Raw genomic sequence first — 55353 nt, forward strand, 5'->3', positions numbered from 1 at the left:
GATGGCGCATTTCGCTGCGGCGGATGTCAAACGTAGGGCGGATTAGCGCAAGCGTAATCCGCCAACGCATGTTTCAACAAAGATGGTGGCTTACGCCCAGCGAACTGCGCTGGGCGCAGTCGCGGGGCCTAACCCACCCTACGAATTTCGCCTCACACCAACTTCAGCGGCGTGTCCTCAACCACGCGAAGATCGATCCTGCCGATCAGTTGCGCGCGAAGCGCCTCCGCAGCACCGATGGCGCTCTCGGTTTGCTGCAACGTGCTGATGTTCGAACCGAGCGACACGATCCCGCCCAGCACCAGGGCGATCGATCCGAGCGCCGCGGTCAGACCTGTCCCGAACAAGCCGAGGATCGTGACCAAGAGCAGCGCCGCACCACCGCCAATGGCGATCTTGGACGCCAGGATGTACTTCCGGCACCGCTCGGCGATCTCGGCCAGCGCCTCGATCCGATCTTCGATGTCGGAAATCTCGTCGGTCAGATCGTCTTCGGTCATTTGGATCGAGATGCCAAATCAGAAGAAACCAGTCGTCCGCATGAGCGCAGCGACATGCGGGACTAAGGCAAGACCCGGATTTCGCTACGGTCCATCCGGGCTACGAGGCCTCACAACGGCAAATTGTCGTGCTTCTTCGCCGGCGTTTCCACCTTCTTGTCCTTCAGCATCGCCAGCGCCCGGGCGATCCGCTTGCGGGTCGAGTGCGGCATGATGACGTCGTCGATGTAGCCGCGCTCGGCGGCGATGAAGGGGGACAGGAAGCGGTCTTCGTATTCCTTGGTGCGCGCGGCGATCTTGTCGGGGTCGCCGATGTCAGCGCGGAAGATGATCTCGACCGCGCCCTTGGCGCCCATCACCGCGATCTGGGCGGTCGGCCAGGCGTAGTTCATGTCGGCGCCGATCTCCTTGGAGGCCATGACGTCGAAGGCGCCGCCATAGGCCTTGCGGGTGATAATGGTGACCAGCGGCACGGTGCACTGCGAATAGGCGAACAGCAGTTTTGCGCCGTGCTTGATCAGGCCGCCATATTCCTGCGCGGTGCCCGGCAGGAAGCCCGGCACGTCGACGAAGGTGACGATCGGGATGTTGAAGGCATCGCAAAAACGGACGAAGCGCGCCGCCTTGCGCGAAGCGTCGGAGTCGAGCACGCCGGCCAGCACCATCGGCTGGTTGGCGACGAAGCCGACGGTGCGGCCCGCAATGCGGCCAAAGCCCGTGACGATGTTCTTGGCGAAGGCATCCGCGATCTCGAAGAAATCGCCCTCGTCCACGACCTTCAGGATCAGCTCCTTCATGTCGTAGGGCTTGTTCGGATTGTCGGGGATCAGCGTGTCCAAGGACATGTCGACCCGGCCGATGTCGTCAAAGCTCGGCCATTCCGGCACGCCGTCGGTGTTGTTGGACGGCAGGAAGTCGATCAGGCGACGCATCTGCAAGAGCGTCTCGACGTCGTTCTCGAAGGCGCCGTCCGCGATTGAGGAGCGCGTGGCGTGCACCGAGGCGCCGCCGAGCTCTTCCGCCGTGACGACCTCGTTGGTGACGGTCTTCACCACGTCGGGGCCGGTGACGAACATGTAGCTGGTGTTCTTCACCATGAAGATGAAGTCGGTCATGGCAGGCGAATAGACGTCGCCGCCGGCGCAGGGGCCCATGATGACGGAGATCTGCGGGATCACGCCCGAGGCGAGCACGTTGCGGCGGAACACATAGGAATAGCCGGCGAGCGCCGCGACGCCCTCCTGGATGCGGGCGCCGCCCGCGTCATAGAGGCCGATGATGGGCGCCCGCGCCTTCATCGCCATGTCCTGGAGTTTTGTAATTTTCAGCGCGTGCGTTTCCGAGAGCGACCCGCCGAACACCGTAAAGTCCTTGGCGAACACAAACGTCTTGCGGCCGTTGACGGTGCCCCAGCCGGTGACGACGCCGTCGCCGGGGATCTTGTTCTTCTCCATGCCGAACTCGGTGGAGCGGTGCTCGACGAACATGTCGAACTCCTCGAACGATCCCTTGTCGAGCAGGAGCTCGATGCGCTCGCGCGCGGTCAGCTTGCCGCGGGCGTGCTGCGCCTCGATGCGCTTCTCCCCGCCGCCGAGCTTTGCGCCGGCGCGACGATCTTCAAGGGCGTCCAGGATATTCTTCATTTGCTCCCGCCAGTTCTTAGCCTAAATGCGATTGCCGGGGGTTCTAACACGGCATTTTGCGGGCCGGGAAGCCGCTTTCGGCGCCGCAGGGCTGCCTTGCCGCAGCGGGAAAGCGCAAGGAATTACAGAGTTTTGCCTGGGAGACGACAATGGATGAGGTAACGGCCGAGACGGGCGCGGCGACCGGCGGCGTCAAGATCCTGCTGCGGCTGGAAGGCCTGACCCTGTTCACGGGGATGGTGATGCTCTACGCCTCCTGGGGCGGCTCGTGGCTGGTGTTCGCCCTGCTCTTCTTCGTCCCCGATCTGAGCTTTCTGGCGTACCTGGCCGACGCCAGATTCGGGGCGCTGGTCTACAATGCCGCCCACAGCTACATGGCGCCGGTGACGCTGCTGACGCTGGGCTTCGGCTTCGCCTCGCCGCTCACGCTGTCCGTCGCCTTGATCTGGCTCGCCCATATCGGCATCGATCGGGCGCTCGGCTATGGGCTGAAATATTCGGCCGGGTTCGGCTTCACCCATCTCGGGCGGATCGGCCGCCAGAAAGACGCCTGAGGGGATTGCCGTCGTTTTGTCGGCCCCCACCGGTTGACCGGGCCGGCCGATTCAGGCTTGCTCCCTTCACGATCAGGCGCCGAATGTTGCGTGAGCTCAGTCGGTACGGCGGCGGTCACCACGTCTGGCTGCAAGCATTGCCCATGTCCGCCACGGTCGTCCCTCTGCCGCCGAACAGCCCGTCCGAAACCACCGACTTCCTGCGGCGGATGGCCAGCATGGTGTCGGGGCGCAACGGCGAGATGCTGCTGCGCGCGGCCGCGCTGATCGAATCGCTCAAGCAACGGGCGATGTCGGCCGAACGGCTGTTTCACGAGCAGCAGGAAGAGACCAAGCGCCTTGTAGACCTGCGCGAGGCGACCGCGCTCGCCTCCGAAGCCATGGTCAGCCAGATCGCGACGCTGGGGACTCAGCTCGCCGAGGTAACGGCGGCCGCGGCGGCCGAGCGCGCTGCGTTCGACGCCGAGCGCGGCAAGCTGCTCGGCCTGATGCAGGATGCGGAAAGCCATATCGGCAAGCTCACCACCGAGCTCGACGGCTTGCGCGCCTCCGTCGACAGCTTCAACGACACCGCGGTCTCGGTGCCGCTCGAGGTGCTGCGTCTGGCACGCACCCAGTTCGATGTCCTCTCCGCCGGCTTTGCCCGCAAGGGCGACGTGATTTCGGAGACGATGAGCGAGATCGGCGGCTTTGCGATCGACCAGGCGCTGACGGCGCAGAAGGCAGCCGATAAGGCCTGAGGTCGTCGCGCATCAAATTGACAGCGCGCAGACCGGTTGTTCTACTCCATGAAAATCATAGGGGGATGATCACGATGCCGACCGCATTCCGCGTCGCTATGGCGCTCTGCATTTCAACACTGTTCGCCGGTAGCGCCAACGCGCAATCCCTGCCGAAGGAAGTCGCCACCCGCGCCGAGATCTACCCGATCCCCTCGCTCACCCTCTCCGACCAGCAATTCCTCAGCGGCGATGCGGCGGCCGGCAAGCCGGTGACGGTCGCCGGCGAATTCCGCGTCGCCCAGGGCAACGGCAAACTTCCCGTCGTGGTGCTGATGCACGGCTCGAGCGGCGTCGGCGCCACGACCGAGGCCTGGGTGCGCGCTTTCAACGCCATGGGCATCTCGACCTTCGTGATCGACGGTTTTACGGGCCGCGGGCTGACGGTGGTGGGGCCGAACCAGGCCCTGCTCGGCCGGCTCAACCTGATCGTCGACATCTACCGCTCACTGGAGATTCTTGCGAAGCATCCCCGCGTCGATCCTGACCGCATCGTGCTGATGGGCTTTTCGCGCGGCGGACAGGCGACGCTCTATGCGAGCCTCGAGCGCTTCAACAAGCTCTGGAACAAGTCCGGCGTGCAGTTCGCGGCTTACATCCCGTTCTATCCGGATTGCTCGACGACGTATCAAAGCGACAGTGACGTCGCCGCACGCCCGATCCGGATCTTCCACGGCACGCCCGACGACTATAATCCCGTAACGAGCTGCAAGGCGTTCGTTGGACGGCTCAAGGCGGCCGGGCGTGATGTGGTGATGACCGAATACCCCGACAGCGCGCACGGCTTCGACAGCGGCCTGCTCGGCGTCAGCACCGTTGCGGTGTCGGCCAATGCGCAGACCGTGCGCAATTGCCATATCAAGGAAGGCGACGGCGGCGTTCTGATGAACGGCGACACCAACGCGCCCTTCACCTACAAGGATTCCTGCGTCGAGCTCAACCCGCATGTCGGCGGCAATCCCACGACGGCCGCGGAGTCGCGCAAGGCCGTGGAGGAATTCTTGCAGGCGCTGTTCAAGCTGGGCTAGGCGCTGGGAGGCTGCTCGGCCTTCATGGTTCGAGACGCGCCGCAAGCGGCGCTCCTCACCATGAGGGTCTGATATCTCGCCACAAAGCAAGACCTCATCCTGAGGAGCCCGCCAGAGGCGGGCGTCTCGAAGGATGGCCGCAACGAAGGCTGCTCGCCTCAGGGCTCGCCCGGCTTGAACGGCTCCTGCTTGTCCGGCGGCACCGTCTCTTCGGCCATCGCCAGCAGCATCGCGACCATCACGTAATTGCCGGCAACCGCGGTGACATCGACGATCTGCTGATCGTTGAACACCTTCTTCGCCCGCGTGTAGGTCTCGTCGGAAACTTTCTTGGTCGTGGTGATCTCGGTGACGAAGTCGTAGACCACGGCCTCGTCCTCGGCCATTTTCGACGGCCGCTTGTTGGCCTTCAGCTCCGCGATGATATCCGCCGACAGGCCCGCCTTGGCCGCCAGCGGCGCGTGCGCGAACCATTCCACCTGCGAGCGCCACTGCCGCCCGATGATCAGGATCGCGAACTCATTCAGCTTGGTCGGGACCGAGGTCTCCCAGCGCAGATAGTAGAACAGGTCGAACAGTCGCTGGCCGAGCACCGGGCTGCGGATCATCGGATTGTAGGGCCCGCCGATGCCGACGCTCGACACCTTCATGATCTGCTCGCCGAGCGGCTTCTGCTTGGCGTCGAGCTGGTCCATGGTGAGCTGCGGAAAGCGCGGCTCCTTGCTGGTGGCGGGTACGGCAAACATCGTGGCTGCGAGCCAGCCGCCGGCGGCGGCCAACGTGAGCGACGACAGCCAGAGTGGCGTTGAGTTCATTTTATCCTCCCGACCTTTTCTTTTGTTTGGTCGGAAGGATGCTAGCAGGTTCGTACGCGCCAGCTAGATCGCGCCGATCTCGGCAAGGCAGGCTTGCGTCAACGGCATGCGCTCGCCGACGAGACGCGGCTCCTTGCAGTCCATGTTGAGCGCGAACACGGTGTGCGCCTCGCCCTTCTCGGCCCAGCCGACCATCCAGCCAAGCGACGGCTCGCCGCGCTCGGCGCCGAGCAAGCCGGATTTGGCGCGGATGACGCTGTCGCCGACCTTGATCACCGGCAGGATGTCGGCGACGAGATCCTGGCTGCGCTTGCTGATCGGCTGCGCGCGGCGGCGCAGCCGGTCAACGAAATCGATCTGCTCGACCGGGTCGATGCGCAAATTGCCGGTGAGCCAGAACTGGTCGATGCCGCCGCCGATATCGCGATTGCCGTAGTCGAACATGTCGACATACTTTTGCATCCGCTCTTGCCCGATCCGGCGCGCGATCTCCTGATAAACCGGCACGGCGCTGACCGCGATAGCGCTGCGCATCGTGTGGTCCTTGTTCCAGGCCTCGATCGGCCGCTTCACGCCGTCCCAGGGGAACACGTCCTTGTCGGGATCGGTGACCACGCCGGTCTCGAGCGCAATCAGCGAGTTCGGGATCTTGAAGGTCGAGGCCGGCAGCTTCGCTTCGCCCGAACGGTCCTTGTCGCTCGCGACGATCAGATAGTCCTCGACCTTGTAGCCAACGAAGGTGCCTGCCGTGCCAAGATCGGTGAAGCGCTTTGCGAGGCTGTCGCGAATCTCGTTGCGCGGCGGCGCGACATGGGCGAACGCACGCGAGGGCACGGTGGCAGCTGCGGCAAGAAAGCCGAGGGTGGAACGGCGGGTCAGCACGAGCAGTATCCGTTGAGCAATGAAGATGGCCGCGACCATGCAGCCGCTATCGTGGTGAAACGATGACAGGTCATTTCTTGAGCATGATCTTGTCGGAAAACCGCTGCACACTTTTCCGGATCATGCTCTATCGCCCCCGGCCCGACAGCCGCAGCACGAACACCAGCACTTCGGCGACGGCCTTGTAGAGATCGGGCGGGATCTCCTCGCCGAGCTCGACCTTGGACAGCGCGCCGGCCAAGATCTCGTTCTCTTCGATCGGGATGTCGTTGGCTTTGGCGATCTCGACGATCTTTTCGCCGATCGTGCCCTTGCCCTTGGCGACAACGACGGGCGCGTTGCTGCCCTTCTCGTAATGCAGCGCAATGGCGAGCTTGGATGGATCGCTCATGTGGCGCGATCCAGGAAGTGGCCGGCGCGGGCCGGCGCCGGCTGCGGCGGCGCGCCGTCGCGCACCAGGATGTCGCCGGGCTTGAGCTCGGCGCGCGTCAGGGCCTGGTTGAGCTCGCCGATGCCGGCGCGAAGCTGCTGCGCGGTCGCGGGCCGCTCCGCCCACATCCGCACAAAAGTCTTGTCGCCGTTGAGCGTGATCAGGGCATGCACGGGGCCGGCCGGCTCGACATTGAGCGTGAAGCGCGCGCGCCAAGCGCGCTTGGCGGGATCAGAGGACTCATTGCCGCCATCGCGCGAGATCTCGAACTGCGCCATCGCGGTGCCCTGCGGCGTCGCAAAGGGAATCTCGAAATTCCATTGCGGCACGGCCGGGTCGATGCGGTGACCGCTGGCGTCGGCGCGATCGGGGAGCGAGGCGACCTGCAACAAGGTCTGCCGTGCGATCGCGGCATCGGTGTCGTCGAGCAGGCGGTGCACCGTTGTGGAGAGCGGCGTATCCGGCGCGAGCGATGGCGAGGCGATCGCCTGCGGCGCCGGCAGCGCGCCGCGGAACGGCGGCGGTGTCGCGCGTGCGGCGGCCTCGAAGAGATGGCCGTCGGGCACGGCCTTGTTGGAGCCGGGCACATTGCCGGTCATGCGGGGCAGGTTTTGCGTGACCTCCTGAAGGAGGGCCGCGGCAAGGCCGGCGGACATGGTTCGCGGCATCGCGGCCTGCGGAGCGCCGCCGGCGATATCGGCGAGCACAGCGGCTGCGAGATTGGCGCTGCGCGGCATCTGCGGCTGTTGGGCCATATCGGGCTCGGTTGACGGCGATGCAGCCTGAGCCGGCACGGCGGCGACCTGCGGTTTCCCCGCCGTAGCGATCGCGGCGCCTTGCGCCTGTGGCGCGGCGGTCTCGAGCGCGGCCAATGTCTGGCGCAGCACCAGCAGCGCGGCCTTCAGGTCCGGCATCGCGCCGGAGGACGGCGTTGTACCTGCGGCGAGCGAGGCCTCGAGAAACAGACCGGACTTCTGGAAGGCGGATTCGATATCGCCGCCATCGAGGGCGGTGTTGAGCGGCGTCTGCTGCGCCAGCACGTCCAGCACCGCCTGCTTCAGTCCCGCCGGCAGATCGCTGCCGGTGACGATGGAGGCGAGATTGGCGAACAACGGCGCCTGGCTGCCCTGTTTTGTGACCGCCTCGGCCGAAGCCACGGTGACGGCGACCTGCTCCAACGACGTCAGCGTGTTGCGTGCGGTGGTCGCAGATGGCGCGAGCGGCGGGCTGTCCAGGAGCGACGCCGCCCGCGGCGTCAGCGTGATCTGGTCGGCCGTCGCCTCGCCTGCCCCGTTCATGATGGCGAGCCTGATGGTGCCGTCGTTCTGCGACACTGCGAGCTGGAGATTTTGCCCCGGTGTCAGCGACACCTCGGACATCACATCCATCGACAGATTGGCGATTGCGATCCGCACCAGATTGTCGGCCATCACGCTGACGACCCTTGCGTCCACGACGCTGCCGGCCTGGAGCACAAGATCGGGCGTCGCCGCATCAGCCACGGGGCTAGCGGCACTGACGGGAACGATCGAGCTTATCGGCGTTGGCATTTCAGGGGGCCCAGGGAACGCTGGCCCCACCCTAAGGCCGCCCTCGTAAACCTCTCGTTAAGGACCTTTGTCCGCTCGCGGCTTCACGGCCGCCAGAACCGCCACGGCGGCCTCAAAATCCTTCAGGCGAGCGGCGCGGCGGGCAGCCGCCTCCTCGTCCACGCCCCATTTCTCGGCGTTCCAGTCCTCGTCGACATGGGCGGCGGCCCAGACCTGGCCGGCATCGCGCACGCCATGGGCGAGCGCCAGCGCCAGCAGCGCCGAACCGGTCAGGGTCGTCACCACGTGGAGCGTCGCGATCGACCAGGGATCACCGGGGAGCGCGGCGCGGGCGGCCTGAACGGCCTCGTCCGGCTGCTTCACATGCATGATGCCCTCGGACAGGATGAAATGCGCGCCCAGCGTCTCCGCGGCCCAGAACAGCACGGGGTCCCAATGCGCGGCCTCGCGGGCGACCAGCCCTTCGGGGTGGCCGGCGCGATAGAACAGCAGGTCGGTCTCGAAGTATTTCGCAAGGTCCTCGCTGACGAGCTCGACGCGATCGATGACACCCTCGACGACGCTGTTGGCGATCCGCGTCAGCGGCATGGTCACGGGATTAATCGTCTCGCCCTGGGCCGCCCATTCCGCGGCCACGGCATCGGCCAGCGCGCGCGACGGGATCACCACCTGGCGGGCCGATGGCGTCCGGATCGGCCTGCCGTCCAGCGTGATGGCGAAACCGCCCTCGGCCTCGGCCAGGCCCGCCTCCTTGTAGAAGCGCTTGCGCCGCGGCGTACGCGCGGCCTGGCGCACCGCCTCCTGCGGATCGAGCGGGGATCGCCCCGCAACCTCATCGAACAATTCGCGCATCTCGTTTCGGCCTTTGGTCTCTGAATGCTAGGCTTGTAAGCCAAGACCGGCGGCTGATAAAGCGAGCGGCAAGGCATGAGGGAACTTGCGGGCATTGTGGCCCTGCTCGCCGGGCTCTGGCTGGCCGCGGCGGACGCCGGTTTCCGCACCCCGGAATCGCTGGTCCGCAATGTCTACGCGCATTACGGCGATGGCGCGCCGGAACTGTCAAAAGGCCTGCCGCGCGATGCCGCCTCCGCCCGGCAATTCTTCGACCCCAGCCTGCGCAAGGCCTGGAGCGCGCCGAGGGTCGAGCCCTACGACTTCCTGGTGCAGAGCCCGAGCTGGAAGCTCGGCCCGGTCGCGATCGCGGTCGTTCGCAGGCAATACGACAAGACCTATGTCGCGGCGAATTTCGACAATCGCGGGCGGATGGTCACGCTGAACTTCGTCCTGGTCAACGGCCCCGAAGGCTGGCTGATCACGGATGTCGAGAGCCCGCATGATAGTCTGCGGATGTTTCTGGAGCAGTTTCGGAAGTGAGGGGGCCAGTCGCCACTGCCTCAACACCGTCATTACGAGCGCAGCGAAGCAATCCAGACTGTATCCGCAGAAGCATTCTGGATTGCTTCGTCGCTTCGCTCCTCGCAATGACGGGGCTGGTAGCGAGGCCCCAATCCCTACTCTTCCGGCGCGTTCTCGATCGGATCAAACCGGCTCGCATCGAGCCCGAGCAGATTCCAGGACTGCAGCATGTGCGGCGGCAATGGCGCGGTGGCGTCGATCACGCCGCCGCGGGGATGCGGAATCACGATGCGGCGCGCGAGCAGATGCAGCCGGTTCTGCAGGCCGCCCGGCAACTGCCAGTTCTCGATGTTGAAATATTTGGGATCGCCGACGATGGGGTGGCCGATATGCTCCATGTGGGCGCGCAGCTGATGGGTGCGGCCGGTCACGGGCTTGAGCGACACCCAGGTCAGCTTGTTGCCGGCGGTCTCTACCACCGCATAATACGTCACCGCGTGGCTGGCACCTTCGTCGCCATGCTGGGCGATGCGCATGATGGTGTCGTCCTCGCTCTCTTCCTTCGCGAGGAAGGTCGAGATGCGGCCCTGCTTCGGCTTCGGCAGACCCGGCACCAGCGCCCAATAGGTCTTTCGCGCGGACCGCGAGCGAAAGGCGCCGGTCAGATGCGAGGCGGCAAATCGCGTCTTGGCGATCAGGAGACAACCCGAGGTCTCCCGGTCGATGCGGTGCACGAGGCGCGGCTTCTGACCCTTGGAATCGCGCATCACCTCCAGCATCTGGTCGATGTGCCGTGTCATGCCCGAGCCACCCTGTACGGCGAGGCCGAGAGGCTTGTTCAGGACGAGGACGTCGTCGTCCTCGTAGATCGTCATCTCTTTGAGCGCCTGAAGCGTCTTTTGGGCACCTTCGGACAGCTCGCCGACGGCCTTTGGCGTGTCGAGCTTCAACGGCGGGATGCGGACGCTCTGGCCCTCCTCCAGCCGATCCTTGCTGTCGACACGCTTGCCGTCCACGCGCAGCTCGCCTTTGCGGACGACGCGCTGGATGTGGGAGAACGACAGGCCGGGAAAGCGCGCTTCCAGGAAACGATCGACGCGCATGTTGTTTTCATCAGCCGTCACCTTGACGGTCTGCACCTTCGTCGGCAGCAGCGCCTCGACGGGCTTTGCCGGCGCAGGCGCTTCGGGCGCAGCGGCTTTGGGCGTGCGCCGCTCGGCACGCTCCGCCGCAAAGCGCGGCGGCTTCGCACCCGGCTTGCCACCCGGCCGTGGCCCCGCCTTCTTCGCGGTACGCGCCTTGAACGGACGCGAATCGTCGCGCTCGTCACGCGAGCGGGGCTTTGGGTTCATTCTTTTGATGCGGCGGCTCATGGTTGCCTGCGTACCCTAAAAGCCGGCTCCCGTCACGGCGAAATGGCCGCTTCTAGCGCGAGCCGCCCCGCTCCTTCCGCAGCTTGGCCCAGTAATCCAGCCGCTTGCGGATCTCGCGCTCAAAACCGCGCTCGGGCGGGTCGTAGAAGGTCTGGCGGCCCAGGGCTTCCGGAAAGTAGTCCTGGCCGGAGAAGGCGTCGGGAGCGTCGTGGTCGTATTCGTAGGCCGCGCCGTAGCCTTCGGACTTCATCAGCTTGGTCGGGGAATTGAGGATGTGCTTTGGCGGTAGCAGCGAGCCGGCCTGTTTTGCGACCTGCATCGCGGCCTTGAAAGCCGTGTAGACGGCATTCGATTTCGGCGCGGTGGCGAGATAGACGACAGCTTGCGCGATCGCGAGCTCGCCCTCGGGATGGCCGAGGAAGTCGAAGGCGTCCTTGGCCGCGTTGGCAATGACGAGCGCCTGCGGATCGGCAAGGCCGATGTCCTCGACCGCCATGCGTACGACGCGGCGGGCCAGGAACAGCGGGTCCTCGCCGGCATCGAGCATGCGCGCGAGGTAATACAGCGCGGCGTCGGGGTCGGAGCCCCGCACCGACTTATGCAGCGCCGAGATCAGGTTGTAGTGACCGTCGGCCGACTTGTCGTAGATCGGCGCGCGGCGCTGCAGGATCTCCTGCAACTGCGCCGCGTTGAAAATCTCGTCCGCCCGCGCCGAACGCCAGACCTCCTCGACAAGCGTCAGCGATGCCCGGCCGTCGCCGTCGGCCATGCGCACCAGCACGGCGCGCGCCTCGTCATCGAGCGGCAGCTTGCGGCCCTCGACCTCCTCGGCATGCGCGAACAGTTTTTCGATCGCGGCGGCATCGAGCGAGCGAAACACCAGCACGCGCGCACGCGAGAGCAACGCCGCGTTGAGCTCGAAGGACGGGTTTTCGGTGGTGGCACCGACCATCACGACGGTGCCGTCCTCCATCACCGGCAGAAACGAATCCTGCTGGGCGCGATTGAAGCGATGCACCTCGTCGACGAACAGCAGCGTGCCCTTGCCCATCTCGCGGCGGGCGCGTGCGGCGTCAAACGCCTTCTTCAGATCGGCGACGCCGGAGAACACCGCGGAGATCTGCTCGAAATGCAGATCGGTCGCATCGGCCAGCAGCCGCGCCACCGTGGTCTTGCCGGTGCCGGGCGGGCCCCAGAACACCAGCGATCCGAGCGTGCGCGTCTCCAGCATGCGCGTCAGCGCACCATCGGGACCGAGGATATGGTCCTGGCCTACGACCTCCGACAGCGCGCGCGGGCGCAGCCGGTCCGGCAGCGGATGCGGAGCCTCGTGGTCGAGCCCCGCCGCGGCAAAGAGAGTTGGCGTCTCCTGTGGTCGCTTCGGGCTCATCCGCCCAGCGTGACGTTGATCTGCTGGCCACCGCGCACCAGCGTGATGCGCCAGATCCGCGGCCGTTCGCCCGCCGCCTTTTCGAGGTCGGCGGTCCTGCCGATCTTCTGGTTGTTGACGGCGAGGATGATGTCGCCCTTCTGGAAGCCGACACTCGCAGCCGCGCTGTCGCCGCCGAGATCGGTGATCACGACGCCTTCGGTGTCGGCGTCCAGATGCAGCTCGTCGGCAACCGCCGGCGTGATGGACGAGACCTTCGCGCCCTGGAACGGCGAGCGCGCGGTGACGACGAGTTCGTTGCGGCCGGAGTCGGGTGCGGTCTCGAGCGAGATCGTGACCTTGAGTGGCTTACCGCCGCGCTGCACGTCGATCTGCGCCGTGCCGCCGAGCGGACGCGTGGCGAAGCGGTAGTCGAAGGCGTTGGGATCATCCACCGTCTGGCCGTCGATCCCGGTGATGAGATCGGAGGATTTCAGGCCGGCCTTGGCCGCGGGGCCGGTCGAGACCACGCTTGCGACCAGCGCGCCGGTCGGCGAACGCAGACCGAGGCTCTCGGCGATCTCGGGCGTCACCGCCTGCAATTTCGCGCCGAGCCACGGCCGCTTCACCGCCTTGCCGCCGCTCTTGGCGGAGGCGACGACGACGCGCACCATGTTGGCGGGAATCGCAAAGCCGATGCCTTGCGAGCCGCCGGACCGCGAATAGATCGCGGTATTGATGCCGGCGAGCTTTCCGCTCATATCGACCAGCGCGCCGCCGGAATTGCCGGGATTGATGGCCGCATCGGTCTGGATGAAGAACTGGTAGTCAGTGATGCCGACCTGGGTGCGCGCGAGCGCCGAGATGATGCCGTGGGTCACGGTCTGGCCGACGCCGAAGGGATTGCCGATCGCGAGCACGACGTCGCCAACCAGCAGTTCGTCGGAATTGGTGAAGTCGAGGGTCGGAAACTTCTCCTTGGTGTCCTTCAGGCGCAGCACGGCGAGATCGGTGCGCGGATCCTTCAGCAGGATCTCGGCCTCGAACTCCCGCTTGTCCGACAGCGATACTTTCACCTGGTCCGCGCCCTCGATGACGTGGACGTTGGTGACGACGAGGCCGGAGGCATCGACGATGACACCGGAGCCGAGCGAGCGCTGCATCTGCTCGGGCTGCTGGCCCGGTACGCCGAAGAAGCGGCGGAAGATCGGGTCGTCCAGCAGCGGATTGCGGTTCTGCACCACCTTGGCGGCGTAGACGTTGACGACGGCCGGCTGCACCCGCTGCACGATCGGCGCATAGGACAGCCGCAGCTCGGCGGGCGAGGACGGGACACGACGGTCCTGCGCGGCGGCCGGATTGAGGTGGGCTGAAAACGCTATGCACAATGCCGTGATGACGGCGGTCCGGGTCGATCGAAACATTCCTACCTCTCGGAAAAGACGCCGGAATATAGGCGCGTTCGCCCGCCAATAGAAGGGCGCCAGGGGGCATTATTCAGCCGCCTTTCCGGTGTGTCCGCCTTGCAAGTCCCGCATGCGAAATGACAATTTACCTGGGCGGTGGATTGGCATGATGCGCGTCATCCACCATTGTGGTGTCGAGCGGATTCGGTTGCGGCGAATTGGCATCAGTGGGAACCGCGCAACCGGGCGCAGCGTCGCGGGGCAGTCATCGTTCATACCTAGGCTCTCCCGTTGCGACTTGGGGAAGTTCGTCAAACGATGGAGTCATGATGTGAGCAGGACAAGACTTGCAGCCACCGCGATTGGTCTCGCCGGTGCGCTGGCGGCCTCGCAGGCCCAGGCCCAAACGGCAAGCAGCAGCGATCAGGAGATCGCACTGCTGAAGCAGCAATTGAAGATGCTGGAGCAGAAGCTCGACAAGCTCCAGAGCCAGACCGCCGCCAACACGGCGGCCACGGCGAAGGCCAAAGTCGAAGCAAAGGCAGAGGCCAAGGCCGAAGCGCGCTCGGAGGCGAAGGCGGTCGTGGCCAATGCCAGCGCGGCGATCCCGCTCAAGGGACCGGCGCCCGCGTCCGGCGCCGTCGTGACGATGCCGAACAACCGGCCGACCATCTGCACCGCCGACGGGGCGAACTGCGTCGCGATCACCGGTCGCGTGCACTACGATATGGGCGGCTATGACTATCGTCCCAACACGGCGGCAACTGTGCCGCAAAAGCTGGACAGCGGCGAAAACGTGCGTCGCGCGCGCATCGGTGTCGTCGGCAAATTCCTCGAAGACTGGAATTTCGCGCTGATCTACGATTTCGGAGGCTCGTCCGACGGATTTGGCGGCACGGGCGCCGCCGGCGCGACCCCTGTCGGCTTCCTGCCGGGCGGAGGCACCTCCGGCATCGAGAATGCTTGGGTGAGCTACACGGGGCTGAAGCCGTTCGGCGGCAAGATGGCAATCGAAGCCGGCATCATGGACCTTGCCTGGACCCTGGATGAATCCACGAGTTCCAACGACATTGCCTTCATGGAACGCGCCTCGGTCGGCATCATCGCGCAAAATATCGCCGCCGGCGACTTCCGTTCCGCCGCCGGTGCCCGCTGGTACAATGACGTGTTCTGGGCCGGCGCTTACGTGACCGGCCCGACCTCGGGTGCCATTCACTCGGCCTCGAGCGTGTCACCTCCCGGGACCAGCGAGCAATACGGCGCGACCGCCCGCGTTGCGGGTCAGGTCGTGAGCGGCAACGACTACTCCGTGCATCTCGGCGCCGACGCGGAATGGCTGATCCAGCCGCCGCGCAATCTGCTCGCGAACACGCAAACGCTCACGCTCAGCGATCGTCCCGAGCTGCGCATCGATCCCACGACGCTGATCTCGACCGGTGCGATTGCAAATGTGTCGGGCGCGCAGGTCTATGGCGTGGAAGCCGCGGCCACCTATGGACCGCTCTGGGTCCAGGGCGAATACTACTGGTTCAACATCGATCGCGGTGCGAACACCGCGGTGGCGCCCATCGGTACGTCGAGCCTCAAATTCCAGGGCGGCTACGCACAGGCGGCCTATGTCCTGACCGGTGAATCGCGCAAGTACAATCCGAGCAACGCGGCCTATGGCGGCGTCAAGCCGAACAATCCGTTCTCGATCAACGGCGGCGGCTGGGGTGCCTGGGAGATCGCCGGTCGCTACTCGACCATAGATCTGAACGATCAGTTGGCGACCGCCGCCGGCATCGCCGGCGGGCGGCAAACCGTCTACACGCTGGCGCTCAACTGGTACGTCAACGGCAATGTGCGCTTCATGCTCGACTACCTGCATGGCACGGTATCGAAGCAGGCCTCGCCGGTCTCGACAGCCGATGTCGGCTCGAAGTTCGATGCGGTCGCGTTGCGCACGCAGTTTGCGTTCTGATGCTATCTCTTCCGGGAGCGGCACAGTCCGCTCCCGGAGAGTTACGCTGCGCGCTTCGGCTTCTTGACCGGCTCCGCTTCGGGCGGCGGCGCGCAGGACAGCCGTTGCTGATGGCTCTCGCCCCAGGCCTTCAGGATGTCGATCACCGGCCGCAGGCTCTCGCCAAGCTCGGAGAGGCAATACTCCACGCGCGGCGGCACCTCGGCGTAGACCTTGCGGATGACGAGCTTGTCCTCCTCCAGCGCGCGAAGCTGCTTTGTCAGCATGCGCTGGGTGATGCCGGGCATCCGGCGGCGCAGTTCGCCGAAGCGCTGGGTGCCGTCCTGGAGGTGGTAGAGGATCACGCCCTTCCACTTGCCGTCGATCAGGTCCAGCGTCGCCTCGACCGAGCAGCCGGGACGCCGGGTAAAATCTCGCCGCTTCATGCGTGTTTTCCCAATAGTATCCAAACAGGGACTATATCCCCGAATTTACAGTACTTGCCAAATCGGGGCTAGCGGGACAGTTAGCGGGCCAGGCGCACATCACAAGCTACGCGCCATTTGATGGAGACAAGCCATGAAGGCCGTCGGCTACAAAAAATCGCTTCCGATCGAGGATCAGGACGCGCTGATCGATTTCGAGACCGCAAAGCCCGAGCCCAAGGGGCGCGATATCCGCGTCGCCGTGAAGGCAATCTCGGCCAACCCGGTCGATTACAAGGTACGCAAGCGTGCCACCCCGCCCGAGGGCGAGACGAAGATCCTGGGCTATGACGCAGCCGGCGTTGTCGATGCCGTGGGTTCCGACGTCACGCTGTTCAAGCCGGGCGACGAGGTGTTTTACGCCGGCTCGATCCTGCGCCAGGGCACCAATTCCGAATTCCACCTGGTCGACGAGCGCATCGTCGGCAACAAGCCGAAGAGCCTGTCGTTCGCGCAGGCCGCAGCCCTTCCCCTCACCTCCATCACCGCCTGGGAACTGCTGTTCGACCGGCTCGGCGCGGTGCCGGGCAAGAGCGTCGATCCGCGCACGCTGCTGATCACGGGTGGCGCCGGCGGCGTTGGCTCGATCCTGATCCAGCTTGCGCGCCGCCTCACGGGCCTCACGGTGCTCGCGACCGCGACGCGGCCGGAATCGCAAAAATGGTGCCTCGATCTCGGCGCGCATGCGGCGATCGACCATGGCAAGCCGATGAAGGAGCAGATCGAGAAGCTGAAGCTCCCGCCGGTCGCGTTGGTGGCGAGCCTCACCTTCACCGACCAGCACTACAAGGCGATTGCCGAGTTCATGGCGCCGCAGGGCAAGTTCGGCCTGATCGACGATCCCTCGGAGTTCGCCATGAGCACATTCAAGGGCAAGGCGATCTCGGTACATTGGGAATCGATGTTCACGCGCTCCTCGTTTGGGACGCCCGACATGATCGCGCAGCATCATCTGCTCAACGACGTCTCCGACCTCATCGACAAGGGCGTGCTGCGCACCACGCTCGACCAGACTTTTGGCACGATCAACGCGGCCAACCTCAAGCGCGCGCATGCGCTGCTCGAAAGCGGCAAGTCGCGCGGCAAGATCGTGCTCGAGGGGTGGTAGCAGTCACAACGTTGGGGCGTAGCTGCGTAGGGTGGGCAAAGGCGCGCTCGCGCCGTGCCCACCATCTCGCAACGGGTGTGACAAAAGTGGTGGGCACGCTTCCGCCTTCGCTCTTCGAGCTATGGCGGACAAGTCGCTTTGCCCACCCTACGGTGCCACGCTTGCGGTGCCACGCCTTCGCGCAGTCTCAGGCGATCGTGTTAACGATACCACCTTCCGCGCGCAGCGCCGCACCGTTGGTCGCGGACGCTTCCTTCGACGCGACATAGACCACCATGTTGGCGATTTCGTCGACGCTGGCGAAGCGCTGGATCAGCGAGCTCGGGCGGTGCTGCTTGACGAAATTGGCCGCGGCCTCATCGACCGACTGGCCATTCTGCTTGGCGAGATCCTTCACGAAGGTCTCGACGCCCTCCGACATGGTCGGACCCGGTAGCACGGAATTGACGGTGACGCCGGTGCCGCGGGTGAGCTGCGCGAGACCGCGGGCGACCGAGAGCTGGGCTGTCTTGCTCATGCCGTAGTGGATCATCTCGACGGGAATGTTGAGCCCGGACTCCGATGAGATGAAGACGATGCGGCCCCAGTTGCGCTTGAGCATGCCCTTCATATAGGCGCGCGACAGCCGCACGCCGCTCATGACGTTGACCTCGAAGAAGCGGCTCCAGTCCTCGTCAGGGATCTCGAAGAAGTCTTTTGGCTCGAAGATGCCGGCGTTGTTGATGAGGATGTCGACCTCCGGCAGCGCCGCCACAAGCGCCTTGCAGCCCGAAGCGGTCGAGACGTCGGCGGCGATGCCGCGGACCTTAAGGCCCGCCCCTTCCAGCTTGCGCACGGCGGCATCGACCTTGTCCTGGCCGCGACCGTTGATGACCACGCTCGCGCCGGACGCGGCGAGACCTTTTGCGATGGCGTGGCCGATGCCGGCGGTGGAGCCGGTCACGAGGGCGGTCTTTCCGGAAAGGTCGATCTTCATGAATCATCTCCATTGTTGCTGAAGCGGATATCGTGTCCAGCGCACGCCGCTTCAATCGCCACAACTGCGAAATCGTAGGGTGGGACAAAGCGATTTGTCCGCCGCAGCTCGAAGAACGAAGGCGGAAGCGTGCCCACCTTTTCGCCACGAGTTGAAAGCGAAATGGTGGGCACGGCGCGCGAAGAGCGCACCCTTGCCCACCCAACGGCACTATTGCCGCGGCGGTAGCGTCCTGAGAAACGCGACGATGGCATCGAGATCCTGGGCCGTCATGCTGGCGTAGGCAGCATAGGCCATCGGCGGCTTGAGCTTGTGGCCGTCGCGCGCGATGCCTTGCGTAATCGCACGTTTGATTTCGTCGTCGCTCCAGCCGCCCAGGCCGGCCGCGGGATCCGCGGTGATATTGGGGGAGATGGATTCGCCCCACGGCCCCTTGAACGTGCGGCCACCCTTGCCGCTCGCACCCGCGAAATCATGCACGGCGGACGGGCCCTCCGGCGTGTGGCATTCCAGGCAATGGGCGATGGTCAGGAGATAGCGGCCGCGCGCGAGCTTGTCGGAGAGATCGGCCTCGGTCGCCCGCTTGCCGGCATAGGTCGGCGCTTCCAGTTTCAGCGCGATCCTGTATTCCGGCGCAGGGGTTTCGTGGCGCACTGCGGGGACTGAGCGCAGGTAAGCGGTAAGCGCATCGAGATCCCGGGCCGTGAGCACCGTGTAGAACGCGGTCGGCATGATCGGCGCGACCTTGGTCCCGTTCGGCCTGTTACCGCTGACCAGAAACCGCTTCAGCTCGGCATCGCTCCAGTTGCCGATGCCGGTGTCCTTGTCTGGCGTGATGTTGGAGCCGGTGACCTTGAAGGCGGGCTCATCGAAGACCTGGCTGCCGCCCGCGAGCGCGCGCGAAAGATCGAGCCCTTGCGGTCCGCGCGGCGTGTGGCAGTTGTGGCAGACCATCACGCTGTTGACGAGATAGGCACCGCGTTCGACCAGCGTCTCGCCAGAGGCCGGCGACATCAACAGCGCCAGCGCGATCCCAAGCACAATCCTCATCGACAGCCCCCCGGCCGGAATCGCGTTCACCAGACGATGCGCGGCATGAGATATCGCCGCGCCATACAAAAAAGCGGCGCCCAGGGGCGCCGCTTTCTGAAAACTTGAGGTACCGGCCGGCTTACGCCGCCTCGGCTTCCTTCTCCTGCACCGGACCGGAGTCCTGGCCCTTGGCATCGACGTCGCGGTCGACGAACTCGATCACGGCCATCGCGGCGTTGTCGCCGTAGCGGAAGCCGGCCTTGATGATGCGGGTGTAGCCGCCCTGACGGTCCTTGTAGCGGGGCGCCAGCACGTCGAACAGCTTCTTGACCTGATCCTTGTCGCGCATCTCGGAGATCGCCTGGCGACGCATGGACAGGCCGCCCTTCTTGCCGAGGGTAACGAGCTTCTCGACGATCGGACGGAGCTCCTTGGCCTTGGGCAGCGTGGTGACGATCTGCTCGTGCTTGATCAGCGCGGCGCACATATTGGCGAACATCGCGCGGCGATGCTCAGCAGTGCGGTTGAGCTTCCGATGAACCTTGCCGTGACGCATGTAACTATTCCTTAGTTTGAAACTGCCGCGACGGTTCGTCGGACATGTTGCTCAGGTGGGCTGCCTGCGTTCGCCCGCGAAAGCGCGTTGCGCTTTCGCTTTCGCTTTCTTGTTTGAGCATGATCCTTATCGGAAAACCGCTTCGCACTTTTCCGGGATCATGCTGCGCTCAGTAGTGATCCTCGAAGCGCTTGGCGAGCTCGTCGATGTTCTCCGGCGGCCAGCCCGGCACTTCCATGCCGAGATGCAGACCCATCTGGGCCAGCACTTCCTTGATCTCGTTCAGCGACTTGCGGCCGAAGTTCGGGGTGCGGAGCATTTCCGCTTCGCTCTTCTGCACGAGGTCGCCGATGTAGACGATGTTGTCGTTCTTCAAGCAGTTGGCCGAACGCACCGACAGCTCGAGCTCGTCCACCTTCTTGAGGAAGGCCGGGTTGAAGGCGAGGTCCGGGATGATCTCCTGGGCGACTTCCTTGCGCGGCTCTTCGAAGTTGACGAACACGTTGAGCTGATCCTGCAGGATGCGGGCGGCATAAGCCACCGAGTCATCCGGCGTCAGCGCGCCGTTGGTCTCGATCGTCATGGTCAGCTTGTCGTAGTCGAGGATCTGGCCCTCACGGGTGTTCTCGACCTTGTAGGAGACCTTGCGGACCGGCGAGTACAGGCTGTCGACCGGGATCAGTCCGATCGGCGCGTCCTCGGGACGGTTGCGCTCGGCGGGCACGTAGCCCTTGCCGGTGGCGACCGTGAACTCCATGCGGATCTCGGCGCCCTCGTCGAGCGTGCAGATCTGGAGGTCCGGGTTGAGCACGACCACGTCGCCCACGGTCTGGATGTCGCCGGCGGTGACGACGCCCGGGCCCTGCTTCTTCACGACCATGCGCTTGGGGCCTTCGCCCTGCATCTTGATCGAGATGTCCTTGATGTTGAGCACGATGTCGGTGACGTCTTCACGGACGCCCGCGATCGAGGAGAACTCGTGCAGCACGCCGTCGATGTGCACCGACTGCACCGCCGCGCCCTGGAGCGAGGAGAGCAGGATACGGCGCAGCGCGTTGCCGAGCGTCTGGCCGAAGCCGCGCTCGAGCGGCTCGGCGACGATGGTCGCGAAACGGTTCGAATCGCTGCCGGGCTGGATCTGGAGCTTGTTCGGCCGAATCAGTTCTTGCCAATTTTTCTGGATCGTCACTGTTTCACCCATACAGGCCAGTCAAACTGCTAGTGCAGACACTGGCGTTGGAGAAAGGCCGCGGATCATTCGCGCGGCTTTGCAAAAAGTCATTGCGGGCGACCAATGCGCCCGCAACTTGGTATCAAACGCGCCGACGCTTGCGGGGACGGCAACCGTTGTGCGGGATCGTGGTCACGTCGCGGATCGAGGTGACGGTGAAGCCCGCGGCCTGAAGCGCACGGAGCGCCGACTCGCGACCCGAACCGGGACCGGCGACTTCGACTTCGAGCGTGCGCATGCCGTGCTCCTGCGCCTTCTTCGACACGTCCTCGGCGGCAACCTGCGCGGCGTACGGCGTCGACTTGCGCGAACCCTTGAAGCCCATCGTGCCGGCGGAGGACCAGGCAATCGTGTTGCCCTGCGCGTCGGTGATGGTGATGGTCGTGTTGTTGAACGACGAGTTCACGTGCGCGACGCCGGAGGCGATGTTCTTGCGCTCACGACGGCGAACGCGGGTGGCTTCCTTGCCCATAGAGTACCTTTCCTGAAGATCTCAAACGCCGCCGTAATGCCAGCGGCTACACCTGTGGAACAAAAGGCGCGTGGCGAACGGGATGTCCCCTGTTCGCCACACGCCGCGATTGGATTCGAAAACTTACTTCTTCTTGCCGGCGATGGCCTTGGCCGGACCCTTGCGCGTACGCGCATTGGTGTGGGTACGCTGACCGCGCACCGGCAGGCCGCGACGATGACGCAGGCCGCGATAGCAGCCGAGGTCCATCAGACGCTTGATGTTGATGCCGACCTCACGACGCAGGTCGCCCTCGACGAGATAGTCGCGGTCGATCACTTCGCGGATCTGGAGCACTTCGGCATCGCTGAGCTGGTTGACGCGACGATCCTCGGGGATCTTCACCTTCTCCAGGATCTCACCAGCGATCTTCTGGCCGATGCCATGGATGTACTGGAGCGCGATCAGCACGCGCTTGTTGGTCGGAATGTTCACGCCGGCAATACGGGCCACGGCCTTCTCTCCTGTTGCCGATCCCTCGTCAGGAATCAGGCTTTAAGTGCTTGGTTTCTCGGGCAGGTGTTCACAAACGCGAACACGACGCCCACCCCTGGTCTTCCTGGGGCCCGGCATCGTTTGAAACTATCCGACTTGGATGCGGGGCTTATTAGGGGATTCAGGGGGCTTTCGTCAACCGCTGCTAACGCTTAGCTCGCTTTTTCGTGACCTTTTTTGCGGCCTTTTTGGCACCTTTTTTGACAGCCTTCTTGGCGGTCGTTTTGGCTGCCTTTTTGACCGTTTTCTTGGCCGTTTTCTTGGCCGCCTTCTTGGCGGCCTTTTTAGCGGATTTAGCAGCCTTTTTGGCCGTTTTCGCCGGCTTTTTGGCTACCTTGGCCTTCTTGGTACCCTTCTTGGCGGGCCCCGACTTGGCCGCGCTGCGCGCTTGGGCCTTGCCATGCGTCTTGGGTTCGACCGCCCCGAGGGCCAGGAGCTGGCGATGAATGGCGCGGGTGACCTCATCAATGGCCATCATGCCGTCGATGGTCGAGAGCTTCCGCCGCTCGGAATAGTAGTGAATCAGCGGTTCCGTCTGGCTGCGGTAGCTAGCGAGTCGCTTGGTCAGGACCTCCGGGGTGTCGTCGACCCGGACCTCCTCCCCGCGCTCCCGCATCTGGGCGACGCGGGTCTCGACGCGGCTCAGGAGTGCGCTCTCGTTGACGCGGAGCTCGACCACGGCGTCGAGCTTGAGATGCTTGTGCTTGAGCAGCTCATCCAGCGCCTCGGCCTGCGGCACGGTGCGCGGGAAGCCGTCGAGGATGAAACCGTTCTTGGCGTCCGGCTGGTCGATGCGGTCGGAGATGATTCCCACCACGATCTCGTCGGGCACGAGGCCGCCGCTGGCCATGATCTCCTTGGCCTTCAGCCCGACCGGCGTTCCCGCCGCAACGGCCGCGCGCAGCATCTCGCCGGTCGAGAGCTGGACGATGCCATAGCGCTGCACCAGCAGTTGCGCCTGGGTCCCCTTGCCCGACCCCGGCGGTCCCAGAAGTATAATTCTCATCGGCGTACGCCCCCCGATTGGTGAGCGATACGTCGCGCACCTGTGTTTGAAGTCCAATGACAGTGCAAATCATAATCGGCGTCGCACCGCTACCCATATCATAGGGGAGCAAATACCAGGACGCCAAGAAGGCCTTTGAAATCAGTGATTGCGTCGCAGGGAGAGCAGCTCTGCCGATGTCTTGGAATGGCTGACTGGTCGCCTCGGCGGGCGCCGCGCGTTGCTCGCGCGGCGAATCGGCGGCGCTGTCGCGCCGCCCTCGGGGACCGCCGCGCTTAGCGGCGGCGGCCGCGCAACTTCGACTTCCGGATCAAGCCCTCATACTGATGCGCCAGCAGATAGCCCTGCACCTGCGCCACCGTGTCCATGGTGACGCTGACGACGATCAGCAGCGAGGTGCCGCCGAAGTAGAACGGCACCGAGGCGTAGGAGATCAGGATTTCCGGGATCAAGCAGACGATCGCCAGATAAACAGCGCCGAGCACGGTGATGCGCGACAGCACGTAGTCGATATATTCCGCGGTGCGCTCGCCCGGGCGGATGCCCGGAATGAAGCCGCCATGCTTCTTCAGATTGTCCGCGGTCTCGGTCGGGTTGAACACGATCGCGGTATAGAAGAACGCGAAGAACACGATCAGCGCGAGATACATGATCAGGAACAGCGGGCGGCCGTGGCCGAGCTGGGTGGTGATCCACTGGAACCATTCCGGCCCGCTGCCGGCGTTGAAGTTGGCAACCGTAGTCGGCAGCAGCAGCAGCGAGGACGCGAAGATCGGCGGGATCACGCCCGAGGTATTGAGCTTGAGCGGCAGATGCGAGGACTGGCCCTCGAACATCTTGTTGCCGACCTGGCGCTTCGGATACTGGATCAGCAGCCGGCGCTGCGCGCGCTCCATGAACACGATGAACGCGATCACGGCGACCGCCATGATGATGACGACCAGAATCAGGCCGGTCGACATCGCGCCCTGACGGCCGAGCTCGAGCATGTTGGCGAGCGCCGCGGGCAGCTCGGCGACGATGCCGGCGAGAATGATCAGCGAGATGCCGTTGCCGATGCCGCGCGAGGTGATCTGCTCACCCAGCCACATCAGGAACATGGTGCCGCCGGTCAGCGTGATAGCCGTGGACAGACGGAAGAACATGCCGGGGTCGCTGACGACATTGCCGGCGCCTTCGAGGCCCACCGCGATGCCGTAGGACTGGAACGCGGCCAGGATCACGGTGAGATAGCGGGTGTACTGGTTCAACAGCTTGCGGCCGGACTCACCTTCCTTCTTCAGCGCCTCGAGCTGCGGCGAGACGGTGGTGAGGAGCTGGATGATGATCGAGGCCGAGATATACGGCATGATGTTCAGCGCGAAGATCGCCATGCGGTGGATACCGCCGCCGGCGAACATGTTGAACATGCCGAGGATGCCGCCCGCCTGGGACCGGAACACCTGTTCCCAGATGTTGGGATCGATGCCGGGCAGCGGGATGTAGGTCCCGAGCCGATAAACGAGCAGCGCACCCAGGGTGAACCAGATGCGCTTCTTCAGTTCGTCAGCCTTGGCAAACGCACCGAAATTGAGATTGGCTGCCAGTTGTTCCGCTGCAGAGGCCATCTTGGACTTTCTCCCGCCGCCTATTGCGCCGTCATGCCCGCGGCCGGGCTACTCTAGCGGACGCCGGACATTATCTGGGGCTCGGCTTCGATAAGTCCACGTCCCACACGCGTAAAGGCCCGCGAGCCGCGGGCCAATGACGCAGTTGTTACGCCGCCTCGCCTTCTTCCTTGGCAGGGGCGAGGATCTTCACCGAGCCGCCCGCCTTCTCGACCGCGGCGATCGCGGTCTTCGTGGCGCCGTGCACTTCGATGTTGAGCTTCGACTTGAGCTCGCCGCGGCCGAGCAGCCGCACGCCGGCCTTGGCGCGGCGCAGCACGCCGCCCTTCACCAGGGCCTCGACGTTCACGACGCTGCCGGCATCGATCTTCTTGGCATCGACCGCTTCCTGGAGCCGGTCGAGATTGATCTCGGCGAACTCGACGCGGAAGATGTTGTTGAAGCCGCGCTTCGGCAGACGGCGATGCATCGGCATCTGGCCGCCTTCGAAACCCTTGATGCGCACACCCGAACGCGCGGTCTGGCCCTTGCCGCCGCGGCCGGACTGCTTGCCCTTGCCCGAACCAATGCCACGGCCGACGCGCATACGCTTCTTGCGCGAGCCGGCGTTGTCGGCGATATCGCTGAGCTTCATCGCCCTGCTCCTTGTTTCTTGCGCATGATCTTCACCGAAAACGGGTGCCCGCTTTTCGGGATCCTGCGCCTTTGCTTACTTCTCGTCGACGATGCGAACGAGATGGTGAACCTTCTCGATCATGCCACGAACCGCCGGGGTGTCCGGCAGTTCGCTGGTGCGGCCGATCTTGTTGAGCTTGAGTCCGATCAGCGTCGAACGCTGCGAGTGATGGCGGCGGATCGCGCTGCCGGTCTGCTCGAGCTTGATCGTCTTTGCTGCCTTGGCCATGGGAGTCTACTCCGAAAAGCTTCCGTTAGTCGGCAGCCGCCTCGGCGTCACCGCCGATACGGCGGGACTGGAGGGTGGACACCTTGATATTGCGGCGGGCTGCGACCGAACGCGGCGAATCCTGATGCTTCAGCGCGTCGAAGGTTGCGCGAACCATGTTGTAGGGGTTCGACGAGCCGATCGACTTCGCGACTACGTCCTGGACGCCGAGCGTCTCGAACACGGCGCGCATCGGGCCGCCGGCGATGATGCCGGTACCGGCCGGAGCAGCACGCAGGTAGACACGGCCCGCGCCATGACGGCCGGCGATGTCGTGATGCAGCGTACGGCCCTCGCGCAGCGACACGCGGGTCAGGTTGCGCTTGGCGGATTCAGTCGCCTTGCGGATCGCCTCAGGCACTTCGCGCGCCTTGCCGTGACCGAAGCCGGCGCGGCCCTTCTGGTCGCCGATCACGACCAGCGCTGCGAAACCGAAGCGCTTGCCGCCCTTGACGACCTTTGCCACGCGATTGATGTGGACGAGCTTGTCGACGAACTCGCTGTCGCGCTCCTCCCGGCGTTCACGTCCGCCGCCGCCGCGTTGATCGCGTCCACCACGTTGTTCGCGTTCTGCCATTTTTCCAATCCTTCAGAGGCTTGCGCCTCAATCCTCAAATTCTGTTAGAAGCTCAGCCCGCTCTCACGCGCAGCGTCGGCCAGTGCCTTGACGCGCCCGTGGTAGAGGTAGCTGCCGCGATCGAACACGACTTCCTTGACGCCCTTCTCGGCGGCGCGCTCGGCCAGCAGCTTGCCGACCGCCTTCGCCGCATCGATGTCGGCGCCGGTCTTGCCGCCGTCGCGCATCGACTTCTCGAGCGACGAGGCAGAGGCCAGCGTCTCGCCCTTCAGGTCGTCGATGACCTGGGCGTAGATGTGCTTGGACGAGCGAAACACCGACAGACGCGGACGACCGCCACCGGAGCGGCGCAGCTTCAGCCGCACACTCCGCTTGCGCCGGGCATTGGTAACCTTGGCTTTGGACATGACCGGCTCCGTTACTTCTTCTTGCCTTCCTTGCGGAAGATGAATTCGCCAACATACTTCACGCCCTTGCCCTTGTAGGGCTCCGGCGGACGATAGGAGCGAATCTCGGCGGCGACCTGGCCGACACGCTGGATGTCGCTGCCGGTCACCGTGATCTCAGTCGGCTTCGGCACGGTGATCGTGATCCCTTCCGGGATCGCGTAGACCACGTCGTGGCTGTAACCGAGCGCGAGCTGCAGGTTCTTGCCCTGCATCGCGGCGCGGTAACCGACGCCGGTGATTTCGAGCTTCTTCTCAAAGCCCTTGGTGACGCCTTCGACCAGATTCGCGACCTGGGCGCGAGCGGTACCGTACAGCGCCCGCGCGCGGTTGGTCTCGACCCGCGGGTTCACCTTGACCTGGCCGTTCTCGAGCTTCACCTCGACGTCGTTATGGACGACGAACTGAAGCTGGCCCTTGGGCCCCTTCATCTTGACGGTCTGCCCGTCGACGGTCGCGGTCACACCCGACGGAACCGCCACAGGCCTTTTGCCAACACGTGACATGGATCAACAATCCTTCTCAGAACACCGTGAAGAGAACTTCGCCGCCCACATTCGCTTCGCGCGCGCTGTGGTCGGCCATGATCCCCTTCGGCGTCGACAACACCGAAATGCCGAGCCCGTTGTTGACCCGCGGCAGAGCCTTCACCGAGGCGTAAACACGACGCCCGGGCTTGGAGACTCGTTCGATCTCGCGGATGACGGGCTCGCCGTCGAAATACTTCAGCTCGATCTCGATCTCGCTGCGGCCCGAGGAATGCTCGAGCGTGGCGTAACCGCGGATGTAGCCTTCGGTCTTGAGGACCTCGAGCACGTTCTCGCGCATCTTCGAGCCAGGCGTCGAGACCTTGCTCTTGGAGCGCATCTGCGCGTTGCGGATACGGGTGATCAGATCGCTGATTGGATCGTGCGTAGACATCTAAACGACCCTCCTTACCAGCTGGACTTCACGAGGCCCGGGACCATGCCCTTGGAGCCAAGGTCTCGCATCGCGATGCGAGACAGTTTGGTCTTGCGGTAGTTCGAGCGCGAACGGCCCGACAGCTCGCAACGCAGACGGATGCGGGTCGCCGACGAGTTGCGCGGCATTTCCGCAAGCTTCAGGGTGGCGGCGAACCGCTCCTCCATCGGCAGCGTCTTGTCGGCGATGATCGCCTTCAACCGCTCGCGCTTCGGGGCGGCGTTCTTCGCCATCCGCTTGCGCCGGTTGTTCTTCTCGACTGAACTCTTCTTTGCCATGCTTGGCTCCTGGGTATCCGCGTTTGAGAGGCTTTAGGTCAGCGTCTCACTGCCGGAACGGGAAATTGAAAGCGGTCAACAAGGCCCTCGCCTCGTCGTCGGTCTTGGCCGTGGTGCAGACGGTGATGTCCATACCGCGGGCTTCCGTGACCTTGTCGAAGTCGATCTCGGGGAAAATGATGTGTTCCTTGAGGCCGAGCGAGTAGTTGCCGCGGCCGTCGAAGCTCTTCGGGTTCAGGCCGCGGAAGTCGCGGACGCGCGGCAGCGCGACCGTCACCAGGCGATCGATGAACTCGTACATGCGGGCCTTGCGCAGCGTGACCTTGCAGCCGATCGGCTGGTTCTCACGCAGCTTGAAGGTCGCGATCGCGATACGCGAATAGGTCACGATCGCCTTCTGGCCGGCGATCAGCGTCAATTCAGCGGCGGCGTTCTCGGCCTTCTTACGGTCGTTGACGGAGTCGCCAACGCCCATGTTCAGCACGACCTTGTCCAGACGCGGAACCTGCATGACGTTCTCATAACCGAACTTCTCGGTCATTTCCGTCCGGATCTTCGCGTCATATTCCGCGCGCAGGCGCGGCGTGTAAGCGACCTCAGCCATCGATCTCAGCTCCCGAGCTCTTGGCGATGCGGACCTTCTTGCCGTCCGCCAGAATCTTGAATCCGACGCGGGTCGGCTTTCCATCCTTGCCGACGAACGCGATGTTGGACAGTTGGATCGGCGACTCCTTCGAGATGATGCCGCCCTCCTGGGCCTGCGTCTGCTTCTGATGACGCTTGACCATGTTGATACCGCGCACCAGCGCCGTGCCGGCGTCCGGGCGAACCTCGAATACTTCGCCGGTGCGACCCTTGTCGCGACCGGTCAGCACGACGACCTTGTCGCCCTTGCGGATCTTCGCAGCCATCACAGCACCTCCGGCGCGAGCGAGATGATCTTCATGTGGTTCTTCGCGCGCAGCTCGCGCGGCACGGGCCCGAAGATACGGGTGCCGACCGGCTCGGACTGGTTGTTGATCAGAACGGCGGCGTTGCGGTCGAAGCGGATGACCGAACCGTCGGCGCGGCGGATGTCCTTGCGGACGCGCACCACGACGGCCTTCATCACGTCGCCCTTCTTCACCTTGCCACGCGGAATCGCTTCCTTGATCGAGACGACGATGATGTCGCCGATCGTGGCGTAGCGGCGCTTGGAGCCTCCGAGCACCTTGATACACATGACACGGCGTGCGCCAGAATTGTCGGCCACGTCGAGGTTGGTCTGCATCTGAATCATTGATGCACCTCGTCCTCTTCTCTCTTGCGCCAGCCCAGCCGGCGCTCAACATTTTCCTGAAGTCAGTCGGCTAAAGCCAACAGATCAGGCGCTTTTCTTGTGTTCGCCCCGGATCACGATCCAGCGCTTCAACTTCGAAATCGGCTTCGATTCCTCGATCCACACCATGTCGCCCGGCTTGAACTGGTTGTCCTCGTCGTGCGCGTGGTAGTTCTTCGAACGGCGGATCGTCTTCTTGTAGATCGGGTGCGTGAAGCGGCGATCGACGCGCACCACGACGGTCTTGGCAGTCTTGTCGCTGACGACCACGCCTTGCAAAGTACGTTTCGGCATATTCGTAAGCCCCTTACTTCTCTTTCGCGCGCTTCTGCGCGGCGACGGTCTTGATGCGGGCGATGTCACGGCGAGCCTCGCGCAAGCGCGAAGTGTTCTCGAGCTGCCCGGTGGCGCGCTGGAAGCGCAGGTTGAAGCGCTCCTTCTTCAGGTTCAGGATGGCGTCATCCTGCTGATCAGGGCTCAACGCGCGGATGTCTTCGATCTTCATCTGGGCCATGGCCATTACTCCGCAATGCGCTCGACGAAGCGCGTCTTGATTGGCAGCTTGGCGGCCGCCAGCGTCAGTGCTTCCTTCGCGGTCTGCACCGTGACGCCGTCGATCTCGAAAAGCACCCGGCCCGGCTTGACGCGCGCAACCCACAGTTCCGGCGCACCCTTGCCGGAACCCATGCGGACTTCGGCCGGCTTCTTCGACACCGGAACATCCGGGAACACGCGGATCCAGACGCGGCCGGCGCGCTTCATGTGGCGCGTCAGCGCGCGGCGAGCGGCCTCGATCTGGCGCGCGGTGACGCGCTCAGGCTCGGTCGCCTTCAGGCCGAACTGGCCGAAGGCCAACGTCGCACCCGAAGACGCAACGCCGTGGATACGGCCCTTATGCGCCTTCCGGAACTTCGTTTTCTTAGGTTGCATCATGGCTTCAAGCCCTCAAATTCTCTGTGCTGGCCTCAGGCCGCAGCGTTGTCACGGCGCCCACGGCCACCGCGATCACCACCGCCGCTGGTCTCGCCTTCGGCCATTCTCTTGTCCTGGGCCATCGGATCGTGCTCGAGGATCTCGCCCTTGAAGATCCAGACCTTGACACCGCAGGTGCCGAAGGTCGTGAACGCGGTCGCAACGCCGTAGTCGATGTCGGCGCGCAGCGTGTGCAGCGGCACGCGACCTTCGCGGTACCACTCCATGCGCGCGATTTCCGCGCCGCCCAGGCGACCCGAGCAGTTGATGCGGATGCCTTCCGCGCCGAGACGCATCGCCGACTGCACGGCGCGCTTCATGGCACGGCGGAACGCCACGCGGCGCTCGAGCTGCTGCGCGATCGACTCGGCCACCAGCGTCGCATCGAGCTCCGGCTTGCGGATCTCGACGATGTTGATGACGACGTCGGACGAGGTGATGTCCGCGACCTTCTTGCGCAGCTTGTCGATGTCGGCGCCCTTCTTGCCGATCACCACGCCCGGTCGAGCCGAGTGGATGGTGACGCGGCACTTCTTGTGCGGACGCTCGATCACGATGCGGGCGACGGCCGCCTGCTTGAGCTCCTTGTGCAGGATCTCGCGGATCTTGACGTCCTCGTGCAGCAGCTTGCCGTATTCCTGCTTGCCGGCGAACCAGCGGGAATCCCAGGTCCGGTTGATGCCGAGACGCAGACCGATTGGATTGATCTTTTGACCCATCGTTTTCTCCTGCGACCCTTAAGCCGCTGCTGCTTCGGCTTCGACCTGACGAACAATGATCGTCAGCTGCGAAAATGGTTTGTAGACACGGCCCGAGCGGCCACGGCCGCGGGCGGCAAAGCGCTTCATCACGAGACCGTTGCCGACGAAGGCCTGCGCCACGACGAGATCGTCGACGTCGAGGTCGTGGTTGTTCTCGGCATTGGCGATAGCCGATTCCAGGCACTTCTTCACGTCGACCGCGATCCGCTTGCGCGAAAACTGCAGGTCGGCGAGCGCAGCAGCCGCCTTCCGGCCGCGAATGAGCTGGGCGACCAGATTGAGCTTCTGCGGGCTCACCCGCAGCATCCGGGCGACCGCCTTGGCCTCGTTCTCGGCGAGGCTCCGTTCGCGCTTAGGTTTGCTCATCGTTTAATCCTCAAGCCTTCTTGGCTTTCTTGTCGCCGGAGTGGCCATGGAAGGTCCGCGTCGGCGAGAACTCGCCGAACTTGTGACCGACCATTTCCTCGTTGACGGCAACCGGTACGTGCTTCTGACCGTTGTAGACGCCGAAGGTCAGGCCGACGAACTGCGGCAGGATCGTCGAGCGGCGGCTCCAGATCTTGATGACGTCGTGACGGCCGGACGCGCGGGCGGCATCTGCCTTCTTGAGCAGAGAACCCTCGACGAACGGGCCTTTCCAGACTGAACGAACCATGTCCGGCGTTCCTTACTTCTTCCGCTTGTGGCGGCTTAGGAGAATGAATTTGTTGGTCGACTTGTTGCTGCGGGTCTTCTTGCCCTTGGTCGGCTTGCCCCACGGGGTGACCGGGTGGCGACCGCCCGAGGTACGACCTTCACCACCGCCGTGCGGATGGTCGATCGGGTTCATCGAGACACCGCGGTTATGCGGCTTGCGGCCCAGCCAACGATTGCGGCCGGCCTTGCCGATCGAGGTGTTCATGTGATCCGGGTTCGACACCGCGCCGATCGTGCCGCGGCAACGGCCGTGCACCAGGCGCTGCTCGCCCGAGTTCAGGCGGATGATCACGTAGTCGTGGTCGCGGCCGACGAGCTGGGCGTAGGTGCCGGCGGAACGAGCGAGCTGGCCGCCCTTCCCGATCTTGACCTCGATGTTATGGATGATTGTGCCGACCGGCATGTTGCCGAGCGGCATGACGTTGCCCGGCTTCACGTCGACATAGTTGCCGGCAACCACGGAATCACCGACGGCAAGGCGCTGCGGCGCCAGGATATAGGCCTGGGTGCCGTCTTCGTACTTGACCAGCGCGATGAACGCGGTGCGGTTCGGATCGTATTCCAGCCGCTCGACCGTCGCGGGCGCATCGACCTTGTCGCGCTTGAAGTCGACGATGCGCAGCGTCTGCTTGTGACCGCCGCCGCGGAAGCGCACGGTGATGCGACCGGTGTTGTTGCGACCGCCCGAGGAGTGCTTGCCTTCGGTGAGCGCCTTGACCGGCTTGCCCTTGTAGAGGGCCGAACGATCGACCATGACCAGCTGGCGCTGGCCCGGCGTCGTGGGATTGAATTTTTTCAGTGCCATCGTCGTACGACCTTACAGACCGGTGGTCACGTCGATCCGGTGGCCCTCTTCGAGGGTCACGATCGCGCGCTTGCTGTTCGACTGCGAGCCGAGATTGCCGCGGAAGATCTTGGTCTTGCCCTTGCGGACCAGCGTGTTGACGCTCTTGACCTTGACGTCGAACAGCTTCTCGATCGCTTCCTTGATCTGCGGCTTGGTCGCCTTCGCGGCCACCTTGAACAGGACCTTGTTGTGCTCCGAGGCGATCGTCGCCTTTTCGGTCACGACCGGCGACAAGATCACGTCGTAGTGGCGAGGCTCGATGTTCTTCGTCATTTGAAGCGCGCCTCCAGCGCATCGATGGCGGCCTTGGTCAGAACGAGCTTCTGACGGCGCAGGATGTCATAGACGTTGATGCCCTGGATCGGCAGCACGTCCATGTTCGGGATGTTGCGGGCCGCAGCGGCAAAGCCGTTGTTGAGCTCGGCGCCGTCGATGATCAGCGCGTTGGTCAAGCCGAGGCCCGAGAAGTGGCCGAGCAGCGCCTTGGTCTTCGCGGCTTCCAGCGCGGCCTTGTCGATCACCAGCAGATCGCCGTCCTTGGCCTTGGCCGACAGCGCATGCTTGAGGGCAAGCGCGCGGACCTTCTTCGGCAGGTCGGTGGCGTGCGAACGCACCACCGGACCGAAGGCACGGCCACCGCCGCGGAACTGCGGCACGCGGGCCGAGCCGTGACGAGCACCGCCGGTGCCCTTCTGCTTGTACATCTTCTTGCCGGTGCGCCAGATCTCGGCGCGGCCCTTGGCCTTGTGAGTGCCGGCCTGACGCTTGTTGAGCTGCCACTGCACGCAACGCGCAATGATGTCCTGGCGCGGCTCGAGGCCGAAAATGGCATCGGAAAGCTGGACCGAGCCGGCTTCCTTACCTTCGAGGGTCGTGACCTTCAATTCCATCTCACGCCTCCTGCGCAGCCGGAGCAGCGTCCGCTTCGCCAGCAACCTTGAACTTGCCGGGCTTCGGAGCATCCTTCGGCAGCGGCTTCTTGACAGCGTCGCGCACGCGGATCCAACCGCCCTTGGAGCCGGGAACGGCGCCTTCGACGAGGATCAGGCCGCGCTCGACATCGAGCTGAACGACTCGAAGGTTGAGCGTGGTGATGCGGTCGACACCCATGTGGCCGGGCATCTTCTTGTTCTTCCAGGTCTTGCCGGGGTCCTGACGGCCACCGGTCGAACCGATCGAGCGGTGCGAGACCGACACACCGTGGGTGGCGCGCAGACCGCCGAAGTTCCAGCGCTTCATACCGCCGGCGAAGCCCTTACCGACCGAGGTGCCGGTGACGTCGACGAACTGGCCGACGACGAAGTGGTCGGCAAGGATCTCGGCGCCAACGGGGATCATGGCATCCGCGGAGACGCGGAATTCCTCGACCTGCCGCTTCGGCTCGACCTTGGCGACCGCGAACTGGCCGCGCTCTGCCTTGGGCATGTACACGGTCTTGCGGCTGCCAGAACCAAGCTGGAGCGCGACGTAACCGTTCTTCTCTTCAGTGCGGTGGCCTACGACCTGGCAATTGCCGAGCTTCAGCACGGTCACGGGGATATGTTCGCCGGCCTCTGTAAAGACCCGCGTCATCCCGACCTTTTGTGCGATCACTCCGGAGCGCATCGGCGTGCTTCCTGTTCTTTCTGTCCGCTAGTCGCGAACGTGATCCAAAAATCTTAGAGCTTGATCTCGACGTCGACACCGGCGGCCAGGTCGAGCTTCATCAAAGCATCGACGGTCTGCGGGGTCGGATCGACGATATCGAGCAGGCGCTTGTGGGTGCGCATCTCGAACTGCTCGCGGCTCTTCTTGTCGACGTGCGGCGAACGGTTGACGGTGAACTTCTCGATGCGGGTGGGCAGCGGAATGGGTCCGCGGACCTGCGCGCCGGTGCGCTTCGCCGTGTTCACGATCTCGCGGGTCGACGTATCGAGGATACGATGGTCGAACGCCTTGAGACGGATACGAATGTTTTGGCCGTTCATTGCCGTGGTCTCTCTTTAGTGGGGGGTGGCGAATAGCGAATAGCGAATGTCACACTCGCTACGCGCCAATCCCTATTCTCGTAATTACTCGATGATCGAGGCGACGACGCCGGCGCCGACGGTGCGGCCACCTTCGCGGATCGCGAAGCGGAGCTTCTCTTCCATCGCGATCGGCACGATCAGGTGCACTTCCATCGCGATGTTGTCGCCCGGCATCACCATCTCGGTGCCTTCCGGCAGATGCACGACACCGGTCACGTCGGTGGTGCGGAAGTAGAACTGCGGACGGTAGTTGGTGAAGAACGGGGTGTGGCGGCCGCCCTCTTCCTTGGTGAGGATGTAGGCCTCAGCCTTGAACTTGGTGTGCGGCTTGACCGAACCCGGCTTGCACAGCACCTGGCCGCGCTCGACGTCCTCGCGCTTGGTGCCGCGGAGCAGCGCACCGATGTTGTCGCCGGCCTGGCCCTGATCGAGCAGCTTGCGGAACATTTCGACGCCCGTGACCGTGGTCTTCTGCGTGGCGCGCAGACCGACGATCTCGATTTCCTCGCCGACCTTGACGATGCCGCGCTCGACACGGCCGGTCACGACGGTGCCGCGGCCCGAGATCGAGAACACGTCTTCAACCGGCATCAGGAAGGGCTGGTCGACCGGACGCTCCGGCTGCGGAATGTACTCGTCGACATTCTTCATCAGCTCGAGGATGGCGTCATGGCCGAGCTTCTTGTCGGAATCTTCGAGAGCGGCGAGCGCCGAACCCTTGATGATCGGGATCTTGTCGCCCGGGAAGTCGTACTTCGAGAGCAGCTCGCGGACTTCGAGCTCGACGAGCTCGAGCAGTTCCGGATCGTCGACCATGTCGCACTTGTTGAGGAACACGACGAGCGCGGGCACGCCGACCTGGCGGGCGAGCAGGATATGCTCGCGGGTCTGCGGCATCGGGCCGTCAGCGGCCGACACGACCAGGATCGCACCGTCCATCTGGGCGGCGCCGGTGATCATGTTCTTCACGTAGTCGGCGTGGCCCGGGCAGTCGACGTGGGCATAGTGGCGGTTCTTGGTCTCGTACTCGACGTGCGCCGTCGAGATCGTGATGCCGCGCGCCTTCTCTTCCGGCGCCTTGTCGATCTGGTCGTACGCCGTGAACGTCGCACCGCCGGTCTCGGCGAGGATCTTGGTGATCGCAGCCGTCAACGACGTCTTGCCATGGTCGACGTGACCGATGGTGCCGATGTTGCAGTGCGGTTTGTTACGTTCAAACTTTGCTTTGGCCATTTGACTCTCCGTTCAATCGTCAGTTCGAGACCGACGACAATCAGGCAAACTTCTTCTGGACTTCTGCCGACACATTGGCCGGCGCTTCTGCGTAGTGGTCGAACTGCATGGTGAAGGTCGCGCGCCCCTGGCTCATCGAGCGCAGGTTGTTCACGTACCCGAACATGTTCATGAGCGGCACCATCGCGTTGATGACGTTGGCGTTGCCGCGCATGTCCTGACCCTGGATCTGACCGCGCCGGGAATTCAGGTCGCCGATGACCGAGCCGGTGTAGTCTTCCGGGGTCACCACTTCGACCTTCATGATCGGCTCGAGCAGGACGGACTTGCCCTTCTGCAGCGCTTCGCGGAATGCCGCGCGCGATGCGATTTCGAAGGCGAGCGCCGACGAGTCGACGTCGTGGTACTTGCCGTCGACGAGCTGAACCTTGACGTCGACCACGGGGAAGCCCGCGACGACACCAGAGCTCATCACGCTGTTGAGGCCCTTTTCGACGCCGGGGATGTATTCCTTCGGAACCGCACCGCCGACGATCTTGGACTCGAACTCGTAGCCCTTGCCGGGCTCGTTCGGCTCGACCACGATCGACACTTCCGCGAACTGACCGGTACCGCCGGTCTGCTTCTTGTGGGTGTACTTGACCTCGGCCTTCTTGGTGACGCGCTCACGGAACGCAACCTGCGGCGCGCCGATGTTTGCGTCGACCTTGTAGGTACGCCTGAGGATGTCGACCTTGATGTCGAGATGGAGTTCGCCCATGCCCTTGAGGATGGTCTGGCCGGACTCCTGGTCGGTCGACACGCGGAAGGACGGATCCTCCGCGGCGAGCTTCGCCAGCGCAACGCCCAGCTTTTCCTGGTCGGCCTTGGACTTCGGCTCGATCGCGATCTCGATGACCGGCTCGGGGAATTCCATCTTCTCCAGGATCACCTGCTTGTCGGGATCGCACAGCGTGTCACCGGTGCGCGCTTCCTTCAGGCCGGCCAGCGCGACGATGTCGCCGGCATAGGCTTCCTTGATGTCCTCGCGGTTGTTCGCATGCATCAGCAGCATGCGCCCGATGCGCTCCTTCTTCTCGCGCGTCGAGTTCACGACACCGGTGCCGCTCTGCAGGACGCCGGAGTAGATGCGGCAGAAGGTGATGGTGCCGACGAACGGGTCGTCCATGATCTTGAACGCGAGCAGCGCGAGCGGCTCCTTGTCGTCCGCCTTGCGCACGACCTCGTTGCCGCGGTCGTCGGTGCCCTTGATCGCGGGCACGTCGATCGGCGACGGCAGATAGTCGACGACGGCGTCGAGCAGCGGCTGCACACCCTTGTTCTTGAAGGCCGAGCCGCACAGCACGGGATAGAACGCGCCGGTCAGCACCGCTTTGCGGATCAACCGCTTCAGCGTCGCTTCGTCCGGCTCCTTGCCGTCGAGGAAGGCAGCCAATGCATCATCGTCGAGCTCGACGGCGGCTTCCACCATCTTCTCGCGGTATTCCTTGGCCTGCTCGACCATATCTTCCGGGATGTCGACATAGTCGAACTTCGCGCCGAGCGATTCATCGTTCCAGATGATGCCCTGCATCTTCACGAGGTCGACGAGACCCTTGAAGTTGTTCTCGGCACCGATCGGAAGCTGGATTGCGATCGGCTTGGCGCCGAGGCGGTCAACGATGTCGGCCAGGCACTTGAAGAAGTCGGCACCCGTCTTGTCCATCTTGTTGGCGAAGACGATGCGCGGAACCTTGTACTTGTCACCCTGGCGCCAGACGGTCTCGGTCTGGGGCTCGACGCCCTGGTTCGAGTCGAGCACGCAGACGGCGCCGTCGAGCACGCGCAGCGAACGCTCGACTTCAATGGTGAAGTCGACGTGGCCGGGGGTGTCGATGATGTTCAGGCGCTTGCCGGCCCAGAATGCGGTGGTGGCAGCCGAGGTGATCGTGATGCCACGCTCCTGCTCCTGCTCCATCCAATCCATCGTCGCGGCACCCTCGTGCACTTCGCCGATCTTGTGGCTCTTGCCGGTGTAATAGAGGATGCGCTCGGTGGTCGTGGTCTTGCCGGCATCGATATGCGCCATGATACCGAAATTGCGGTAGTTCTCTATGGCATGAACGCGAGGCATGGGCTGATCCTTAGATTCCGTGTTTCGCCGTTACCAGCGATAGTGCGAGAAGGCGCGGTTGGCTTCCGCCATCCGGTGCACGTCTTCGCGCTTCTTGACGGCGTTGCCGCGGTTGTTCGAGGCGTCGAGCAGCTCAGCCGAGAGCCGCTCGGTCATCGTCTTCTCGTTGCGATCGCGCGCGGCCGAGATCAGCCAGCGAATGCCCAGCGCCTGACGGCGCACCGAACGAACTTCGACCGGCACCTGGTAGGTCGCGCCGCCGACGCGGCGGGAGCGCACTTCGATCGTCGGCATGACGTTCTCGAGTGCCTGCTCGAACACGCCGAGGGGGCTCTGCTTGGTCTTGGCTTCGATGATGCCGAACGCACCGTAGACGATGCCTTCGGCGACCGACTTCTTGCCGGCGTACATCACCGAGTTCATGAACTTCGTGACGATGATGTTCCCGAACTTCGGATCGGGAAGAACTTCGCGCTTTTCCGCTGAGTGGCGACGAGACATTGAGCTGGTTCCCGCTTACTTCGGACGCTTCGCGCCGTACTTCGAACGACGCTGCTTACGGTTCTTGACGCCCTGGGTATCCAGAACGCCGCGGAGGATGTGGTAGCGCACGCCGGGCAAGTCCTTGACGCGGCCGCCGCGGATCATGACCACCGAGTGCTCCTGGAGGTTATGACCTTCGCCGGGGATGTAGCCGATCACCTCGAAGCCGTTCGTCAGGCGCACCTTGGCGACCTTACGAAGCGCCGAGTTCGGCTTCTTCGGGGTCGTGGTGTAGACGCGGGTGCAAACACCACGCTTCTGCGGCGACTGCTGCAGCGCCGGCACCTTCTTGCGCGACTTCTGCACTTCACGCGGTTGAGCGATCAGCTGGTTGATCGTCGGCATCCTGGCCTTACCCTTTGTTCTGCCGCGGTCCCTTCCGGGTCCGCTGTCTTGGCGCGGCCCGTTGCCGGATCCGCAATTCTTTTCGGGCCACCCGCCCGACGAGGTCGCCTCGCACGGAACAATCCGCACAAAGCGAAATTGCGCCAACCGCTCCATCACCGAGCGGAAAGCGTTACGACGCCACAGAGGACCGCAGTTTCAGGCCAATCAGCATAAAGCTGCGGCCCGCGCACCGAGGTCATGCATCCGAATTCGATCTCAAGAGAACGAGCTCAAGAGACCTAAAATCGCACTGGCATTGCCTAGCTATGATCGACAGCGTTTGAGCGGCATTCGTCGAGGTTGGTGCCCGTCTTAGCGATCCCTGAGGATCCGATCCTTGGGGATCTAATCCCTGCGGATCAACGGGTGGCCCGTTCCGACGCTGGCGATGCTCACCGCCTGTCGTTAAGTGAGGCGCTTTCTATAAGTGAGAGTCGGCCAAGTCAAGGTGAAACGACAGTCAGAAAACGCTTCTGCCACCTGACGAAATCGCCGTTTGCCCGCACTCACCGCGCCTGCCGGATATGGGGACAGGACGCCTGTTCCGCCAGCCCAAAAACAATTTATACCCGGGCTAAATGTACTTTTATAACCCTTGCTAAGGCTTTTTTTCCTGTTGATGCGTCAATCTGCCGCCTGCGGCAGAGATTTGCACCATGCGCTACACCGACATTGCCATTATCGGCGGGGGATTGTCCGGCTCAACCGCCGCCGCAATGCTCGGCCGCGCCGGCATTTCGACGGTGCTGATCGACCCGCATGAGAGCTATCCGGCGGACTTTCGAGTCGAAAAACTCAGTGGTCACGTCCAGGTCGAGCGATTCCTGAAGACCGGAATCGGAGAATCGGTGCTGCGCCGCGCGACCTTTGCCGGCGAAAACTGGATCGCCCGATTCGGCCGTTTGCTCGACAAGGCGCCGAGTCGGCAGTTCAACATCCTCTACGATTCGCTCGTCAACGCCGTCCGCGACGAGATCCCTGCTGGCGTCGAGCGCATCTGTGCCAAGGCGGTCTCGCTCGAGACGAGCCCGGAGCGGCAAAAGATCACGCTCTCCAATGAGGAGACGATCTCGGCCCGGCTGGTCGTTCTCGCCAACGGTCTGAACGTCGGCCTGCGCCACCAGCTCGGCATCGCGCGAAAAATCATCAGCGCCTGCCATTCGATCTCGATCGGGTTCGACGTGGTGCCGGCGGGGCGGAATTCGTTCGACTTCCCGGCGCTGACCTATTTCTCGGAGCGGCCGAGCGACCGAATCCCCTACATCACACTGTTTCCGACCGGTCCGCGGATGCGCGCCAATCTGTTCGTCTATCGCGGCGTCGACGACCCATGGCTGCGCGAGCTGCGCCGCGCGCCAGCCGAGACGCTGAACGCCGCCCTGCCCCGGCTCAAGCGCATCACCGGCGCCTTCGACATCGCCGGCGAGATCAAGATCCGTCCGGTCGACCTCTATGTGAACGACGCAAGCGGCCAGCCCGGCCTCGTGCTGGTGGGCGATGCGTTCTCGACCTCCTGCCCCGCCGCCGGCACCGGCTGTGACAAGGTCTTCACCGACGTCGAGCGGCTCTGCAACGTCCATATCCCGGAGTGGCTCGCCTCCGACGGGATGGACGGGGCCAAGATCGCCACCTTCTACGCCGATCCGGTCAAGCGGGCCTGCGACGAATGGTCGGCGGCGAAGGCGTTCGAGTTCCGCTCCGTCTCGACCGCGACGAGTCCCTACTGGACCGCGCAGCGCTGGGCGCGCTTCATCGCTTGGTCAGTTCAAGGCTTGCTGCGGCCGCTCGGAGGAGCAATTCATCTGGAGCCGAACTTGCTCGGTCACGCCTCCTCGTCGTCCTCGTCCTCATCATCCTCGTCGAGGTCGTCTTCATCCTCGTCGTCATCGTCGCTGTCGTCATCGGCCTGAGCCACGGCGCCATGCGGCTGATGGATCTGGTCGTTCCACAGCTTGCGATAGGTGCCGTTCCTGGCGAGCAGCTCGGCATGCGAGCCGCGCTCGATCGCCCTGCCCCCTGAGATCACGATGATCTCGTCCATCTCGACCACGGAGGTCAGGCGATGGGTCGACCAGATCATGGTGCGCCCCTTCGCGACCTTCAGCAGCGTACGGTTGATCGCGGCCTCGGTGGTCTGGTCGAGCGCCGAGGTGGCTTCGTCCAGCAGCAGCACGGAAGGGTTACGGATGACCGCGCGCGCGATCGCGATGCGCTGGCGCTGGCCGCCCGACAGCGTATCGCCGCGCTCGCCGACCGGCGTGTCGTAGCGCTGCGGCAGGCTCATGATGTAGCGGTGGATCTCGGCCTTCTTGGCAGCGTCCTCCACCTCCTCGTCGGTCGCGCCTTCCTTGCCGAGCCGGATGTTCTCGCGAATCGACATGTTGAACAGCATGTTCTCCTGGAACACCACCGCCATGCTCCGGCGCAGCGAATCCAGCGTCACCTTGCGGACGTCGACGCCGTCGATGGCGACGCGCCCCTCGTTGGGCACGTACAGCCGCAGGATCAGATTGAGCAGCGTGCTCTTGCCGGAGCCCGAGGGGCCGACGATGGCGATGCGCTTGCCGGCGTTGAGCTTGAGGCTGAGATTGTCCAGCACCGGCGTCTGGCTGCCTTCGTACTGGAACGTCACGTGGTCGAAGGTGATGTCGTTGGTGATGCGCGGCAGATCGGGCGCGCCGGGACGATCGGCGCCGCGCGTCGGCTCGTCCAGCAGCTCCTGCATGTGGCGGATCGCGGCGGCCGAGGAGATCGACACCGGGATGAAGTGCATCACGTGGGCGATGTTGTAGGAGACCTCCCAGAACGCGCTCTCGAAGGTGACGAAGGTGCCGATGGTGATCTGGCCCTTGGTCGCCAGATACGCGCCGATCGCGAGCACGACGAGGTGCAGCAGCAGCACCGAAATGGTGACCGTCCGCTCCACCATGGTCGACAGGAACGCAGCCGAAGCGATCTTGCGGCGGGTCTCGTCGTTGCGGAAGCTGAAGAAGCCGAACATCTTGCGTTGCAGGCTGAACGCCTTGATCACGGCCTGCGCGGCCACGTTCTCCTGCACCATGCCGAGCAGCGCGCTCTCGTTCTGCTTCTGCTCGTAATTGGCCTGCACCGCCTTCGGGGTGAGGATGCGCGGCCCGATCAGCGTGATCGGGAACACCAGCAGCGCAACCGCGGCGAGCTGCCAGTTCAGGAACACCATCAGGATGATGCCGGCGATCAATTCCAGGAACGGCAGCGCCGCACTGTTGGCGAAGGTCTTGACCGAGCCCTCGAAGGCCGAAAGGTCGACGGAAAAGCGCGACAGTATCTCGCCGCGCTTGGTGCGGCCGAAATAGGCCGCCGGCAGGTCCTGGACATGCTCGAACAGGCGTTTGCGGACATCGGAGATGATGCAGGCAGCCAGCCTGGCGTCCCAGCGCTCGTACCAGACCGCCACGATCGAGGTGAAGATCCCGGCGACCGCGAGCACGCCGAGGATCTTGTAGAGCGCCTGGAAATCCTCCTCACCGAGCGCGTCGTCGATCAGGTACTTCAGGCTGAGCGGCATGATGACGTTGAACAGCGTCTCGACGCAGACGCCGAACGCCACGAATGACAGCATCCGCTTGTAGTTGGACAGGAACGGCTTGACGAAACCCAGGATGGTCGCGAGCGCGCCTGCGGCCTCGCGCGCGGTAAAGACGACGAGCTCCTCGTCCTCATCGTCGTCGTCGAGCTCCAGCTCGTCATCCTCCTCGTCTTCGTCGTCCTCGCCGTCTTCGAGGTCCGGCTTGACGGGGACAAGCTTGTCGTCGAGCTCGGCCGCCTCTTCCGTGGCGAGTTTCTGTTTGTCGGGCGGGAGGGGCTTGGACGCCATGAAACCAACCGATGCTGACGGCCGGCATGACCGCGGAGAAAGCAGGAAATAGCGGCAACCGCTATCGCACCGATTCTATGCGATCATGACGAATTCGGCAAAGCAATTGGCTACGCCGGTCCGATCCTGTCTCTAGTCGTCGTCCTCATCCTCGACCTTGTCGAAGAAGGAATAACGCAGGCTGTCGGCGTCGGCGTACCACTGGCCCGGGCCCTTGTTGGCGGCAAGCGTCGCCTCCCAGAGCGCATCGGTGCAGTCCTTGCGGTGCATCGACAGGTCGAAGCCGTTGCCGAAGAACAGCTCGGACCATTCCCACCAGGTGCCGAGCTTCTTGACGCCGCGCAGCAGGTCGTAGCGGTCGATCACCACCGAAGCCATGTCCGAGGTGATCGAGCCGAACACGAGGCCGGTCTTGACCACGCGGTTCAGTTCGCGGATCGCGCGGACCACCTGCTTCGGGGAAACATGGCAGAGGCTGGTCTCGAACACGAAGTCGAAGGCGCCGTCCTTGAACGGCATGTCGGTGATCGAGCCGAGCTTGTTGTACTTCTTCAGCGCCTTCGGCGTCCTGGCGTGGATGGCGCGGTTGTTCTCGATGCCGAAGGCATCGATGCCGCGATCGCGCAGCGCACCCACCAGTTCGCCGCTGGCCGAGCCCGCGACCAGCAGCTTGGCGCCCTTGGCCTTGCCCCAGACCATGCCGATCAGCTTGGTGAGATAATCGGGATCGGTGAAGTGGCGCCAGGCTTCGCTGTAGGGACCGAGGCCGCGATAATTCTCGAAATAGTCGCGGTCGATCTTGTCCGAGACCGGCTCGCCCTCCTCCTGTCCGCGCTCGCGGCGCAGGCGCATCATCTCGGTCAGGATGATGTCGGTCGCCGCGTCCGAGGAGTCGAGCAGACCGTTCAGCGTGGAGTCGAACAGATAATCGCCGACCACCACGATGCCGGGATGCTCCTTCGGCTCCGGCCGGTGATTGGTCATGACGTCGCGCACGGGCAGACCGCCGGGGATTGCGTTCACCGACGACAGCCAGCGGTGGATCTTGCCTTCCACGAAATGCGAACGCGCATCGCCGAGCGAGGCGGGCAGCGATTTCAGTGCGGCGTCGATCAGCTCCTGATCCGACAAATTGGCGAAGGCCAGCGCGTCGGAGCCGGGAATCAGCCAGTTCAGCACGCCGTGCTTGCCAACGTCATGGCGCGCGCCCTCGTTGTAGACGCAGCAGCCGCCGAAGGCTTCCGACATGAACCAGGCGCCGGAAATCTTCTCGCCCCAGAACGGCGTGTCGAACAGGATCGAGACGCGCAGATAGTGCGCGGGACGATCGAAATACGAGACGTGCTTGACCATCGACTTGCGGAGCTGCTCGCCTTCCCAGCCCATCGTCGCGAGCCACGAATGCGGCAGGCAGACCAGCACGAGGTCGAAGTCGCGCGTCTCCGGCCCCTTGCCATTCATCATCTTGAGCTGGTAGCGGCCGGTCGGCGCCTTGCCGACGGTGAGCACGCGGTGATTGAGTTGGATGTCGGCGTTGACCTCCGACTGCAGGCACTCGATCAGCTGCTCGTTGCCGTTCTGGATGGAATAGAGGCCGATATAGCCGTCGACATCCATCAGGTAGTTCTTGAGCGCGTTGAGCCCGTTGGTGTTGTGGCTTTCAGTCGCGATGTCGGAGCGCGCCATCACCTTGAAGAAACGCTTTGCGGTTTCGTCCTCGACCTCCTCGTCGAGCACCTGCTCGGCGGTCTTGTAGGCCCAGGGATTCTCGTTGTCGTGCGCGCCGACGCCCTCGTAATATTCGATCGGCGTCATCGCCTCGGCGCAGCGGTTCCGGAACGCCTCGATCGCAGCCGCAGTCTTGGCGCCGTATTTGCGGCGCATGCCCGCGACGTCGTTGAGGAGCTCGCCGCCGAACTGCACCTGCTCGGCGTCCATCGGAATGGTCTGAAGTCCGAAATGCTGGATCAGCTCGCGCAGCGGATCGGGACCCGTCATCGAGTAGTCGTAGATCTCGGCAACGCCGGCCTCGTACATCGCCGGCGCGGAATCGAATTTGCGCGTGACGATCTTGCCGCCGAGCCGGTCGGAGGCCTCGTAGATGGTGATGCGGCAGAGGTCGCCGAGCTTACGCTTCAAGTACCAGGCGCTCATCAGCCCGCCGGGGCCGCCGCCTACGATTGCGAGATCAAGCATATGAGTTCCGTGGTCTCCGGCCCTGCCCCCGTCACGGGACCACCGGTCTAACTTCCCTTAGCAGAAGCGCTTTTGCGCCTGAAGGAAAGATGAACAAAGGTTGATCCTGCACCGCAACAGGCAAACAAAGCAGCAAAAAGGCCGGCTTGCGCCGGCCTTTTCATTGTCCTCGGTATTCCTACGGATGAACGATTATTCCGCAGGAGGCAGCGCAGGAAGCTCCGCTTCCGGCGCGGGCGACACGACGGCCGCCTGCTTCTCGCGCTCGTCCAGGATCAGCTTGTCGCGCTTCATCGCGACTTCGCGGATCTTGGCCATGGAGGCGCCGGTGCCCGCCGGGATCAGCCGGCCGACGATGACGTTCTCCTTGAGACCTTCGAGCGGATCGACCTTGCCGTTGACCGCCGCTTCCGTGAGGACGCGGGTGGTCTCCTGGAACGAGGCCGCCGAGAAGAAGGAGCGGGTCTGGAGGCTCGCCTTGGTGATGCCGAGCAGAACCGGCGTTCCCGTGGCGATCTTCTTGCCCTCTTCCTTCGCCTTCTCGTTGAGCGCGTCGAACTCGATCTTGTCGACCTGCTCGCCGGAGATCATGTCCGTGTCGCCCTGGTCGGTGACTTCCACCTTCTGGAGCATCTGACGGACAATCACCTCGATGTGCTTGTCGTTGATGAGCACGCCCTGGAGCCGGTAGACCTCCTGGATCTCGTTGACCAGATAGGCCGCGAGCTCCTCGATGCCCTTGACCGCCAGGATGTCGTGCGGCGCCGGGTTGCCTTCGACGATGAAGTCGCCCTTTTCGACGACGTCGCCGTCCTGAAGGTGGATGTGCTTGCCCTTCGGGATCAGGTACTCGCGTGCCTCGTCGGTCTTGTCCATCGGCTCGATCGAGATGCGACGCTTGTTCTTGTAGTCGCGTCCGAACCGGATGGTGCCCGAGATTTCGGCGATGATCGCCGCATCCTTCGGACGCCGTGCCTCGAACAGTTCCGCCACCCGCGGCAGACCGCCGGTGATGTCACGCGTCTTGGCGCTTTCGGTCGAGACACGGGCGAGGATGTCGCCCGTATTGACCTTGGCTCCGACGTCGACCGAGAGAATGGCATCGACCGACAGCATGTAGCGGGCATCGCCGCCACGGGCGAGCTTGAGCACCTTGCCGTCCTTGCCCTTGACCACGATGGCCGGACGCAGGTCCGCGCCGCCGCGGGTCGAGCGCCAGTCGATGACCACGCGCTTGGCGATACCGGTGGCCTCGTCGAGCGTTTCCGAGATCGACTGCCCCTCGACCAGATCCTCGAAGCCGATGGTACCTTCGACTTCGGTGAGCAGCGGACGGGTGTAGGGATCCCACTCGACGATGCGCTGGCCGCGCTTGACGGTGTCGCCCTCGTCGACGTGCAGGCGCGAACCGTACTGGATACGGTGCGTCGCACGCTCGGTGCCGTCGGCATCGACGATCGCGATCACCATGTTGCGGACCATCGCGACCAGGTGACCTTCGCTGTTGCGGGCGATGGCCTTGTTCCTGATCACGATCTTGCCGTCGAAGTTGGATTCGACGAACGACTGCTCGTTGAGCTGCGCCGCACCACCGATGTGGAAGGTGCGCATGGTCAGCTGGGTGCCGGGCTCGCCGATCGACTGCGCCGCGATGACGCCGACGGCTTCACCGTGGTTGACCGGCGTGCCGCGGGCGAGGTCGCGGCCGTAGCACATGCCGCAGATGCCGTTGACGAGCTCGCAGGTCAGTGCCGAGCGGATCTTCACCTCCTGCACGCCACCCTGGTGGATGGCATCCAGATGGCTCTCTTCCATCAGCGTACCGCGCTTGATGATCACCTTGCCCGAGCTGTCACGCACGTCTTCGCAGGCCGTACGGCCGAGGATGCGCGAGCCGAGCGAGGCGACCACGGTGCCGGCATCGACGATGGCGCGCATCTTGATGCCGAGCTTGGTGCCGCAGTCGTTCTGCGTGATGATGCAGTCCTGCGCCACGTCGACGAGACGACGGGTCAGGTAGCCCGAGTTCGCGGTCTTCAACGCGGTGTCCGCGAGGCCCTTACGGGCGCCGTGGGTCGAGTTGAAGTACTCGAGCACCGAGAGGCCTTCCTTGAAGTTCGAGATGATCGGCGTCTCGATGATCTCACCCGACGGCTTGGCCATCAGGCCGCGCATGCCGGCGAGCTGGCGCATCTGGGCCGGCGAACCGCGGGCACCGGAGTGAGCCATCATGTAGATCGAGTTGATGTCGGCATCCGCCCCGCTCGCCGTCTTCTTGGTCGAGGAGATCTCCTTCATCATCGCCTTGGCGATTTCTTCCGTGGCCTTCGACCAGGCGTCGACGACCTTGTTGTACTTCTCGCCATGGGTGATCAGACCGTCGTTGTACTGCTGCTCGAAATCCTTCGCCAGCGTACGGGTGGTGTCGACGATCTTCCACTTGGAGTGCGGCACGACCATGTCGTCCTTGCCGAACGAGATGCCGGCCTTGAACGCGTTGTAGAAGCCGAGCGCCATGATGCGGTCGCAGAAGATCACAGTCTCCTTCTGGCCGCAGTGACGGTAGACCTGGTCGATCACGCCCGAGATTTCGCGCTTGGTCATCAGCTTGTTGATGATCTCGTACGAAATCCGCGGGTTCTTCGGCAGCAGGTTGCCGAGCATGACGCGACCCGCGGTGGTCTCGATCCAGCGCGTCGAGACCTTGCCGGTCTCGTCCATGCCCTGCCACCGATACTTGATCTTGGTGTGGAGGTGGATGACCTTCGCGTGCAGCGCGTGCTCGAGCTCGGCCATGTCGCCGAAGATCTTGCCCTCGCCGGGCAGACCTTCGCGCATGATCGAGACGTAGTAGAGACCGAGCACGATGTCCTGCGACGGCACGATGATCGGCTGGCCGTTCGCCGGATGCAGGATGTTGTTGGTCGACATCATCAGGACGCGCGCTTCCAGCTGCGCCTCGAGCGACAGCGGAACGTGCACGGCCATCTGGTCGCCGTCGAAGTCGGCGTTGAACGCGGCGCAGACCAGCGGATGCAGCTGGATCGCCTTGCCCTCGATCAGCACGGGCTCGAACGCCTGGATGCCGAGACGATGCAGCGTCGGTGCGCGGTTGAGCAGCACCGGATGCTCGCGGATGACCTCGTCCAGGATGTCCCAGACCTCGGGCCGCTCCTTCTCGACCAGCTTCTTCGCCTGCTTCACGGTGGTGGACAGGCCCTTGGCGTCAAGCCGCGAATAGATGAACGGCTTGAACAGCTCGAGCGCCATCTTCTTCGGCAGGCCGCACTGATGCAGGCGCAGCTCGGGACCGACCACGATCACCGAACGGCCCGAATAGTCGACGCGCTTGCCGAGCAGGTTCTGACGGAAGCGACCCTGCTTGCCCTTGAGCATGTCGGCGAGCGACTTCAGCGGACGCTTGTTGGCGCCCGTGATGACGCGGCCGCGGCGGCCGTTGTCGAACAGCGCATCGACCGCTTCCTGAAGCATGCGCTTCTCGTTGCGGATGATGATGTCGGGCGCACGCAGCTCCATCAGCCGCTTCAAGCGGTTGTTGCGGTTGATGACGCGGCGGTAGAGGTCGTTGAGGTCCGAGGTCGCGAAGCGGCCGCCGTCCAGCGGCACCAGCGGACGCAGGTCCGGCGGAATCACCGGAACCACGGTCATGATCATCCATTCCGGCTTGTTGCCGGAGTGGCGGAACGCTTCCACGATCTTCAGGCGCTTGGCGAGCTTCTTGTGCTTGATGTCGGAGTCGGTCTCCTGCATCTCGAGGCGCAAGGTGGCTTCGAGCTTCTCGAGGTCCATGCCCTTGAGCAGCTCGCGGATCGCTTCCGCGCCGATCATGGCGGTGAAGGAATCCTGGCCGTACTCGTCCTGCGCCTTCAGATACTCGTCTTCCGACAAGAGCTGACGGTCCTTGAGCGCGGTGAGACCCGGCTCGAGCACGACGTAATATTCGAAGTAGAGGATCCGCTCGAGATCCTTCAGCGTCATGTCCAGCAGAAGGCCGATGCGCGAGGGCAGCGACTTCAGGAACCAGATGTGCGCGACGGGGGCTGCAAGCTCGATATGGCCCATGCGCTCGCGCCGGACGCGCGACAGCGTGACCTCGACCGAGCACTTCTCGCAGATGATGCCCTTGTACTTCATGCGCTTGTACTTGCCGCACAAGCACTCGTAGTCCTTGATCGGCCCGAAGATGCGGGCGCAGAACAGGCCGTCGCGCTCGGGCTTGAAGGTACGGTAGTTGATGGTCTCCGGCTTCTTGATCTCGCCGTAGGACCAGGACAGAATCTTCTCAGGAGACGCGATCGAAATCCGGATCTGGTCGAAGACCTGAGCCGGAGTCGTCGGGTTGAAGAGATTCATAATTTCTTGGTTCATCGTCTTCTCCTCGCGTGCCGGTCGCCTACGGCCGCAAATTCGAAAATCACTCAATCGGGGCGCCCTGCCCTCAAGGCCTCGGGAGGGGCGCCGATGCCCGGCCGTGAAGGCCGGGCATGAAAGGTCGTATTACTCGGCTGCTTCCGACGTCGGCGCCGGTCCCACCTTGGAGTTGTGCAGGTCGACGTTGAGGCCGAGCGAGCGCATTTCCTTGACCAGCACGTTGAACGATTCCGGAATACCGGCCTCGAACGTGTCGTCGCCGCGGACGATCGCCTCGTACACCTTGGTACGGCCGGCGACGTCGTCCGACTTCACCGTCAGCATCTCCTGGAGCGTGTACGCCGCGCCGTAAGCCTCGAGCGCCCACACTTCCATTTCGCCGAAGCGCTGGCCACCGAACTGCGCCTTGCCGCCCAGCGGCTGCTGGGTGACGAGCGAGTACGGACCGATCGAACGCGCGTGGATCTTGTCGTCCACGAGATGGTGCAGCTTGAGCATGTAGATGTAGCCCACCGTCACCTTACGATCGAAGGCATCGCCGGTACGGCCGTCATAGACGGTCGACTGACCCGAAGCGTCGAGACCGGCAAGCTTCAGCATCTCCTCGATGTCGGCTTCCTTGGCACCGTCGAACACCGGCGTCGCGATCGGCACGCCGCGGCTCAGATTGTGACCGAGCTCGATCAACTCGTTGTCGTTGAGCGACTTGATCGTCTCGTCCTCGCCGTAGACCTTCTTCAAGGTTTCCTTCAGCGGCTTGATGTCCTGCTTCGACAGATAGGCATCGACCGTCTGGCCGATACGCTTGCCGAGGCCGGCGCAAGCCCAGCCGAGATGGGTCTCGAGGATCTGTCCGACGTTCATGCGCGAGGGCACGCCGAGCGGATTGAGCACGATGTCGGCATGCGTACCGTCTTCGAGGAACGGCATGTCCTCGATCGGCACGATCTTCGACACCACGCCCTTGTTGCCGTGACGGCCGGCCATCTTGTCGCCGGGCTGGATCTTGCGCTTCACCGCGACGAAGACCTTGACCATCTTCATCACGCCGGGCGGCAATTCGTCACCGCGCTGAAGCTTCTCGACCTTGTCGAGGAAGCGCTGTTCCAGCCCCTTCTTCGACTCGTCGTACTGCTTCCGCATGGCCTCGATCTCGGCCATCAGCTTGTCGTTCGGCGAAGCGAACAGCCACCACTGCGACTTCGGGTACTCCTCGAGCACCGCACGGGTGATCTTGGTGTCCTTCTTGAAGCCCTTCGGGCCCGCAATGCCCTGCCGTCCCTCGAGGAGCTCGGCAAGACGGTTGTAGACGTTGCGGTCCAGGATCGCCTGCTCGTCGTCGCGGTCCTTGGCCAGACGCTCGATCTCTTCCCGCTCGATCGCCAGCGCACGCTCGTCCTTGTCGACGCCGTGACGGTTGAACACGCGCACTTCCACGATCGTGCCCTGCACGCCCGGAGGAACACGCAGCGAGGTGTCGCGAACGTCGGAGGCCTTTTCGCCGAAGATGGCGCGCAGAAGCTTTTCTTCCGGCGTCATCGGGCTTTCGCCCTTCGGCGTGATCTTGCCGACCAGGATGTCGCCGGCGCGCACTTCCGCGCCGATGTAGACGATACCGGCTTCGTCGAGGTTCTTCAGCGCTTCTTCCGAGACGTTCGGAATGTCGCGGGTGATTTCCTCAGGCCCGAGCTTGGTGTCGCGGGCCATCACCTCGAACTCCTCGATGTGGATCGAGGTGAAGACGTCTTCCTTCACGATCCGCTCGGAGAGCAGGATCGAGTCTTCGAAGTTGTAGCCGTTCCACGGCATGAACGCGACCAGCACGTTCCGCCCCAGCGCGAGCTCACCGAGATCGGTCGACGGGCCGTCGGCGATGATGTCGCCCTTCTTGACGATGTCGCCGACCTTCACCAGCGGACGCTGGTTGATGCAGGTCGACTGGTTGGAGCGCTGGTACTTCATCAGACGGTAGATATCGACGCCCGACTTGGTCGGATCGAGATCTTCCGTGGCGCGGATGACGACGCGGGTCGCGTCGATCTGGTCGATCACGCCCGACCGGCGCGCCGCGATCGCGGCACCCGAGTCACGCGCAACCACGCCTTCCATGCCGGTGCCGACGAACGGCGCCTCGGCACGAACCAGCGGCACCGCCTGGCGCTGCATGTTCGAGCCCATCAGCGCGCGGTTGGCGTCGTCGTTCTCGAGGAACGGGATCAGCGCCGCGGCGACCGAAACGAGCTGCTTCGGCGACACGTCCATGTAGTCGACCTTGTCCGGCGTCACCGGCAAGACTTCGCCGGCGTGACGGCAGACCACGAGATCTTCGGTGAAGCGGCCCTTCGGGTCGAGCGGCACGTTGGCCTGCGCGACCGTGTAGCGGCCCTCTTCCATCGCCGAGAGGTACACGACCTCGTCGGTGACGCGGCCGTCCTTGACCTTGCGGTACGGCGTCTCGACGAAGCCGTACTTGTTCACGCGCGCGAAGGTCGCGAGCGAGTTGATCAGGCCGATGTTCGGACCTTCCGGCGTCTCGATCGGGCAGATGCGGCCGTAATGCGTCGGATGCACGTCGCGCACCTCGAAGCCGGCGCGCTCGCGGGTCAGACCGCCCGGTCCAAGCGCCGACAGGCGGCGCTTGTGGGTGATCTCCGACAGCGGGTTGGTCTGGTCCATGAACTGCGAGAGCTGCGAGGAGCCGAAGAACTCGCGCACGGCGGCAGCCGCCGGCTTCGCGTTGATCAGATCCTGCGGCATGACCGTGTCGATGTCGACCGAGGACATGCGCTCCTTGATCGCGCGCTCCATGCGCAGGAGGCCGATGCGGTACTGGTTCTCCATGAGCTCGCCGACCGAGCGCACACGGCGGTTGCCGAGATGGTCGATGTCGTCGATCTCGCCCTTGCCGTCGCGCAAATCCACCAGCGTCTTGATGACGGAGAGGATGTCTTCCTTGCGCAGCGTACGCTGGGTGTCGGGCGCATCGAGGTCGAGGCGCATGTTCATCTTGACGCGGCCGACCGCGGACAGGTCGTAGCGCTCGGCATCGAAGAACAGCGACTGGAACATCGCCTGCGCCGAATCCAGCGTCGGCGGCTCGCCCGGACGCATCACGCGGTAGATGTCGAACAGCGCGTCCTCACGCGTCATGTTCTTGTCGGCCGAGAGCGTGTTGCGGATATAGGCGCCGACATTGACGTGGTCGATGTCGAGCAGCGGCAGCTCCTTGTAGCCCTGCTCGTTGAGGGCCTTCATCGACTTGTCGGTGATCTCTTCACCGGCTTCCGCGTGGATCTCGCCGGTCTTCGGGTTGACGAGGTCCTCGGCGAGATAGTTGCCGACGAGCTCCTCATCGGACAGCCGCAGCGCCTTCAGGCCCTTCTCCTGCATCTGACGCGCACCGCGCACGGTGAGCTTCTTGCCGGCCTCGAGCACGACCTTGCCGGTGTCGGCGTCGATCAGGTCGTTGATGGTCGAGTAGCCGCGGAAACGGTTGGCGTCGAACGGAACGCGCCAGCCTTCCTTGGTCCGCTTGTAGAGAATCTTCTTGTAGAACGTGGACAGGATCGCCTCGCCGTCGAGGCCGAGCGCGAACATCAGCGACGTCACCGGAATCTTGCGGCGACGGTCGATACGCGCATAGACGATGTCCTTGGCGTCGAACTCGATGTCGAGCCAGGAGCCGCGATACGGGATGACGCGGGCGGCGAACAGCAGCTTGCCCGAGGAATGGGTCTTGCCCTTGTCGTGGTCGAAGAACACGCCGGGCGAACGGTGCATCTGCGAGACGATGACGCGCTCGGTGCCGTTGACGATGAAGGTGCCGTTCATCGTCATGAGCGGGATGTCGCCCATGTAGACGTCCTGCTCCTTGATGTCCTTCACCGACTTCGCGCCGGTTTCCTCGTCGATATCGAATACGATGAGGCGCAGCGTCACCTTGAGGGGTGCCGCGAAGGTCATGCCGCGCTGGCGGCACTCGTCGACGTCATATTTCGGCTGTTCGAACTCGTAGCGGACGAATTCCAGCATCGAGGTGCCCGAGAAGTCGGAGATCGGGAACACCGAGCGGAACACCGCCTGCAGGCCCTCGTCGAGACGCCCGCCCACGGGTTCGTCGACCATCAGGAACTGGTCATAGGACGCCTTCTGAACCTCGATGAGGTTCGGCATCTCGGCGACTTCCTTGATGTGTCCGAAGAACTTGCGAACGCGTTTGCGACCGGTGAATGTCTGCTGCGCCATCGTGGCCTCTCATTTCGTCGCCCGCTCCGGGCGCGCCGTCCAGGACGCGGTTGCCACCGCTCCCCGGGTTGAATTTTTCGAACCCGCTTTGGGGACCAAAAATCCAGATTCAGACCGTCATGTCCTGAATCTGTTCTTCAGACCTTCAAAACGCAAAACGACGCGCGGGGCGCATAGGCACGCCCGCCCGTCACAACGATTGTCTTCACGGACTGCAAAAGCCCGAAATAGCCTGCTCTCCCAACGGCCTACAGGGAATCCGGCATCCCTGCCCACCGCGCTTTCGTGCTGTCGAACCGATATGGGGCGACAATAGTCGAGATTCGAGGGGTTAACCTTCAAATCCCAACACTTTTTCGTGTTCGGCCTGCGTCGGGATGTTCCGTCGCACGCCTTTTGCATATTGCCCACCCCTTAGATGGGTGGTCCGAGACCCCGGGCTTCGCTGATGCTCGCCCGGGATCTCGCGCCAGTAAGCGTTGCTTACTTGAGCTCGACCTTCGCGCCAGCCTTCTCGAGCTGGACCTTGAGCTTCTCGGCCTCGTCCTTGTTCACGCCTTCCTTGACAGGCTTCGGCGCGCCCTCGACGAGATCCTTTGCTTCCTTCAGGCCCAGGCCGGTGATGGCGCGGACTTCCTTGATGACCTCGATCTTCTTCTCGCCGGCGGCGGCGAGAACGACCGTGAACTCGGTCTTCTCTTCGGCCGGAGCGGCGGCAGCGCCACCACCAGCCGGGCCGGCCACGGCGACAGCCGCGGCAGCCGAAACGCCCCACTTCTCTTCGAGGAGCTTCGCGAGTTCGGCAGCTTCGAGCACGGTGAGGCTCGAGAGGTCGTCAACGATCTTCTGCAAGTCAGCCATTGTTCAGTTTCCTTAAGTGTAAGTCTGGTTCGGGTTTGAGTTTTGCGAAGGGCGTCAGGCCGCTTCGCCCTTTGAGGCATGAGCCTGGATGACGCGCGCGAGCTTGCCCGCGGGCGCATTGGCGAGCTGAGCGATCTTGGTCGCCGGGGCCACAAGAAGGCCGACGATCTTGGCGCGCAGTTCATCAAGCGACGGCAGCGAGGCAAGTGCCTTCACGCTGTCGACATTCAGGACGGTCTTTCCCATCGAGCCGCCAATGATGACGAACTTTTCGTTCGTCTTGGCGAATTCGACGGCGACCTTCGGCGCCGCTACCGGATCGTTCGAAGTGGCGATCACGGTCGGTCCCTTCAGCATGGGGCCGATGGCAACGACGTCAGTGCCTTCAAGAGCAATTTTGGCGAGACGGTTCTTCGAGACCTTCACCGAGGCGCCAGCCTGCTTCATCTGCATACGCAGCTTCTGCATCTGGGCAACGGTCAGGCCGGAATATTGAGCAACGACCGCGACGCTCGTGGTCTTGAAGACCCCATTGAGCTGTTCGACCGCTTCCTTTTTTGCCGCTCGTTCCACAGCAAGCTCTTTCCGGTTGGCGGTCATCGCGAGAAGCGGGACCGCCGGGTTGCACCCATCGCCCCACCCAAAACCTGAACCTCGGGGCCAAAACCCCTGGGACACGCGCCGGGCGAGACGACAATTCAAAGCCTGCCCTCCGGGAGCCCTTAAGGCCCACGGCGTGTCGAGGTCCGAACCAGACCCGTTTCGCAAGCCAGCCGTTAAAGCTGGGCGCGAAGTGAAATCCGGTCTTCACCCGTCTATGCAGGCCATGCGATTAAGCCGTTGAGAAATCGAAATTTCCCGCGGGCGCCTGCAGTCTTGGACAGGACAAGGTCAGCCGGCGAACCGCCCGACCCCTGCCCGCACTCCACCAACCGACGGGTTTTCCTTCCTTTTCGGGCAAATCCTCACGGACGTCCTGAAAAGGAATGATCTCCTGTCTTGTCGGGTTTTCGGAATGCGTGCACGAACGCGCCAGCCGAGGCCGGCACGTCCGGAAGCGGTTCTTTAACCGCTCGGAGCCCG

The 55353-nt window shown here is 63.8% G+C and carries 58 protein-coding genes (1 of these 58 only partly in view); 8 read left to right on the top strand and 50 right to left on the bottom strand.

Features of this window, described 5'->3' with window-relative positions; genetic code table 11:
- Window positions 1-46: the end of a glutathione S-transferase family protein gene (locus ABIB95_RS16200; RefSeq protein WP_354240555.1), read on the top strand. The gene continues 611 nt to the left of window position 1, outside the view; the window shows 46 of its 657 coding nt (coding positions 612-657); its start codon lies beyond the left edge, outside the window; its stop codon occupies window positions 44-46.
- A gap of 106 nt (window positions 47-152) precedes the next feature.
- On the opposite strand, the gene ABIB95_RS16205 is transcribed toward ABIB95_RS16200, so the two are convergent.
- Both ABIB95_RS16205 and ABIB95_RS16210 read right to left on the bottom strand, forming a co-directional pair.
- Window positions 153-500 carry a hypothetical protein gene (locus tag ABIB95_RS16205; RefSeq protein WP_247301732.1) on the bottom strand — a complete coding sequence of 116 codons (348 nt, stop codon included), beginning with the start codon at window positions 498-500 and terminating at the stop codon, window positions 153-155.
- Between the two features lie 110 nt (window positions 501-610).
- Complete coding sequence (locus ABIB95_RS16210) at window positions 611-2143, bottom strand: acyl-CoA carboxylase subunit beta (protein ID WP_038943754.1); 1533 nt, start codon at window positions 2141-2143, stop codon at window positions 611-613.
- A 149-nt stretch (window positions 2144-2292) separates the two neighbouring features.
- Here ABIB95_RS16210 and ABIB95_RS16215 point away from each other — a divergent pair, with 149 nt between their 5' ends.
- From ABIB95_RS16215 to ABIB95_RS16225, 3 genes are all read left to right on the top strand, one after another.
- The gene (locus ABIB95_RS16215; RefSeq protein ID WP_354240558.1) at window positions 2293-2697 is read left to right on the top strand and encodes a DUF4260 domain-containing protein; all 405 of its coding nucleotides are present in this window, start codon (window positions 2293-2295) and stop codon (window positions 2695-2697) included.
- A 143-nt stretch (window positions 2698-2840) separates the two neighbouring features.
- Complete coding sequence (locus ABIB95_RS16220; protein ID WP_354240560.1) at window positions 2841-3437, top strand: hypothetical protein; 597 nt, start codon at window positions 2841-2843, stop codon at window positions 3435-3437.
- A gap of 74 nt (window positions 3438-3511) precedes the next feature.
- Window positions 3512-4504: a dienelactone hydrolase family protein gene (locus ABIB95_RS16225; RefSeq protein WP_354240562.1), complete on the top strand. Its 993-nt coding sequence runs from the start codon at window positions 3512-3514 to the stop codon at window positions 4502-4504.
- Between the two features lie 158 nt (window positions 4505-4662).
- Here ABIB95_RS16225 and ABIB95_RS16230 read toward each other — a convergent pair whose 3' ends face one another.
- The 5 genes from ABIB95_RS16230 to ABIB95_RS16250 all read right to left on the bottom strand — a co-directional run bounded on the left by ABIB95_RS16230 (window position 4663) and on the right by ABIB95_RS16250 (window position 9033).
- Complete coding sequence (locus ABIB95_RS16230; RefSeq protein WP_354240564.1) at window positions 4663-5319, bottom strand: carboxymuconolactone decarboxylase family protein; 657 nt, start codon at window positions 5317-5319, stop codon at window positions 4663-4665.
- Window positions 5320-5382: 63 nt separating this feature from the next.
- Complete coding sequence (locus ABIB95_RS16235; RefSeq protein WP_502917836.1) at window positions 5383-6201, bottom strand: penicillin-binding transpeptidase domain-containing protein; 819 nt, start codon at window positions 6199-6201, stop codon at window positions 5383-5385.
- 127 nt (window positions 6202-6328) lie between these two features.
- On the bottom strand, window positions 6329-6592 hold the full coding sequence (locus tag ABIB95_RS16240; protein WP_028151179.1) for an EscU/YscU/HrcU family type III secretion system export apparatus switch protein: 264 nt from the start codon (window positions 6590-6592) through the stop codon (window positions 6329-6331).
- Window positions 6589-8181: a flagellar hook-length control protein FliK gene (gene fliK / locus ABIB95_RS16245; RefSeq protein WP_354240566.1), complete on the bottom strand. Its 1593-nt coding sequence runs from the start codon at window positions 8179-8181 to the stop codon at window positions 6589-6591. Before fliK ends, ABIB95_RS16240 begins: the two co-directional genes overlap by 4 nt.
- A gap of 57 nt (window positions 8182-8238) precedes the next feature.
- Complete coding sequence (locus ABIB95_RS16250; RefSeq protein WP_354240568.1) at window positions 8239-9033, bottom strand: ATP12 family chaperone protein; 795 nt, start codon at window positions 9031-9033, stop codon at window positions 8239-8241.
- A gap of 75 nt (window positions 9034-9108) precedes the next feature.
- On the opposite strand from ABIB95_RS16250, the gene ABIB95_RS16255 reads away from it, so the two are divergent.
- Window positions 9109-9555 (top strand): hypothetical protein, encoded by a 447-nt coding sequence (locus ABIB95_RS16255; protein WP_354240570.1) that lies wholly within the window; start codon window positions 9109-9111, stop codon window positions 9553-9555.
- Between the two features lie 137 nt (window positions 9556-9692).
- On the opposite strand, the gene ABIB95_RS16260 is transcribed toward ABIB95_RS16255, so the two are convergent.
- The 3 genes from ABIB95_RS16260 to ABIB95_RS16270 are packed head-to-tail and all read right to left on the bottom strand — an operon-like array spanning window position 9693 to window position 13703.
- Entirely contained in the window at window positions 9693-10910 is a 1218-nt protein-coding gene (locus ABIB95_RS16260) for an RluA family pseudouridine synthase (protein ID WP_354240572.1), read from the bottom strand.
- A 52-nt stretch (window positions 10911-10962) separates the two neighbouring features.
- Window positions 10963-12300 (bottom strand): replication-associated recombination protein A, encoded by a 1338-nt coding sequence (locus ABIB95_RS16265; protein WP_028151184.1) that lies wholly within the window; start codon window positions 12298-12300, stop codon window positions 10963-10965.
- Window positions 12297-13703, bottom strand: coding sequence for a DegQ family serine endoprotease (locus tag ABIB95_RS16270; RefSeq protein WP_354240574.1), 1407 nt, complete (start codon window positions 13701-13703; stop codon window positions 12297-12299). Before ABIB95_RS16270 ends, ABIB95_RS16265 begins: the two co-directional genes overlap by 4 nt.
- A gap of 313 nt (window positions 13704-14016) precedes the next feature.
- On the opposite strand from ABIB95_RS16270, the gene ABIB95_RS16275 reads away from it, so the two are divergent.
- On the top strand, window positions 14017-15648 hold the full coding sequence (locus ABIB95_RS16275; RefSeq protein WP_354240576.1) for an OprO/OprP family phosphate-selective porin: 1632 nt from the start codon (window positions 14017-14019) through the stop codon (window positions 15646-15648).
- A 41-nt stretch (window positions 15649-15689) separates the two neighbouring features.
- Here ABIB95_RS16275 and ABIB95_RS16280 read toward each other — a convergent pair whose 3' ends face one another.
- Window positions 15690-16073, bottom strand: a complete 384-nt coding sequence (locus ABIB95_RS16280) for a winged helix-turn-helix transcriptional regulator (protein ID WP_028151187.1) — start codon at window positions 16071-16073, stop codon at window positions 15690-15692.
- Window positions 16074-16206: 133 nt separating this feature from the next.
- Here ABIB95_RS16280 and ABIB95_RS16285 point away from each other — a divergent pair, with 133 nt between their 5' ends.
- A complete protein-coding gene (locus tag ABIB95_RS16285) occupies window positions 16207-17220 on the top strand; it encodes a zinc-binding alcohol dehydrogenase family protein (protein ID WP_354240578.1) in 1014 nt (337 codons plus the stop codon).
- A gap of 187 nt (window positions 17221-17407) precedes the next feature.
- Here the strand turns inward: ABIB95_RS16285 and ABIB95_RS16290 are convergent, their stop codons facing one another.
- The 33 genes from ABIB95_RS16290 to rpsL form a co-directional block, all read right to left on the bottom strand.
- The gene (locus tag ABIB95_RS16290; protein ID WP_248878451.1) at window positions 17408-18196 is read right to left on the bottom strand and encodes an SDR family NAD(P)-dependent oxidoreductase; all 789 of its coding nucleotides are present in this window, start codon (window positions 18194-18196) and stop codon (window positions 17408-17410) included.
- Window positions 18197-18406: 210 nt separating this feature from the next.
- Complete coding sequence (locus ABIB95_RS16295) at window positions 18407-19246, bottom strand: c-type cytochrome (RefSeq protein WP_354240580.1); 840 nt, start codon at window positions 19244-19246, stop codon at window positions 18407-18409.
- Between the two features lie 121 nt (window positions 19247-19367).
- Window positions 19368-19784 (bottom strand): 50S ribosomal protein L17, encoded by a 417-nt coding sequence (gene rplQ / locus ABIB95_RS16300; protein ID WP_014494513.1) that lies wholly within the window; start codon window positions 19782-19784, stop codon window positions 19368-19370.
- Window positions 19785-19953: 169 nt separating this feature from the next.
- Window positions 19954-20985, bottom strand: coding sequence for a DNA-directed RNA polymerase subunit alpha (locus tag ABIB95_RS16305; protein ID WP_085405459.1), 1032 nt, complete (start codon window positions 20983-20985; stop codon window positions 19954-19956).
- Window positions 20986-21097: 112 nt separating this feature from the next.
- Window positions 21098-21487: a 30S ribosomal protein S11 gene (gene rpsK, locus ABIB95_RS16310; protein WP_007603045.1), complete on the bottom strand. Its 390-nt coding sequence runs from the start codon at window positions 21485-21487 to the stop codon at window positions 21098-21100.
- A gap of 123 nt (window positions 21488-21610) precedes the next feature.
- On the bottom strand, window positions 21611-21979 hold the full coding sequence (gene rpsM / locus ABIB95_RS16315) for a 30S ribosomal protein S13 (RefSeq protein ID WP_014494511.1): 369 nt from the start codon (window positions 21977-21979) through the stop codon (window positions 21611-21613).
- 187 nt (window positions 21980-22166) lie between these two features.
- Entirely contained in the window at window positions 22167-23027 is an 861-nt protein-coding gene (locus tag ABIB95_RS16320) for an adenylate kinase (RefSeq protein ID WP_354240582.1), read from the bottom strand.
- 275 nt (window positions 23028-23302) lie between these two features.
- The gene (gene secY, locus ABIB95_RS16325) at window positions 23303-24634 is read right to left on the bottom strand and encodes a preprotein translocase subunit SecY (RefSeq protein ID WP_071912844.1); all 1332 of its coding nucleotides are present in this window, start codon (window positions 24632-24634) and stop codon (window positions 23303-23305) included.
- A 148-nt stretch (window positions 24635-24782) separates the two neighbouring features.
- A complete protein-coding gene (rplO, locus tag ABIB95_RS16330) occupies window positions 24783-25268 on the bottom strand; it encodes a 50S ribosomal protein L15 (protein WP_014494508.1) in 486 nt (161 codons plus the stop codon).
- Between the two features lie 75 nt (window positions 25269-25343).
- A complete protein-coding gene (gene rpmD / locus ABIB95_RS16335; protein ID WP_011088137.1) occupies window positions 25344-25538 on the bottom strand; it encodes a 50S ribosomal protein L30 in 195 nt (64 codons plus the stop codon).
- 25 nt (window positions 25539-25563) lie between these two features.
- On the bottom strand, window positions 25564-26154 hold the full coding sequence (gene rpsE, locus ABIB95_RS16340; protein WP_028152981.1) for a 30S ribosomal protein S5: 591 nt from the start codon (window positions 26152-26154) through the stop codon (window positions 25564-25566).
- Between the two features lie 44 nt (window positions 26155-26198).
- Window positions 26199-26561, bottom strand: a complete 363-nt coding sequence (gene rplR, locus ABIB95_RS16345) for a 50S ribosomal protein L18 (RefSeq protein WP_007603036.1) — start codon at window positions 26559-26561, stop codon at window positions 26199-26201.
- A gap of 11 nt (window positions 26562-26572) precedes the next feature.
- The gene (rplF, locus tag ABIB95_RS16350; RefSeq protein WP_063982587.1) at window positions 26573-27106 is read right to left on the bottom strand and encodes a 50S ribosomal protein L6; all 534 of its coding nucleotides are present in this window, start codon (window positions 27104-27106) and stop codon (window positions 26573-26575) included.
- Window positions 27107-27122: 16 nt separating this feature from the next.
- The gene (gene rpsH, locus ABIB95_RS16355) at window positions 27123-27521 is read right to left on the bottom strand and encodes a 30S ribosomal protein S8 (protein WP_008136338.1); all 399 of its coding nucleotides are present in this window, start codon (window positions 27519-27521) and stop codon (window positions 27123-27125) included.
- Window positions 27522-27535: 14 nt separating this feature from the next.
- The gene (rpsN, locus tag ABIB95_RS16360; RefSeq protein ID WP_063982585.1) at window positions 27536-27841 is read right to left on the bottom strand and encodes a 30S ribosomal protein S14; all 306 of its coding nucleotides are present in this window, start codon (window positions 27839-27841) and stop codon (window positions 27536-27538) included.
- Between the two features lie 46 nt (window positions 27842-27887).
- The gene (gene rplE, locus ABIB95_RS16365; RefSeq protein WP_063982584.1) at window positions 27888-28445 is read right to left on the bottom strand and encodes a 50S ribosomal protein L5; all 558 of its coding nucleotides are present in this window, start codon (window positions 28443-28445) and stop codon (window positions 27888-27890) included.
- Window positions 28438-28752 (bottom strand): 50S ribosomal protein L24, encoded by a 315-nt coding sequence (rplX, locus tag ABIB95_RS16370; RefSeq protein ID WP_063982583.1) that lies wholly within the window; start codon window positions 28750-28752, stop codon window positions 28438-28440. The genes rplE and rplX overlap by 8 nt, the downstream gene beginning before the upstream one ends.
- Complete coding sequence (gene rplN, locus ABIB95_RS16375; RefSeq protein ID WP_007603030.1) at window positions 28752-29120, bottom strand: 50S ribosomal protein L14; 369 nt, start codon at window positions 29118-29120, stop codon at window positions 28752-28754. The genes rplX and rplN overlap by 1 nt, the downstream gene beginning before the upstream one ends.
- A gap of 84 nt (window positions 29121-29204) precedes the next feature.
- Window positions 29205-29453, bottom strand: coding sequence for a 30S ribosomal protein S17 (rpsQ, locus tag ABIB95_RS16380; protein ID WP_071912842.1), 249 nt, complete (start codon window positions 29451-29453; stop codon window positions 29205-29207).
- Window positions 29454-29466: 13 nt separating this feature from the next.
- Window positions 29467-29673, bottom strand: a complete 207-nt coding sequence (gene rpmC, locus ABIB95_RS16385) for a 50S ribosomal protein L29 (RefSeq protein WP_063986292.1) — start codon at window positions 29671-29673, stop codon at window positions 29467-29469.
- Between the two features lie 5 nt (window positions 29674-29678).
- The gene (gene rplP / locus ABIB95_RS16390) at window positions 29679-30092 is read right to left on the bottom strand and encodes a 50S ribosomal protein L16 (RefSeq protein WP_354078117.1); all 414 of its coding nucleotides are present in this window, start codon (window positions 30090-30092) and stop codon (window positions 29679-29681) included.
- 32 nt (window positions 30093-30124) lie between these two features.
- Window positions 30125-30850 (bottom strand): 30S ribosomal protein S3, encoded by a 726-nt coding sequence (gene rpsC / locus ABIB95_RS16395; protein WP_129268065.1) that lies wholly within the window; start codon window positions 30848-30850, stop codon window positions 30125-30127.
- 18 nt (window positions 30851-30868) lie between these two features.
- Complete coding sequence (rplV, locus tag ABIB95_RS16400) at window positions 30869-31258, bottom strand: 50S ribosomal protein L22 (RefSeq protein ID WP_011088147.1); 390 nt, start codon at window positions 31256-31258, stop codon at window positions 30869-30871.
- 10 nt (window positions 31259-31268) lie between these two features.
- Window positions 31269-31547, bottom strand: a complete 279-nt coding sequence (rpsS, locus tag ABIB95_RS16405) for a 30S ribosomal protein S19 (protein WP_008136357.1) — start codon at window positions 31545-31547, stop codon at window positions 31269-31271.
- Window positions 31548-31559: 12 nt separating this feature from the next.
- A complete protein-coding gene (rplB, locus tag ABIB95_RS16410) occupies window positions 31560-32393 on the bottom strand; it encodes a 50S ribosomal protein L2 (RefSeq protein WP_028152985.1) in 834 nt (277 codons plus the stop codon).
- A 12-nt stretch (window positions 32394-32405) separates the two neighbouring features.
- On the bottom strand, window positions 32406-32708 hold the full coding sequence (locus ABIB95_RS16415) for a 50S ribosomal protein L23 (protein WP_007603019.1): 303 nt from the start codon (window positions 32706-32708) through the stop codon (window positions 32406-32408).
- Window positions 32705-33325, bottom strand: coding sequence for a 50S ribosomal protein L4 (gene rplD / locus ABIB95_RS16420; RefSeq protein ID WP_011088150.1), 621 nt, complete (start codon window positions 33323-33325; stop codon window positions 32705-32707). The genes ABIB95_RS16415 and rplD overlap by 4 nt, the downstream gene beginning before the upstream one ends.
- A 1-nt stretch (window position 33326) precedes the next feature.
- Window positions 33327-34040 (bottom strand): 50S ribosomal protein L3, encoded by a 714-nt coding sequence (gene rplC, locus ABIB95_RS16425; protein ID WP_063982578.1) that lies wholly within the window; start codon window positions 34038-34040, stop codon window positions 33327-33329.
- 53 nt (window positions 34041-34093) lie between these two features.
- Window positions 34094-34402, bottom strand: coding sequence for a 30S ribosomal protein S10 (gene rpsJ, locus ABIB95_RS16430; protein ID WP_002712302.1), 309 nt, complete (start codon window positions 34400-34402; stop codon window positions 34094-34096).
- A gap of 84 nt (window positions 34403-34486) precedes the next feature.
- The gene (gene tuf, locus ABIB95_RS16435) at window positions 34487-35677 is read right to left on the bottom strand and encodes an elongation factor Tu (RefSeq protein ID WP_063982577.1); all 1191 of its coding nucleotides are present in this window, start codon (window positions 35675-35677) and stop codon (window positions 34487-34489) included.
- Between the two features lie 40 nt (window positions 35678-35717).
- Window positions 35718-37790, bottom strand: a complete 2073-nt coding sequence (gene fusA, locus ABIB95_RS16440) for an elongation factor G (RefSeq protein ID WP_354240585.1) — start codon at window positions 37788-37790, stop codon at window positions 35718-35720.
- Between the two features lie 30 nt (window positions 37791-37820).
- Window positions 37821-38291: a 30S ribosomal protein S7 gene (gene rpsG, locus ABIB95_RS16445; RefSeq protein ID WP_063982575.1), complete on the bottom strand. Its 471-nt coding sequence runs from the start codon at window positions 38289-38291 to the stop codon at window positions 37821-37823.
- A 15-nt stretch (window positions 38292-38306) separates the two neighbouring features.
- Window positions 38307-38678, bottom strand: coding sequence for a 30S ribosomal protein S12 (gene rpsL, locus ABIB95_RS16450; protein WP_007603006.1), 372 nt, complete (start codon window positions 38676-38678; stop codon window positions 38307-38309).
- A gap of 698 nt (window positions 38679-39376) precedes the next feature.
- Between rpsL and ABIB95_RS16455 the strand changes: the two genes are divergently transcribed.
- Window positions 39377-40630 (top strand): FAD-dependent oxidoreductase, encoded by a 1254-nt coding sequence (locus tag ABIB95_RS16455; RefSeq protein ID WP_354240587.1) that lies wholly within the window; start codon window positions 39377-39379, stop codon window positions 40628-40630.
- Here ABIB95_RS16455 and ABIB95_RS16460 read toward each other — a convergent pair.
- The 6 genes from ABIB95_RS16460 to rplJ all read right to left on the bottom strand — a co-directional run bounded on the left by ABIB95_RS16460 (window position 40543) and on the right by rplJ (window position 54843).
- Window positions 40543-42576: an ABC transporter ATP-binding protein gene (locus ABIB95_RS16460; protein WP_354240589.1), complete on the bottom strand. Its 2034-nt coding sequence runs from the start codon at window positions 42574-42576 to the stop codon at window positions 40543-40545. The two genes, ABIB95_RS16455 and ABIB95_RS16460, sit on opposite strands and share 88 nt — an antisense overlap.
- 132 nt (window positions 42577-42708) lie before the next feature.
- Window positions 42709-44772: an FAD-dependent oxidoreductase gene (locus ABIB95_RS16465; RefSeq protein ID WP_354240591.1), complete on the bottom strand. Its 2064-nt coding sequence runs from the start codon at window positions 44770-44772 to the stop codon at window positions 42709-42711.
- A gap of 192 nt (window positions 44773-44964) precedes the next feature.
- On the bottom strand, window positions 44965-49161 hold the full coding sequence (gene rpoC, locus ABIB95_RS16470) for a DNA-directed RNA polymerase subunit beta' (protein WP_071912831.1): 4197 nt from the start codon (window positions 49159-49161) through the stop codon (window positions 44965-44967).
- A 129-nt stretch (window positions 49162-49290) separates the two neighbouring features.
- Window positions 49291-53409 (bottom strand): DNA-directed RNA polymerase subunit beta, encoded by a 4119-nt coding sequence (gene rpoB / locus ABIB95_RS16475; RefSeq protein ID WP_085405453.1) that lies wholly within the window; start codon window positions 53407-53409, stop codon window positions 49291-49293.
- A gap of 483 nt (window positions 53410-53892) precedes the next feature.
- Window positions 53893-54270: a 50S ribosomal protein L7/L12 gene (gene rplL / locus ABIB95_RS16480; RefSeq protein WP_063982571.1), complete on the bottom strand. Its 378-nt coding sequence runs from the start codon at window positions 54268-54270 to the stop codon at window positions 53893-53895.
- Between the two features lie 54 nt (window positions 54271-54324).
- The gene (rplJ, locus tag ABIB95_RS16485; protein WP_063986291.1) at window positions 54325-54843 is read right to left on the bottom strand and encodes a 50S ribosomal protein L10; all 519 of its coding nucleotides are present in this window, start codon (window positions 54841-54843) and stop codon (window positions 54325-54327) included.
- Window positions 54844-55353: the final 510 nt, after the last annotated feature.

The organism is Bradyrhizobium sp. LA2.1, assembly GCF_040547725.1.
Classification (GTDB): Bacteria; Pseudomonadota; Alphaproteobacteria; order Rhizobiales; family Xanthobacteraceae; genus Bradyrhizobium; species Bradyrhizobium barranii.

Excerpts from the sequence above, each read along its gene's own strand:
- ABIB95_RS16205 (WP_247301732.1), bottom strand. The coding sequence starts at position 500 with ATGACCGAAGACGATCTGACCGACGAGATTTCCGACATCGAAGATCGG.
- ABIB95_RS16210 (WP_038943754.1), bottom strand. The coding sequence starts at position 2,143 with ATGAAGAATATCCTGGACGCCCTTGAAGATCGTCGCGCCGGCGCAAAG.
- ABIB95_RS16215 (WP_354240558.1), top strand. The coding sequence starts at position 2,293 with ATGGATGAGGTAACGGCCGAGACGGGCGCGGCGACCGGCGGCGTCAAG.
- ABIB95_RS16220 (WP_354240560.1), top strand. The coding sequence starts at position 2,841 with ATGTCCGCCACGGTCGTCCCTCTGCCGCCGAACAGCCCGTCCGAAACC.
- ABIB95_RS16225 (WP_354240562.1), top strand. The coding sequence starts at position 3,512 with ATGCCGACCGCATTCCGCGTCGCTATGGCGCTCTGCATTTCAACACTG.
- ABIB95_RS16230 (WP_354240564.1), bottom strand. The coding sequence starts at position 5,319 with ATGAACTCAACGCCACTCTGGCTGTCGTCGCTCACGTTGGCCGCCGCC.
- ABIB95_RS16240 (WP_028151179.1), bottom strand. The coding sequence starts at position 6,592 with ATGAGCGATCCATCCAAGCTCGCCATTGCGCTGCATTACGAGAAGGGC.
- fliK (WP_354240566.1), bottom strand. The coding sequence starts at position 8,181 with ATGCCAACGCCGATAAGCTCGATCGTTCCCGTCAGTGCCGCTAGCCCC.
- ABIB95_RS16250 (WP_354240568.1), bottom strand. The coding sequence starts at position 9,033 with ATGCGCGAATTGTTCGATGAGGTTGCGGGGCGATCCCCGCTCGATCCG.
- ABIB95_RS16255 (WP_354240570.1), top strand. The coding sequence starts at position 9,109 with ATGAGGGAACTTGCGGGCATTGTGGCCCTGCTCGCCGGGCTCTGGCTG.
- ABIB95_RS16260 (WP_354240572.1), bottom strand. The coding sequence starts at position 10,910 with ATGAGCCGCCGCATCAAAAGAATGAACCCAAAGCCCCGCTCGCGTGAC.
- ABIB95_RS16265 (WP_028151184.1), bottom strand. The coding sequence starts at position 12,300 with ATGAGCCCGAAGCGACCACAGGAGACGCCAACTCTCTTTGCCGCGGCG.
- ABIB95_RS16270 (WP_354240574.1), bottom strand. The coding sequence starts at position 13,703 with ATGTTTCGATCGACCCGGACCGCCGTCATCACGGCATTGTGCATAGCG.
- ABIB95_RS16280 (WP_028151187.1), bottom strand. The coding sequence starts at position 16,073 with ATGAAGCGGCGAGATTTTACCCGGCGTCCCGGCTGCTCGGTCGAGGCG.
- ABIB95_RS16285 (WP_354240578.1), top strand. The coding sequence starts at position 16,207 with ATGAAGGCCGTCGGCTACAAAAAATCGCTTCCGATCGAGGATCAGGAC.
- ABIB95_RS16290 (WP_248878451.1), bottom strand. The coding sequence starts at position 18,196 with ATGAAGATCGACCTTTCCGGAAAGACCGCCCTCGTGACCGGCTCCACC.
- ABIB95_RS16295 (WP_354240580.1), bottom strand. The coding sequence starts at position 19,246 with ATGAGGATTGTGCTTGGGATCGCGCTGGCGCTGTTGATGTCGCCGGCC.
- rplQ (WP_014494513.1), bottom strand. The coding sequence starts at position 19,784 with ATGCGTCACGGCAAGGTTCATCGGAAGCTCAACCGCACTGCTGAGCAT.
- ABIB95_RS16305 (WP_085405459.1), bottom strand. The coding sequence starts at position 20,985 with ATGGGTGAAACAGTGACGATCCAGAAAAATTGGCAAGAACTGATTCGG.
- rpsK (WP_007603045.1), bottom strand. The coding sequence starts at position 21,487 with ATGGGCAAGGAAGCCACCCGCGTTCGCCGTCGTGAGCGCAAGAACATC.
- ABIB95_RS16320 (WP_354240582.1), bottom strand. The coding sequence starts at position 23,027 with ATGAGAATTATACTTCTGGGACCGCCGGGGTCGGGCAAGGGGACCCAG.
- secY (WP_071912844.1), bottom strand. The coding sequence starts at position 24,634 with ATGGCCTCTGCAGCGGAACAACTGGCAGCCAATCTCAATTTCGGTGCG.
- rplO (WP_014494508.1), bottom strand. The coding sequence starts at position 25,268 with ATGAAGCTCAGCGATATCGCCGACAACGCCGGCTCGCGCAAGAAGCGT.
- rpmD (WP_011088137.1), bottom strand. The coding sequence starts at position 25,538 with ATGGCCAAGGCAGCAAAGACGATCAAGCTCGAGCAGACCGGCAGCGCG.
- rpsE (WP_028152981.1), bottom strand. The coding sequence starts at position 26,154 with ATGGCAGAACGCGAACAACGTGGTGGACGCGATCAACGCGGCGGCGGC.
- rplR (WP_007603036.1), bottom strand. The coding sequence starts at position 26,561 with ATGTCCAAAGCCAAGGTTACCAATGCCCGGCGCAAGCGGAGTGTGCGG.
- rplF (WP_063982587.1), bottom strand. The coding sequence starts at position 27,106 with ATGTCACGTGTTGGCAAAAGGCCTGTGGCGGTTCCGTCGGGTGTGACC.
- rpsH (WP_008136338.1), bottom strand. The coding sequence starts at position 27,521 with ATGTCTACGCACGATCCAATCAGCGATCTGATCACCCGTATCCGCAAC.
- rpsN (WP_063982585.1), bottom strand. The coding sequence starts at position 27,841 with ATGGCAAAGAAGAGTTCAGTCGAGAAGAACAACCGGCGCAAGCGGATG.
- rplE (WP_063982584.1), bottom strand. The coding sequence starts at position 28,445 with ATGGCTGAGGTCGCTTACACGCCGCGCCTGCGCGCGGAATATGACGCG.
- rplX (WP_063982583.1), bottom strand. The coding sequence starts at position 28,752 with ATGGCTGCGAAGATCCGCAAGGGCGACAAGGTCGTCGTGCTGACCGGT.
- rplN (WP_007603030.1), bottom strand. The coding sequence starts at position 29,120 with ATGATTCAGATGCAGACCAACCTCGACGTGGCCGACAATTCTGGCGCA.
- rpsQ (WP_071912842.1), bottom strand. The coding sequence starts at position 29,453 with ATGCCGAAACGTACTTTGCAAGGCGTGGTCGTCAGCGACAAGACTGCC.
- rpmC (WP_063986292.1), bottom strand. The coding sequence starts at position 29,673 with ATGGCCCAGATGAAGATCGAAGACATCCGCGCGTTGAGCCCTGATCAG.
- rplP (WP_354078117.1), bottom strand. The coding sequence starts at position 30,092 with ATGATGCAACCTAAGAAAACGAAGTTCCGGAAGGCGCATAAGGGCCGT.
- rpsC (WP_129268065.1), bottom strand. The coding sequence starts at position 30,850 with ATGGGTCAAAAGATCAATCCAATCGGTCTGCGTCTCGGCATCAACCGG.
- rplV (WP_011088147.1), bottom strand. The coding sequence starts at position 31,258 with ATGAGCAAACCTAAGCGCGAACGGAGCCTCGCCGAGAACGAGGCCAAG.
- rpsS (WP_008136357.1), bottom strand. The coding sequence starts at position 31,547 with ATGGTTCGTTCAGTCTGGAAAGGCCCGTTCGTCGAGGGTTCTCTGCTC.
- rplB (WP_028152985.1), bottom strand. The coding sequence starts at position 32,393 with ATGGCACTGAAAAAATTCAATCCCACGACGCCGGGCCAGCGCCAGCTG.
- ABIB95_RS16415 (WP_007603019.1), bottom strand. The coding sequence starts at position 32,708 with ATGACGAAGAACATCGAGCCTCGCCACTACGACGTGATCTTGTCGCCG.
- rplD (WP_011088150.1), bottom strand. The coding sequence starts at position 33,325 with ATGGAATTGAAGGTCACGACCCTCGAAGGTAAGGAAGCCGGCTCGGTC.
- rplC (WP_063982578.1), bottom strand. The coding sequence starts at position 34,040 with ATGCGCTCCGGAGTGATCGCACAAAAGGTCGGGATGACGCGGGTCTTT.
- rpsJ (WP_002712302.1), bottom strand. The coding sequence starts at position 34,402 with ATGAACGGCCAAAACATTCGTATCCGTCTCAAGGCGTTCGACCATCGT.
- tuf (WP_063982577.1), bottom strand. The coding sequence starts at position 35,677 with ATGGCCAAAGCAAAGTTTGAACGTAACAAACCGCACTGCAACATCGGC.
- fusA (WP_354240585.1), bottom strand. The coding sequence starts at position 37,790 with ATGCCTCGCGTTCATGCCATAGAGAACTACCGCAATTTCGGTATCATG.
- rpsG (WP_063982575.1), bottom strand. The coding sequence starts at position 38,291 with ATGTCTCGTCGCCACTCAGCGGAAAAGCGCGAAGTTCTTCCCGATCCG.
- rpsL (WP_007603006.1), bottom strand. The coding sequence starts at position 38,678 with ATGCCGACGATCAACCAGCTGATCGCTCAACCGCGTGAAGTGCAGAAG.
- ABIB95_RS16455 (WP_354240587.1), top strand. The coding sequence starts at position 39,377 with ATGCGCTACACCGACATTGCCATTATCGGCGGGGGATTGTCCGGCTCA.
- ABIB95_RS16460 (WP_354240589.1), bottom strand. The coding sequence starts at position 42,576 with ATGGCGTCCAAGCCCCTCCCGCCCGACAAACAGAAACTCGCCACGGAA.
- ABIB95_RS16465 (WP_354240591.1), bottom strand. The coding sequence starts at position 44,772 with ATGCTTGATCTCGCAATCGTAGGCGGCGGCCCCGGCGGGCTGATGAGC.
- rpoC (WP_071912831.1), bottom strand. The coding sequence starts at position 49,161 with ATGAACCAAGAAATTATGAATCTCTTCAACCCGACGACTCCGGCTCAG.
- rpoB (WP_085405453.1), bottom strand. The coding sequence starts at position 53,409 with ATGGCGCAGCAGACATTCACCGGTCGCAAACGCGTTCGCAAGTTCTTC.
- rplL (WP_063982571.1), bottom strand. The coding sequence starts at position 54,270 with ATGGCTGACTTGCAGAAGATCGTTGACGACCTCTCGAGCCTCACCGTG.